This window comes from Bacillus cereus, from assembly GCF_015071065.1.
GTDB classification, from domain to species: Bacteria; Bacillota; Bacilli; order Bacillales; family Bacillaceae_G; genus Bacillus_A; species Bacillus_A cereus_BA.
In genome coordinates this window covers 173014-230684 of sequence record NZ_VOVA01000002.1, presented here as the reverse complement: position 1 = coordinate 230684, position 57671 = coordinate 173014, and the positions used below count along the sequence as shown (strand labels likewise).

Below are 57671 nucleotides of genomic sequence, written 5' to 3'. Positions count from 1 at the left end.
TGAAACATACATGTGCGCCGGCCTTCTCGTCCAGCTCCCAGAGGAACCGATAGAACCGAGACCCGCCCTCCCGCTTGAACAAGAGTTTACCGTTAGTGTAACTTTATACAGTGCACGTGCTTGGTTATCTGATAATGACACTTTCTCACAAACTATTTGGAAATCGACTCGCTTCGCTTCTGCATCACACGCTCGCAAGGCCATCTTTCCAGTTGGTACTGTTAAAATTGTGAACTTTTCTGAGGATACAATAACGGTTACTATATCATCAGAATCAGATGATGCTCTCAAAATAGTCGTTCCCCCTCGTTCTGAAGCTGCTTTAACGTCTAGTTCTTTATCTGATGTGCAAGCTAGTACATCAGGAGGAGCAAGTAAAGTCACATTCCTCTTTCACATCTTTTTCTCAAGAGATCCTGGTCCAGCTAAATAATCATAAAAAGGGTACAGTTATGCACTGTACCTTTTTTCACACACTCTATTCTCTTGATTTGATCAGTTCAACATTATAAGATTCAATATTAGTTAACACTCCTGTAAAATACGGATTTTCTCTGTACCAAGACTGTTTTGAAAAATACGTTTGCATATCTTTCGTTTGAAAAATATGCCCATGCCTTGCGTATATTTCATTTCTAGCAATTTTCAATTGTTCTTTCGTTACATATCTTAAATCCGCACTTTGGACATACCTCGATCCATTCAACTACCTTTTCATTAGAAGCCCGTTAATCCTCCAGTAAAAGTTTGAATTATCGTATTAATGTAAGACCAAAATACAATAAACGTTGCAATTCCGATTAAAACACTTGCGATAATAAGTGTATAAACAAGATCTAATCCGCCGTTGTCTAGTTTTAATATAGCTACAATGATACTAATTCCCATATACGTTGTAGCCAGCCCTAATAATATTGGTAAAAAAAAGATCAATAGGAAACTAAATAGAAAAGAAAGAACTAGTATAGCAATAGCTGGCGTCGCTATCGTTCCCCATATACCGAATGCTTCAAGAAAAGAAAAAGATGATTTCATCATCTTACCACTTACAAAAATAATAAATCCGACAAATAAAGTTAAAATTAATAAAAAGAAAAAGACCATTACAGATTCTCCAAAGAATGTAGGAGTAGTTATATCTGGCACTAATGTCCTCGTAACAGTCGCCGCTGCGCTCATCATTCTATAAAAAATACATGCTCCTAAAAAACAAATAAGTACAAGGCTTGCAATTCCATTTCGTACTTCAATATTTCCACTTTTCATAATGGCCGATGGTGATTTAAAAGCATTTTTAAAGAACTGAAAATAGCCACTTGCAAATTGTTTCGCTTGTTCTACCGTTTCATTCGGACGACTTTCCTTTACTTGCACTGGGCGCGATAGTTGCCCTTCTTCCTGCCCACCACTTGCTACTACTTCTTCTGTTAACGAATGCCCACAATTCCCGCAAAACTTCGCTTCCGCTGCATTTCCTGTATTACACGCCGGACATTTCATTCTCTTATCCCTCCTTAAACATATACCTTATAGGGTGTTACAAATTCAATATATGACTTTGGACATAAAACATGACTACAAGAAAAAGAATATGAAATCCTTCTTTTAAACGAAACTATGTGTGCTAGTAATATAGAAAAATAATGTTATTATGAAACAAGGCAAATAAAGTGAAACTTTAAACAGATTGGATGAAGACAGTGGAATTTGTAAACTCGATTTTTCAAACACTCCTTACAAGTGTGATCCAATTATTTTCTTTAATTGGAATCATCATTGTAATTGGATTTATATTAGGTTATTTAGAATCTCTCACACGAACGTATTGGTCGAGAGCTTTTGGTAGGAAAGGCTTTCTTTTGACTGCATGGATCGGTGTTCCTATTCATGAACTTGGACATGCAATTATGTGTCTAGTATTTCGTCACAAAATTGTAGCAACGCAATTCTTCCCAACAGATACAAGCCAGGGTGCTTTAGGTTACGTACAACATCAATACAATCAAAAAAGCGTATATCAACGAATCGGTAATTTCTTTATCGGCATCGGTCCTATTATTTCTGGTATTACTGCCTTAATACTTTTAATGCGCTATTTCGTACCAGAGTCATATTATTTATTTAATACAACTCTCGAAACAACAATTGCATCGACTTCTATTAACTTAGACATGATCCAAAACATGTTTTTATCAACATTCTTTTTATTAAAAAGCTTGTTTACAATGAGCAATTTATTGACCCCTTCTTTTTGGTTATTTTTATTTATCGCTATTTGCATTTCCGCACATATCGCTTTAAGTAAACCAGACATAAAAGGATCAATAGACGGCGTTATCGTAATGTTTATCGTATTATTTTTATTCAATATAATAGCGGGGCTTTTTCAGTACGATAGTAACCAACTAATCGGCAAAGTTATGAAATATAATATGTATCTCATCGCGTTTTCTAGTGTGGCGCTGCTTTTCTCTTGTATTTCTACACTTGTGAGTTTTGGGTTTTATAAAATAAGAGGAGGGCGTTCTTTTTGAACACCCTCTTCTCATTAATTATTTCTCTTATAATCACAATTCTCAACCGGAACAAGAGCATGCCCTTCTTCATCGGTACACCATGACTGTGATTGGAATGCAAGAAAGATACCAACCCATTCTTCTTCCTTTTCAAAGTGAATGAGTAGTCCACCGTCTTGCCATATGCCGTCATCACCATGCCATTTCTCTACATTCCCTTGATTCATGTGAATATCGTGTATACCGTTTCCAGGTTCGAAATGAAAGTAAGAATCAGGTGTTTTTTCTTCTGGTCCCCATCTTTCACCGAACGCGTAAATAATCGCTCTTTCTTCTATTGCTCGCTTTATATACCGCTCAATTTTTTTCATTTAAATCATTATCAACGCCTGCTTTTTCAGCTGGCAAAGGAATCATTTGCTTTGAGTCAAATAAATTACCTCTTACATAATCTAAAGCTACTTTCGGCTCATTTTTTTTCATTTCCGTAAAGCCAAGCGGTAATGTCGGTAAAATATGAATCGCCTCTGACCGAATATTTTCACTCGCAAAATATAAAACTTCCGACGGATAGCTTTGCGATTTCACGTTAATTGCAATACGATAATTTACTTCTACTTCGCCTTATAAATGAAGTTGATAATGAGGTGTTTTCCGATACGATAAACTTAACTAAATCTATACAATTCAATCAAATTTACACAAGTTAGTGCTTCAAAGTGTTCTCGCAACCCCGAAGGGACGAGGGGTATAACACTCCACACGAGGCAGTATCGTTACCTCATATTATCAAGCATTTATTTTACCCATCTTGATAAATTTATCGAAGCATTTAAATCCCTATCGTGATGACTGTTGCATTGAACACAGTCCCATTCACGAATCTTTAAACTCCATTGTCCTTCTGATTGAACTGAATGGTCGTATTTAACTCCGCAACATGAGCAAATCTTGCTTGAAGCGAACCATTTATCAGCTTTTACATATTCAATGCCGTACTTCTCGCACTTATATGACAAACATTGAAAGAAGAAGTTTAATTTTTGAAATGAAAATGCTTTCGATAGTTTTTTGTTTTTTAACAGGTTTGAGATATGTAAGTCTTCCACAACAATCCTCATTGGTTTGGTTTTCACCAAGTTAGCTGTTGCTTGATGGATATGGTTATTTCGGATATTAGTAATTTTCCTAGATAACCGAAGGTGCTCAGTTTTGGCTTTTTCATATCCGGCTGATTGAATTTTTACACCTTTTTTAAATCTCCTAGACATATCTCTTTGTGCTGACTTTTTCCTTTTCAAAAGTTTTTTAACCTTAGTATCTTTGTTTATATTTCGTTCTTTCGTGCCATTAGAAGCTACAAACAGCTCTTTTAAACCAACATCCACACCAATCGACTCATTTGTTAGTTCTTGTGATTCAAAGTCTTCTTGGAACCCTACACTAATCCACCAGTGACGACCATCAAATGTAACTCTTGGATTTGATGGTTTTTTGTTTCTTGGTAGTTGTTGGCTTGTTTTCACTTCTCCAATAGACTGAATATCAACTACTTTCTTTCCTATAATCAGTCTTTCATAATTGGCATAAAATCCTTGAATTAAATCTTTTTTGGATTTATAAGAAGTGTGATAACCATTTTTGTACTTTTTGAACGAATTTTTTCTCGCCGTATCAAAATCTTTTGAAGCCTGTTTTGGAACTTGTGCATTGATGTCATTTAACCACTCATATCTCTTTCGCTTCTTGATCTTTGTAAATCGTTTCTGTAAATCTAACTGTGAAACAGATTTTCCAAATAGCTTATAGTATCTATCACTCATTTTTTTACAATAGTTATAAGCGAATCTTGAAGCTCCAGCATGATTTCTAAGCACTTTTTCTTGTTCAGGCGTTGGAATCAGTCTGACTTTCTTCGCCAATATCATCAGAAGTCAACTCCTTTACTGCGCGATTATTCGGGCACTCACCTTTTAGATAACGAAAGATTCGTTCTTCTGAATAGTAGCGAGTTCCACCAGCAGTCACCTTTTCAGGTACTAATTCACCACTTTTGTGCATTCTCCTAAGACTACTAGGATGCAAACCTGTTAATTCCGATACTTGACTAACTCGTAAAAATTTCATTATTATTCTCAGCTCATCGAATTTACCATAACACATAGGTTCGGTAGATTCATTGAGATTTGGTAGATTTAATTTAATTAAATCTATCTCGTTCAACTAAAGGTGCAATTCTTTAGCCAGTTCTCTTATAAACTCCTCATGTTTTCACATGAGCGCAGACTACATGTTTATCTCTTTAGAGATAGAGGATTTCCCCATCACCATAGGCTTGTGAGGTACTCTCGTCAGTTATACGAGATAGTCGTTGAACGTTCATCTTATCAATTTCAACTTATATGATCCGATGCGGAAGACCCATTGTTCTAGTGTTTGGGATTTAACCTTGCACCATCTGATTGATTTTTTCTGATTTCGCAGCATGCACGTTCACCATTTCTAGCCACGTTGTTGTTCAATCATCTTTAGAAATTGCCCGCAGTTAACCCGCCTGCTAGCCAACCACTTGACTAGCAGGGCCTACTGATATATTTAATTCACTTTAGTTATAATTGGTTAAATAAATCGTAACAATTAGTTACCCTTTTCCGATCTTAGATTGTATAACTGTACCTTTTAACACACCGTAGTTTTTTAAGGGCATACATTTCATCTCCTATTCATTTAGTAGAAGCTTTTCATACTTAAAACATTATCCAATAACAAAAAAAATCCTCCTATGTTAGGAGGATTTTTCATTTTATCAACATGTACCAAAAAATAACTTCCACTACTACAAGCAACACCGCACCCAAAATCATTAACGTCGTTTTCTTCAATAGTTCATTTTCACGATAAGGGATATTACATAAATAAGCACCAAGTGTAATCCGTGATGGGCAAGCAATTGTCGCTACTGATGATGCGGTGTTTTGAAGTGTTGTGACGTATTGCCACGGGAGTGCTACGTTTTGCGCTGTTTGCATTTGGAGTTTTATAAACATTGCATTTGATCCTGCGTTACTACCTGTTAAAAAGCCACCAATTCCGCCTATGAATGGAGCAACGAAAACGAAAAAGGTACCAAATGTTTCACCAGCTGTTTTTGCGAGTAATGAATGCATACCAGATGCCCCCATTAACTCTGAAATCGCAATGAACATTGTCGTTGTAATAGCGAATGGAATCCATTGTTTTATCGTTTGCGAGAGTGATTGTTTAATAATATTTGATGGAATGCGGAAGAAAATGATTGTAAATAAACAAGTCATGGCGAGCCAAAACCCTGGCGAATATAGTAGCTCTAGTTTGTAAGAATATGATTTTAAATCGAGAACTGCATATGACCTGAGCAGATCGTGTAATGCTGGAACGAGGCGAGAAAGTAAAATACAAACTGTTAAAAAGATATAAGGGCTAATAATTTTTATAATCGATACTTCTCTCTCCGTAGCCGCCGCATGCTCTGTTAAAAGGTTTTGCTCATCTTTTCCTTTTAATTTAATGATTAAAAAACCAAATGTAATGGTAACGATAGAACTTAATATCCCTGCTAGTTCAACACTTACGTATGCATTAGAAAGATAGATTCCTAGAGAAAATAGTAGAAAGAATCCTATCCCTTCCTTCCACTTTTCTATAACTGCCTGAAAGCCACCGACAACGTATAAAGAAAGGATGATAAAGTATGCGAAAATCGGGATGCTTAATAATGCTGTATTTGTGCCAAGAGTGGTGAGCGGCATGTTAATAAGCTGAGAACCGATAATCGTACCCGTTGCCATCGCGCCCCATGAACTTGCAAGTAAACCGATAAACGAAAGTAGCACAGCTTGAAACGGTTTATAACCAAGAGAAAGAAAAATAGGTGCTGCGACCATAAAACCAATTCCGAACCCACTCACTGATTCAATAAGTGGACAAATACCAAAACACATAAGAAGCATTTGCAATAATCGATCGCGCGTGACTTGTTCTAGAAATCTCGCTACTTGATCGATGTATCCCATTTTGTTCATGAGGTGAAATAAAAAAATACCGAAAAACAAAACATATCCGACAATAAAACAAATTAACCAACCTTTAATCGTTGCGTGCACAGTTTCACTTATCCCTAACTGAAATGTTGGCGAGAGTAAAACAATTCCAACAGAAACAGCATAAGAAATTAACGAGGATCTTAATGACGTTTGTTTAAACAAAAATAAACAAATAAAAATCATCATAATCGGGATAAATGCCAACAATATGGCCATGTTATCATCTCATTTCGTAAAAAGTATAATTCAAACTATTATATAACAGATATTATGACTTTCAATTGATTTCACAACAGATTCTTTCATTATTGTTAATGAAGTGAATAACCGAAAAAATGTTACACTTTAAGAAATATATTTTTTCGAGGTGTTATACATATGAATAAAAAACAATTTTGGCAATTTATTTCTGAAATGACTACAAAAGATGAAACGAGTGATTGGTTAGTTAAACAATTAGCTAAAAAGTCTACAAGCGAAATTATAGACTTTGAGATTCACCTCCATAACGCTTTAAAGCAATCTTATACGTCTAATCTGTGGGCTGGCGCTTATATTATTTTAGGTGGATGCTCTGATGATTCATTTGATTACTTTAGAGGTTGGCTTATTTCATGTGGACAAGAAACCTTTGAATCCGCAGTAGAACACCCTGAGTCTCTAGCAAACCTAATCCCGAAGTTTTATGAAGAAGATGAACTTATTCCAGAATTTGAAGAAATGCTATCTGTCGGACTTGAAGCCTTTTCCTTAAAAGAAACTGGTGATACAGAATGGGACGATAATGTGTGGAATAAATTTGATTCCCTATTAGATGAAAAGGGGCATGATTCATCTATGCCTGAACTGGAATTCGATTGGGAAGATGATGAAGATGAACTAGCGGAGCGCTTTCCAAAGTTATGGGAGCGTTTCGGCGAGAACCCATTAGGCTAAAATAATAAGAGGCCCTATTAATAACGGGCCTCTTATTTATCTTGAAACACCGTCTGCTGTCCCATCATTTTGTCTAACACAACAAACACAATATAAGCACATATTACTTGGAATACAATATTCCCAAGTTTCGTTAATTCAAATGAATGGATCCACCGCAATAACTCATTTAATAATACAATCGAAACGATACTAAATAGTTCTATACTAACCGAAAATATACATACTTCTAAAATAGATTGCTCTTGAATCCTGTTTAAGTTGGAAAAGATGAATAAATACCCTAGAAATAGAGCCATTAACTCTATTTTCGTCATGCTAATGAGCCAAGCGTATAGTGGTACGGTTAAAAGAAGATATAATAGTTTCCGCCTTAGCATGCCTTATCACCTCTGAATTATAAGTGTTTTCTGTATATTTTAACACTTTTTACATAAAACAAACAGAAGAGACTTATGCCTCTTCTGTTTGTTTTACTGCGTTTATTAACTCACATATTTCCTCTTGCTTTTCATTTTCTAACAGCTCAATAACTTTACTTCCAACGACAACACCGTCGCATATTGTAATCATTTCTTCTATTTGCTCCCGTGTTGAAATGCCAAATCCTGCGACTACTGGTAAGTGTACATGCGATTTTACTTTTTCTAAGTAACTATGAATCTCGCCTTTAAAGTTTTGGCGTACTCCCGTGACGCCTGCTACTGTAACTGCGTAGACAAACCCTTCTGATTCACTCGTAATTTTTTCAATTCTTTCAATAGGGCTCGTTACGGTAACGAGTGGAATTAGTGCAATGTTTGCCTCTCGAAGTAACGGAGCAATAATATGTTGTTCTTCATACGGTAAATCTGGAACGATAATACCGTCCACCCCTGCTTCAAGACAGCTCTCGATGAAACATTCCTTTCCAAATGCGAGTACTGGATTTACATATGTCATGAGTACAAATGGAATTTGAACTTCTTGCCTCACCTCTATTAATGCTTGAAAAATACCTTTTAATGTTACACCACTATCTAGCGCTCGTTTTCCTGCTCTTTGAATAGTTGGCCCGTCTGCGACTGGATCTGAAAACGGGATACCAATTTCAACGATGCTTGCTCCCGCTTCATCTAGAAAACGGATTCTTTCTTTTAACTTTTCAAGTCCACCATCTCCGCCCATTACGTACGGAATAAATGCTTTCTTACCATTTTCAAACGCTGCTTTAATTTTTTCTACTCCCATTTTTTACACCTCTTCCATATAACGTTTTATACTCTCTACATCTTTATCGCCACGGCCTGATAAGCAAATGACAAGCCCTTCGTCTTTCTTCATTTGCGGCGCTAATTTTAAAGCGTATGCGACAGCATGTGAGCTTTCTAATGCCGGGATAATCCCTTCTTTTTTCGTTAATAATTGAAACGCGTCTAACGCTTCTTCATCTGTAATCGAATGATAAGAAACGCGGCCAATATCTTTTAGCAAACTATGTTCTGGTCCAACACCTGGATAATCTAGTCCAGCTGAAATAGAGTGCGCTTCTTGAATTTGTCCTTCTTCATTTTGGAGAAGGTACATCATCGATCCGTGTAAAACACCGACGCTTCCTTTCGTTAAAGTCGCTGCATGCTTTTCTGTGTGAACACCTTTTCCAGCTGCTTCTACGCCGTAAAGGGCAACTTCTTCATCGTGTACGAACGGATAAAACATTCCCATTGCGTTACTACCACCACCGATACAAGCAACGACTGCTTCTGGTAATTTCCCTTCTAACGCTTCGTATTGTTTCTTCGTTTCTTTCCCAATTATACTTTGGAAATCACGGACAATTTGCGGGAATGGATGCGGCCCGAGAACAGATCCCATAATGTAGTGCGTATCATGCACATGTGAAACCCAGTAACGAAGCGCCTCGTTTACCGCATCTTTTAACGTGCCGCTACCTGCCGCTACGCTTTCTACTTTTGCTCCGAGTAATTCCATTCGGAACACGTTTAATTTTTGTCGTCTCACATCCTCTTCTCCCATGAAGATGACGCATTCTAATCCAAGAAGGGCACATACAGTAGCTGTTGCAACTCCGTGTTGTCCTGCTCCTGTTTCAGCGACAACTTTCTTCTTACCCATTCTTACCGCAAGAAGTGCCTGACCGATTGTATTGTTAATTTTATGAGCTCCTGTATGATTCAAATCTTCACGTTTTAAATAAATTTTTGCTCCGCCGCAATACTTCGTCATATTTTCAGCGAAATAAAGCGGTGTTTCTCTTCCAACATACGTTTGTAAATAATGATTTAATTCCTTTTGAAACGCTTCGTCTTGCATCGCTTCTTTATACGCTGCTTCTAGCTCTAGTACGGATTGCATTAACGTTTCTGGAACATATCGCCCCCCGTATATACCGTAGTGACCTTTTTCATCTGGGTATGCATAATTCATTTGGAACACTCCTTCGCTTTTATAATAAATTGTTTTATTTTCTCTACATCTTTCTTTCCTTCTGTCTCTACCCCGCTACTCACATCGACCATATATGGCTGAACGGTTCGAATTGCTTCTTCTATATTAAGGATGTTTAATCCGCCAGCTAATATCGTTTTCTCTCGCAACTCATTTGGCATATGTGCGAGTAACTCCCATGAGAATGTCTTTCCATTTCCTCCGTGGAACTTTTCTTTCGGGCTATCAAATAACATGTAATCTGTTTCGTATCTTTTCGCATGTTCAATATCTTTCTCTAAAGCTACTCCTACCGCTTTTATAGACGTAATATTCAATCTTCTAATGTGATGATTTTCCTCGTCCCCATGCAATTGCACATGCGTTAACCCGCACTCCTCTGCAATTTTCTGGATCACTTCTACTGATTCATTTACGAAAACACCGACCTTGAAAACGTGGGCTGGAATTTCCCCAATAATTTCTTTCGCTTGCCCTGGAGTAATTTTTCGTTTACTTTCTGCAAAAACAAATCCGATTGCATCTGCTCCGTATTCGCAAGCACGTTTCGCTGTTTCAACATCAGTAATACCGCAAATTTTCACTTTCATATTTTCACCTTACATTCATCGAAAAAGCTACTAATAGAAGATGTTGTCATAAGTGCTTCACCAACTAATACACCTTTTGCTCCAGCTCGTTTGACGCGAATAATATCTTCTTTTGAATGAATACCACTTTCACTAATCCAAAGTAGATTTTCCTCATTCAATCGTTTTCCAAGCTTTTCAGTTTGGCTTAAGTCTACTTCAAATGTTTTTAAATTACGGTTATTAATTCCGATAACGTGCGGATTTAATTCGATTGCAATTTCTAATTCCTGTTCATCATGAACTTCAACAATCGCTTCTAATCCCATTTTTAGTACGTAGTTATAAAGCTCTTTTAATTTCTCTTTTGACAATGCTGCAACGATTAATAAAATAAGATCTGCACCAGCTTCATACGCCCTATCAATTTGAATCTTATCAATTATAAAATCTTTGCATAAAAGCGGAATGTTACTTTCTGCTCTTGCCGTTTGTAAATCATGAAACGATCCTTTAAAAAATTGACCGTCTGTTAAAATCGAAACTGCTCCAGCACCGCATTCTTCATATGTTTTTACTTGTTTTGGTACATCAACGTGTAAGTTTATATCGCCTTTTGATGGAGACGCTCGCTTTACCTCGGCGATTACAGTAAACTGCTCTAAAGCTTTTACAAGTGAGTTTGTTTTCCTTTTTTCTTTCACTGGTGAATATGTTTCATATAACTCCGCAACTTCTACTTTCTTCTGCTCTACAATTTTGTCTAAAATCGTCCCCACTTTAATTCACCCTTTCTAACTTTTCATGACTTGCTGTAATTAATAAGTTTAATTTTTCTAATGCTTTTCCGGAGTCAATGCTATGCGTTGCTAGTTTAATTCCTTCTTCAATCGTTTCCGCTTTTCCGTTTGCGAAAAGAGCAAGCCCTGCATTTAATAAAACTGTATCGCGGTATACACCCTTTTCTCCGTTTAATATTCCAAGCGTAATCTTTGCGTTTTCTTTTGAATTCCCGCCTCGAATCTCTTCATTTTTCACTCTTGAAAAACCATACTTTTCCGGATCAATACTCATTTCTACTATTTCATTATCTTTTACAAGGGCTACGTGATTTTCTCCTTGTAATGAAGCTTCATCTAAAAAGCCACTTCCATTTACGACAAGCGCTTGTTTCCGGCCTAGCTTTTGTAATACTTGTGCAACTGGTAATAACATATCTCGTTTATAAATACCGACAAATTGTGTTTCTAGGTTAACAGGGTTTGTTAATGGACCAATTAAATTAAAAATCGTCGGCACATTTAATTCTTTCCTTATTTTCATAATGCGTCTTAATGCTGGATGCATCGCTGGTGCGAATAAGAAGGCAATCCCTACATTTTCTAATAAGTAGTCAATCTCACCTGGCGTACAACTAATGTTTACACCGAGTTCTTCTAATAAATCAGCACTTCCTGTTTTACTAGAAACAGCGCGGTTTCCATGTTTCGCAACCTTTACACCAGCTCCGGCAAGTACAAATGCCGATGTTGTACTAATATTGAATGTTTGCGCACCGTCACCACCCGTTCCGCAATTATCCATAGCGCCTTTTATATGATTTGAAAACGGTAATGCCTTTTCGCGAAGAGCACGAACGAGACCGTATATTTCTTCCGCTGTTTCGCCTTTCGCTTTCAGCAATACTAAGAAAGCTGCAACTTCACTTTCCAATATGTTGTCACTTAATAACAGGAGCCCTGCTTCATACATTTCTTCTTCTGTTAAATGTTGCCCCTCTACTAATTTTCGAAGATAACTGTTCATACTCTCTCCTCCTCTTTCACTTCTGCTAAAAAGGCACGTATTAATTTTCCGCCTTCTTCTGTTGCAATTGATTCTGGGTGAAACTGTAATCCGAAGAGCGGATAATAGTTGTGACGAACTGCCATGATTTCTCCGTCATCCATCGCTGTCGCGAGTATGTCAAAACACTGCGGCAAACTATTTTGCGCTGCGACGAGTGAATGGTAACGCATCGCTGTTAGCGGCTGCGTAACGTACGAAAAGATTGACGTTCCGTTATGTTTCACACGCGATGTTTTTCCGTGTTTAATGCGCTCTGCTCTAACAATTTCTCCTCCAAATGCGGATATGATTGCTTGATGGCCAAGGCAAATTCCAAAGATGGGAACGTTCTTATAAAAATTACGAATAACCTCGATACAAATTCCAGCATCTTCTGGTTTTCCAGGTCCTGGTGATAGTACAATTCCTTTCGGCTTCATCTTCTCTAATTGTTCAATTGTTATTTGATCATTTCTTACGACAACAATTTCTTCCTCGTACTCGCCTAACAGTTGATACAAGTTATATGTGAATGAATCATAATTATCGATAAGTACAATCATTTCATAACCTCCAAAAGCGCTCTCGCTTTATTTAACGTTTCTTCATATTCAGCTACAGGGTCTGAATCGTAGACGATACCCGCTCCTGCCTGGACGTACGCTTTCTCATCTTTCACAACCATCGTTCGAATCGCTAGCGCCATATCAAGATTTCCTGAAAAACTAATATATCCAACTGCTCCGGCATATACATTTCTTTTCTCATGCTCTAACGTATTAATAATTTCCATCGCCCTTATTTTCGGAGCACCAGATACTGTGCCGGCTGGTAAACAATACGCTAATGCATCAAATCCACTCATTTGTTTTCGTAATATTCCGTAAACTTCAGATACAATGTGCATAACATGAGAGTATTTCTCTACTTTCATATATTTATCTATCGTCACAGAGCCAATTTCACTTACTCTGCCAATATCATTTCGGCCTAAGTCCACAAGCATCATATGCTCCGCCCGCTCTTTCTCATTTCCTAACAGTTCTTTTTCGATTTCCTCATCTTCCTGCTTCGTTTTCCCTCTCGGCCTCGTACCAGCAATTGGATTTGTCATTACCTTATCGTCTCTTACTGATAGTAAACTTTCTGGTGAAGAACCAAGGACAACATAATCTTGAAAATCGATATAGAACATATATGGTGACGGATTTGCAATTCGAAGTCTTCGGTATAAAGCGAAAGGATCACCTTTACATTCACTTTGCAAACGCTGAGATAATACGACTTGGAATATGTCTCCGGCCCGAATGTATTCTTTCGCCGTTTCTACCATTTCACAAAATTCTTTTTCAGTTACTGAAGAAGTAAATGATAAAGAGGATATTACTTCACTCACCTTTTCTTCTTCTCCCCTTAGCACTTCCTCTTTGTATGCTTGCAACCTTTCGTATACTTCTTCATAAGAAGTCGAATCGTCCTCCCTGCATACATATACAACTGATAATTTTTGGCGTAAATGATCATACACGATAAACTCACGATATAATAAAAGATGTACTTCTGGAATATTTAATGGATCGTGTAAATCTTCTCCAATGTTTTCATACTGCCGAATGACGTCATAGCCAATATATCCAACTGCTCCTCCGCAAAATGGAAATGGACTGTCTACTTGTGCTGATGCGATCACGTCTTCTAATACTCGCAGTACGTTACCTTGCAACTTTTCTGTTTGCCCATATATCGTTCGTTCCACTTCCGTACCTACGCTTTTCACTTCACCATACGGATCACATCCCAAGTAAGAATAACGTCCTTTATCTTGATGAAGCTGTGAGCTTTCTAATAAAAACTTTTTCTTTCCTTTCATACGTCTATATAAAGAAATTGGCGTAATGCTATCTCCCTCTTCTTCAGCGATTATTAAAAATGTTTTACCTTGTTCTTTTTGCTTCATAAATTCCTCTTTTGTCATCATGCCTTTCACCTCACTCTGAAAAATAAAAAAGTCCCCTACATATCGAAATATGTAGAGGACGATAAATTTACCGTGGTACCACCTCAGGTTGGATGCAAAAGCATCCCGCTTTATTCAGGTACAAAATATATACCTTATCCTTGTAACGGCGGAACCCGGGTTGCCTACTGAAAATAATTGTTCAGCATACCTCTCGTAAGCCCATTCCGTATATCGTACCGCACCGGGCTCCCACCTATTCCCGGCTCTCTGTAACGTCTCCAATATACGTACTCTTCTTACTTAAACGATTTAATTTATTTAATTTTTTATACACAAAAAGGGAGTACTCATCCTATAGAAAGGACGGGTACTCCCGTGGTGCCACCTTAATTCGTTACGAATGTAACGCACTTTACCGTATCAAAAACAATACGTGTCTCTTGTATCGATGAGATCATGTCGCCAAAGCCTACTTCTTTCGTTTCGGTTTGGAAGCTCCGAAGCCCATTCCACATCAATTCCATACTGATTCGCACCAACCATCAGCTCTCTGACATGTTCATCATGTGTACTCTTCTTCATCAACGCTTGCATTTTTTTAAGTTGCACTCATTATATTCCTCGTATTTCTAATAAGTCAATACTTTTTCTGAAAAAAATATTTTTTCTTCGTTCGATATTATATTGACAAAACAACCTATTTTTATGTAAATATAATAAATACTCTATTAAAATTAAGGTTTTTTGTCAGAAAATCATATATTACAAAAGAAAAACATTGTCAAAAAACGCTTACATTTCAGAAAATTCGTATTTCCGAATGGATTTTTCAGAATAATCATGATAGATTATAAATATGCATAACGCATCAAAAGACATGACAAAAGGAAGGGGAACTACATGAGTACGCAGATGTTAACTTTAACTTCTATCTCTATTTACATGCTCGGGATGTTAGTAATTGGCTATTTCGCCTATAAACGAACGTCCAACTTAACAGATTATATGCTTGGCGGGCGTACACTAGGCCCCGCAGTAACAGCATTAAGTGCTGGAGCATCCGATATGAGTGGTTGGCTTTTAATGGGATTACCCGGTGCAATGTTTAGCGTTGGATTAAGTAGTAGTTGGATTGCATTCGGCCTAACACTAGGCGCATACGCAAACTGGCTTTATGTCGCTCCTCGCTTACGTACCTACTCAGAAATTGCAAACAACTCTATTACTATCCCAGAATTTTTGGAACACCGTTTCCATGACAAATCTCATATGCTACGCTTAGTATCCGGACTTGTTATTATGATTTTCTTTACTTTCTATGTAGCTTCAGGACTAGTTTCAGGCGCTGTATTATTTGAAAATTCATTTGGTATGAACTATCATGTTGGATTATTCATTGTCGCAGCAGTTGTCGTGGCTTACACACTATTTGGTGGTTTCTTAGCGGTAAGTTGGACAGACTTCGTGCAAGGAATCATTATGGTAATTGCTCTTATTCTTGTTCCTATCGTAACAATTATGAATTCGAACGGACTTGGACCTGCGTTTGACACAATTCGATCTGTAGATCCAACACGTTTAGATATTTTTAAAGGTGCCTCTACTTTAGGAATGATTTCTTTATTCGCATGGGGCCTTGGTTATGTTGGACAACCTCATATTATCGTACGCTTTATGGCGATTTCTTCTGTAAAAGAAATTAAAACTGCGCGCCGAATAGGTATGAGCTGGATGATTTTCTCTGTTGTCGGAGCTATGTTTACTGGTCTTATCGGTATTGCTTACTATTCACAACAAGGATTAAAACTATCTAACCCAGAGACAATTTTCCTTGAGCTTGGAAAAATTTTATTCCATCCACTTATTACTGGATTTTTATTAGCAGCGATTTTAGCAGCGATTATGAGTACAATCTCTTCTCAGCTTCTCGTTACTTCAAGTGCCATAACTGAAGATTTATATCGTACATTCTTTAAACGTTCTGCTTCTGATAAAGAACTTGTTTTTGTCGGTCGTATGGCTGTACTTGTTATCGCATTAGTTGGGTGCGCATTAGCGTTTAAACAAAATGATACGATTTTAGCTCTTGTTGGATATGCTTGGGCTGGATTTGGTTCCTCATTCGGACCTGCTATTTTATTAAGCTTATATTGGAAACGTATGACGAAATGGGGCGCGCTTGCTGGTATGATCTCTGGTGCCGCTACAGTAATTATTTGGACTCAATTCCAATTCTTAAAAGATTTCTTATATGAAATGATTCCTGGTTTCGCTATTAGTTTAATTGTAATCGTAATTGTTAGTTTACTAACAAAACCTTCAAAAGAAGTTGAAGAGCAATTTGAGAATTTTGAAAAACAACATATTCATAATCTATAAAAAGAAAGCTCTGCTGTTACGATAACAGCAGAGCTTTCTTTTAACCGCAGTTCGACAATATTCTTCTCAAATTTAACAATTTCTTTATGTTTCTTTAAATTTACTATAACATTCTTCCTTTATATTATTAGTATCGACACTTATACAGAAAGGGGACTCCAAAATGTTAGCATCTTTACAGCAACAACATATAAGAAAATTTTCACCTATTACAAACACTTCTGCTTCTTGTTTAAACATACAACCAAATCCACCTAAAATTTCAATTGCTCCTTCTGTTATATCTGTAATTGGTGTTCATATGCAAAAGAATAAACTTAAAATTAAATCCGGACAAAGCACTGATTTATCAGCTTCCGTTTTGCCAATGCAGGCGACGAATAAAGAGCTTATATGGACAAATATGAATTCTGATATCATCACCATCTATCCAAAAGGTGATACGGTAACGATTACTGGAAAAAGTGCAGGAAGAGCAATCGTAATTGTCACAACTGCTGAAGGAAAATTTCGTGATTTATGTGTCATTCACGTACAACCTTATATGACAAACCCAAAGTGACATAAAGAGAGTGGATATGAATCCACTCTCTTACTTTATTTCAATCCCAGGATTTTTTCTTTTTAACAACAAAATAAATTCTTCTTTATTTCTTGGAGAAATAAGTTCTGTTTCATATGATCCGTAAACAATTTCTAATCGATCGAATGATAGTGCATGAGCTGCTAACGGATTTTTCGTGTTGGAAATTTTCTTTATATCTTTTATAAAAATCCGCTTCTTAATAGGTCCTGATTTAATAACGATTACTTCTTCCTTCACAATATACTTTGTCGTAAACCAACTCCAAGTAAGTAACATAGCTAATGGAATTGTACAAAACAGAAGAAAATATTCCCGCCCTGCAAAAATTGGAGCAATGCATGCACCTAGGGCGATTATAAAGACCAGATATAACCATGCATCTTTTTTTGATGGAAATTCCATTAAACTCCTCCTTTCTTGATTTAAGTCAATGAATCATCATCCTCTCTCCTATTAAAATGAAAATAACATTAGAAATAGGAGGACGTATTATGAACCAACGAAAGTTTGCCTTATTTGCTGGTACTTCTCTTCTTGTCATGGCATTCGCTGCATTTTTTTCTTACGGTTTTGCTCACGGAAATCTCGTTGTACAAGGAGATGCGAACGCGACACTCCATAATATTCAAACTTCAAGTTCACTTTTTAAAGCAGAAATTTTCGGATGGATTATCATTTTTATTACGGATATTATCGCCTCGTGGGCTCTTTATTTCTTTCTAAAACCTATCCATGCCAGCCTCTCATTACTAGCTGCCTGTCTTCGTCTTATGTATACAGCTATACTTTGGATTGCTATATTCAATTTAACATTTATATTACTTCTTTCAAAAAGTACAGTTACTAATTCAGAAGCATATACAATGTTATTTCTAGAAGCTTTTGAATACATTTGGTCTGTAGGATTAGTCATTTTCGGCTTACATCTTCTCACCTTAGGATACGTAACCTTTCAATCTAAAAACATACCGAAAACTATTAGTATATTACTGCTCGTTGCTGCAATCGGCTATATCATCACTAACGTAATGAATACGATGTTTTCACAATATGATGCGATTATTTCCATTCTTAACGTTGTCTTTCAACTACCGATGATCGCAGGTGAACTCGGATTTAGTATATGGCTATTGCTTAGAGGTGGAAAAAACTCTACTGTTTGAGTCGTTTCTTAATTCTGCTTAATGATTCTGGCGTAATACCTAGATAACTTGCCAATTGATATTGAGGAACACGATGAATTAAATGAGGTCGTTTTTGTAATAATGATTTGTAGCGCTCTTCTGATGTCGATGCAATAAATAATGTAAGTTCTTCTTGTACTTCACCAAAATTGTATTCAATCATTTGGAGCGTCATTTCTTCTAACTGTGAATATTTATTATACATGTCCTTTTCACTATGTAGGTCCCCAACTACTACCACACAGTCTTCTAAACACGTTAACATATGTGGTGATGATTTATCTTTTTTATGATGGTTGAAATTCGAAATTGCCTGTTCTTCTGTATAAAAATTTGATGTAACTTCTTTCCCTGCTTCATCAATACAATATTGCCTAACACATCCTTTTAATACAAAATAACATTTTGACGGAACATCTCCTTGTCTTAGGAGCACTGTTCCTTTTTTATATTCTTCAATTTGTAATCCTTCCACGATTATGCGCTGCTGCTCTTCACTTAATGTTGTAAGCTTTGTCATGTATTTCATTAAAATATCTTTCATTTGGTCTCTCCTTCCCCCTCTATATTTGTATGAGAAACGTATGATGTAACTCCACTATTTATCTGTTTTACTTTCTGCATGGGACAAAAAAAAGAGAAGTTACCAATAACTTCTCTTCTCCTATTTTACAATAAACTCGTTATAATTCCTGTGTATACACCGGCTCGTTTACCACATTTTTTGATGTTCGTTTTTGTTGCTGTAGTAAGAAAACAGATACACCAAACAATACGAGCATGCTACCGATAATTTGCATTGCGTTTAATTTTTCTCCAAGTAAGAAGAACGCTAGTATAGATGCCCCAACTGGTTCCCCTAAAATACTCATTGAAATTGTTGTTGCATTTACATAATTTAATAACCAGTTATTAATGACGTGTGACACTGTCGGTACAATCGCAAGTAAAAGAAAAATACTCCAATCCCACTTCGTATAGCCTGTAAATGGCACTTGAAGTATAACGTTATAAATCGCTATAAATATACCAGCGAAGGCAAATACAGTGAAACTATAAATCCAATGAGATACTTTCTTTACTGTCGTTTGTCCGATAAATAAATAACCGACAACTGCTATTACACTTAAAAAGGATAATATATCCCCATAAATTGCTTGCTCACTTAGCCCTAAATCTCCCCAGCCAATACACATTACGCCTAGTATGGCAATTCCCATCGTCGCAATTGCTGAATAGGTTGTTCTTTCTTTAAATAGAAAAAAACCTCCGACTAAAGATACGATAGGTTGCAGCGCCAAAATAATCGTCGAACTTGCTACTGTTGTGTATTTTAAAGATGCAAACCATAAAAGAAAATGAAGTGCTAAAAAGAAACCAGATCCAATTAAAAATCCCCAATCTTTTATTTGAATCCTACTAAACTCTTCCCGTTTTTTCCAAACGATTGGCAGCATAATAAGTACGATAATCCATAATCGATACATACTTAAAATTGAAGATGGTGCTGAGGACATCTTTGCAAAAACAGCTGCGAATGAAATTGCTATAATGGAAATTGCTAATGGTAGTGCGATTGATCTTTCTTGTTTCAAATCCTGTCTCCCCTCTCACCTGTAAAAAATCCCACTTCATTATATCCGTTTTCTTTCATAACTTAAATACTAATTTTTTAGATTCTTCGTACCATTATGGTAAAATAGAAATTAAGGCACCTATTAGTGATTATTTCTTTCCTTTTCACTACAAGCGTCGCTCTTACAATCATTACAGTAAATTTTTATTTAGGGGGATATACATGAATCAAACAATAGGGAGAATTGAAGAAATCTCATTTTTTAGTACATCACTTCAAGAGGAACTTACACTTCTTGTTTATTTACCAGTAAATTACACACCTCTCCATAAACATACGGTTGTTATTGCACAAGATGGTAGAGATTATTTTCAGCTTGGGAAAGCGCACCGTGTAATTGAGCGTCTTCGTGAAACAGAAGAAATCGACCGCACAATTATTGTCGGTATTCCATATAAAAATGTACACGATCGTAAGGAAAAATATTTCCCAAGCGATGTAAAGAATGCTGCTTACATTCGTTTCCTTGCTCATGAGCTTGCTCCATATATTGATGAAAATTATCCAACGTATCAAATGGGTAAAGGACGCGTTTTAATTGGAGATTCTCTTGGCGGTACAGTTTCCTTCATGACCGCACTTATGTATCCGCATACATTCGGAAAGGTCGTTATGCAATCACCATTTGTTGATGAAACAGTCATGAATTTAGCAAAAGATTTCAAAGATCCGGGAGCGCTAGAAATTTATCACGTAATTGGGACCGAAGAAACAGCTGTCAAGCGTACAGACGGACAAGTATCTGATTTCGTAGAACCAAATCGCGAGTTAAACAAACTACTTACAGATAGAAATTTCATCACGCATTATGAAGAGTTCGAAGGGAATCACACATGGAAATATTGGCAAGCAGATTTACCGAAAGCATTTTCTCATATTCTATCAATGAAATAATAGAGAGCAGTATTCAGAATAATTTGATATAATAGATAAAGAGATTTATTCTCAAAATCTAACTAGACTTACAAAGGGAGGAATTGGAACATGAAATTAGGCATTGTAATTTTTCCATCAAAAATGATTCAAGATAAAGCGAACGGATTGCGTAAGCGTTATGATCCACATTACGCATTAGTTCCGCCACATATTACATTGAAAACACCCTTTGAGACGCAAGATGAGCAATTAGAATCGATTGTGAATGAGTTACATACAATCGCAAACAAAACGAACCCATTTACCCTTCATGTTGGGAAAGTCGGTTCATTCGCACCTGTTAATCATGTTCTTTATTTTAAAGTAGAAAAAACACCTGAACTTACTTTCTTAAATGAAGAAATGCATAATGGTTTCTTTACACAAGAGCGCGAGTACTCTTTCGTACCTCATTTAACAATCGGTCAAGGCTTATCAGATGCAGAGCACGCTGATGTATTAGGTCGATTACGTATGAAAGATTTCTATTATGAGCAACCAATCGATCGTTTCCACCTTCTATATCAATTAGAAAACGGAACGTGGACTGTACATGAAACATTCCACCTTGGAAAGGAGAACAACTAATTTGCACGCACAAATCGTACAAACGGACGAACAACTAAGTGATGCATTCTCTGTACGTAAGCAAGTATTTGTAAATGAACAACAGGTTTCTGCAGAAGAAGAGTATGATGAGTTTGAAGATACTTCGGCGCACGTTGTTATATATGATCATGATGTTCCAGTTGGTGCTGGTCGCTTCCGCATCGTTGATGGAATTGGAAAAATGGAACGCATTTGCGTACTAGCTTCCCATCGTAAAAAAGGAATTGGAAAAATTATTATGGATGCACTTGAAGCGTATGCGAAGGAAGATTCGCTACCAAAATTGAAACTTCATGCTCAAACACATGCTGAAAATTTCTATAAAAAGCTTGGGTACGTGACGAGTTCTGATGTATTTATGGAAGCAAGTATCCCGCACGTCGTAATGATAAAAGAATTATAAAGTGAAACTTTAATCAGTGGGGGTTTTGTTCATCCCCCACTGATTATTAGCCTTCACCAATCGGGCGTTTACGGGCAGTTGATCTCCCACCTGAATTTTGAGTTTGGAGTTTTACTGCCCGCAAATAGCGGGATAATTTTGTAGCAGGAGGTAACCCCTCCTGTTTTTTACATTGCTATTTTCTTTTTCTTCCGCTAAAGTTAAATGTTGATGCTATAGTTTTGAAGGTGAATATATGACACAAGAAAAATTTTCACAAAAATCGTTAACACACGCTGGCATTCCGCAAGCGACGTATCATATTCCGAAAACATCTACCCATTTAATTATGGAAGAAGATGCAGATGCGGCGTATTTCCGCGCTTTAGAACAGCAAGGTGTTTATTTAAATGAAAAACAGTTAGAAGCAGTGCAAACGACAGAAGGACCTGTCCTTACACTAGCTGGTGCTGGAAGTGGTAAAACATCTGTTTTAACAACTCGCGTTGGTTATTTAGTTAATGTAAAACATGTCCATCCGCGAAATATTTTGCTGCTGACGTTTACACAAAAAGCAGCTGAAGAAATTCGAAGTCGTGTAGCGAACTTACCAGGTATGACTCATGCCGCAAGTAGCTATGTTGTTGCTGGTACATTCCACTCTGTCTTTTTAAAATTGCTTCGTAGTCAGGGATATAATCAACAAATTTTAGCAAATGAAAAACATAAACAAATTATGATAAAGAAAATTTTGAAAGAATTACGCTTAAAAGACGCTTATGATGCTGAAACGATACTCGCTATGATTTCACTTGAGAAAAATAAATTGAATCGTCCGAAAGATGTAAAAGCGAAAACACCAGTTGAACAAGAGTTCAAAGAAGTATACGAACGTTTCGAAGAGGAAAAACAACGATACAATTATATCGATTTTGACGACATCTTATTAGAAATGTATTACATGTTAGAAAATAACGCTCCCCTGCTTACTCAATTACAAGAGCGTTTTCATTACATTGAAGTAGATGAGTTTCAAGATACTTCGTATGCACAATATGAAATTGTAAAATTGTTAGCCACGCCGAGAAATAATTTATTTATCGCAGGTGATGACGATCAAGCGATTTACGGCTGGCGAGGGGCAAGTCACCAAATTATTTTATCTTTTCCAAAGGAATTTGATAATACAACGATTATCGCACTTAATACGAATTATCGATCTAATCCATTTATCGTCGGACTTGGAAATGAAGTTATTAAGCTCAATCAAGAACGTTTTGATAAAGAGCTATATTCTGTTCGTAACGATGGCATGCAGCCGTTTTATGCACGACCTGCGACAACTCTTGATGAAGCAAATCAAATTTTGCAACTCATTCAGGAAAAAGTAGATAGTGGTGAACGAAATTATAAAGATTTTTGTTTATTATATCGTACACATTCTGTAAGCCGTTCTTTACTTGATCAGCTTACAATTCATAAGGTTCCATTTATTAAACATGGAGCGAGCCAATCGTTCTACGAACATTCTTTAATTAGACCCGTATTAGATCACTTAAGACTCGTGCTTGAACCGTTCCGCCTCGAATCACTTTCAAATATATTGCCAACGATGTATATTGGCCGTGATGAGTGCATTTCATTTATTGAACGTGAACAATGGAAATATGGTGAGGGCCGGTTCCCTTCCCTTCTTCATTTTCTATTACTAAACCCAAGCTTGAAACCTTTTCAAGTTAAAAAAGTAAATGAGCGTATCGATTTTATTAAATTTATAAAAGAACTTGAACCGAAAAAAGCATTGAAAGAAATTATTCATGGTAAAGGAAAGTATTTAGAGTACTTACAAAGTAACGATCGTTCTTCCTTTACGATGCATAAGGACATACAAGAAGAAATGTTAGAAGAATTAATGGAATCAGCAACTCGCTTTACGGATATTTCCGCTTACTTACAATTTATTAATGAGGCAATTCAAGGGCAAAAAGAAATGGAAGCATTAAAAACAATGCCGCAAAAAGATGCCGTATCGCTTATGTCGATTCATAACGCAAAAGGCCTTGAGTTTCCATGCGTCTTTTTACTCGGAGCAAGCGATGGTATATTGCCGCATACTTCTTCTTTAAAAGATGCAAATGACCGTGTGACGGAGACTTCTGAAGCATTAGAAGAAGAACGACGATTACTCTATGTCGCCATTACACGCGCAAAAGAAGAGCTTTACATTTCCTCCCCGCAATTTTTCAGAGGAAAGAAACTAGATATATCTCGTTTTTTATATACTACGCGAAAAGATTTACCTGAAAAGACATCCATTAAATAATGGGTGTCTTTTCTCTTTATCATGTTTTGTACATCCTCCTTATATAAATTCCCTGTCTTTATCATAAGAATTAACGTAATATCGACCATATCCCGTTCATATTGTAATAGTGTATGTCAGAACTCACGATAAGGAGTGAACATAATGAGCTGCAATTGTAACGAAGATCATCATCACCACGATTGTGATTTCAACTGTGTATCTAATGTCGTCCGTTTTATACATGAACTACAAGAATGTGCAACCACAACCTGCGGATCTGGTTGCGAAATTCCATTTTTAGGAGCACACAACAGTTCATCAGTAGCAAATACACGTCCTTTTATTTTATACACAAAAGCTGGAACACCTTTTGAGGCATTTGCGCCATCTGGAAGCCTTACGGAATGTACGTCACCAATTTTCCGCGTCGAGAGCGTAGATGATGATAGCTGTGCTGTATTACGTGTGTTAACTGTATCTGTCGGTGGAGATCCAGTAACACCTGGGAATAACCCAATTTGTACGCTTTTAAATTTACCAAATGCAACTTTACGAGGAACAAATTCTTGCATTACTGTTGATTTAAGTTGTTTCTGTGCTATTCAGTGCCTACCTGATGTTTCTATTTAAAAATAAATAATGATTTAGGCATGGATTGGGTGGCAGAAAATTCTGTCACCCAATCCATGCTTAAAAGGCACTACGTGTTTTTTTTATAAGTTTAGGAACTTGTCTAGATCAACGAACTTGTCCCTTACATTAACTGATAGTAGGAGCAATAAAGGAGTGAAAAATATGGTTTCTTCTGATGATTGTAAATTTAAAAAGATCGATTGCAATGCAAAAGCCGCTAGTACATTACCAGCTTTTGGCTTTGCATTCAACGCTACTGCCCCTCAATTCGCGTCATTATTCACACCTCTACTATTACCTAGTACAAGTCCAAACCCAGATTTCACTTTTCCAGTAATAAATGATACAGTAAGCACTGGATATGGAATTAAAATCCATAGAACTGGCATTTATCAAATCAGCTATACCTTATCAATATCTTTAAATGACCCTAACGTTACACCCGAATTCGCTCGTTTCTTCTTATCATTAAATACATCCCAGAATATTATTCCCGGATCAGGTACAGCAATCCGTTCTAACGTTATTGGTACTGGTGAAGTAGACATATCCAGTGGTGTTATTCTTATTAACTTAAACTCTGGTAATCTCATTCAAATCGTACCTGTTCAATTACAAGGTAGTATAGATATTCGTGCTGCGGCATTAACAGTTCTACAAATTGGTTAACTAAAAGTGGTATTTCTTATTTGAGATACCACTTTTAGTTATTAAATGAAAAACACTCACAGTAACATGAGTGTTTCATTCTTCATAGTGTTTTATGACATTCTTCTTCTTTCCGCAATTACATCCCTTTTTCTTCACAAATCCTTGTTGCTGTAATTGCTCTTGATTTGCCTGTTGCTGCGTTTGTTGCTGTTGCTGTAGGTAGTACCACTGCTGAAGATCATATGAATTTGGCCTTGGATTATTGCTCACAGCAAACATCTCCTCTACTGTCAATTCTGTCTATTTACTATATGAACAACTCCTTATTTCCGTTCCCTCATTATTTTAAACTCCGCTTTTTCTAACATAAAAATTTATTATTCTTCCATAAAGTGTCCTGTAATTGTTTCAATAATTGCTGCTGCTCCTGCAATAGCTAATAATGCTAGTAGCGGCTCCGCGGCGATTGGAATCCAATTATATAAGACTAATAAAAAGGCACTGACCCATACACCTGTACACCAATAACAACTTAATAATTCCCCAATCCACTTCCTAAGACCTTTCCCTTTCACCTTCGTATAAGTTGATACGCTTCCGTCAGGTTCCGTAATCTCTAACTCTTCAATAAACGGTCTTCGCAAAAAGGCTGTAATTTTATCATAAACAATAAGACGAGTTAACCTAAAAGCAGCTAGAGCAAAAATAAAAAATAGAAGCCAGCTTGTAAATAACATAACTTCACCGTCCCTTACCTTCTTTAGCCTATTTAAAAAAAAAGCTCTTTAGAGTGTGACCGATTCCCCTCCGCTCCAATATCTTATTAATGTAAATACTAACAAGAAGATAAGGAGTGACATTAATGAGTTGTAACGAAAATAAACACCATAGCTCTTCTCATTGCGTAGCTGATGTTGTAAAATTTATCAATGAATTACAAGATTGTTCTACTACAACATGCGGATCTGGTTGCGAAATTCCATTTTTAGGAGCACACAGCAGTTCATCAGTAGCAAATACACGTCCTTTTATTTTATACAAAAAAAATGGAGAAATTTTTGAAGCATTTGCACCATCAGGAAGTCTTACTAGCTGTACATCTCCGATTTTCCGTGTCGAGAGCGTAGATGATGATAGCTGTGCTGTATTACGTGTATTAACTGTAACTATCGGCGGAGATCCTGTTCCACCTGGTGACAATCCAATTTGTACGTTTTTAAATTTACCAAATGCAACTTTACGCGGTACAAATACTTGCATTACTGTTGATTTAAGCTGTTTCTGTGCTATTCAGTGCTTACGAGACGTTACTATCTAATAAGTAAACTAAAAAACTATTGGGGTGGTAGAATCTATCTACCACCTTTACATAATTTAAAAAACAGCCATATCAATTGATTTTATCTCTTCTATAGATAATCGAATATCTCTCATACTATTTGGCGGCATAATTGATACAACACCATTTCGGTACGAAATAATGGATCCTACATAGGAGACGGTCGCTGTTTTAATTCTACATCTTACTTTCGGAATGTAATGAGGGTGATTTAATAAAAAATGAATTTTTTCTTCATTGTTCATATCCTTAAATGATTTATTGTGCGGGACCGTTCTCACCTGCTTTCGTTGTTCTCCAACTTCTATTTGTTCCACTTCCTCTTGTTTCTCTTTGTTCACAATTTCTTTTTGTTCTACCACTTTCTCAATTTCTTTTTGTATTACCATTTCTTCCACCGCACTACTTATACTGGATTGCTCTCTATCACCTTGTTCCTGCCTATTATCATTTTCAAAGTTTGTAAGAAGAATTCTTTTTATTTTCGGTGTATCAAGTTCTAAATTTACTTGCGTTATATATAGCAACGGTTTTCCAACTGTTGAGCCTTTATTTTTATTCTCCACACTCGTCCCTCCCACTTCCATAAAGTGAAACTTTGATCCATGGAGAGTTTTTTTCTTCCCACGGATTATTCCCCCTCGCCAATCGGACATTTACAAATAATTTATCCCCCTCAAATTCTTTTCCTTTACTAAATTTGAAGGCGAAAGCTACTGCCTGTTAATGCGGTATAAATCGTGTACTATTATAGTTATATTCATAACGACGTAAGAACTTTCGTTAAAAATCTTTCTTGCTCAGAACATAAATAAAGGACAGTCTCACTATTTAGAGACTGTCCTAAAAAACTATACTCAATATTATATTTATCCTAGAATGTGATATCCTGAATCAACATGAATATTCTCACCTGTTACTCCGCGTGCTAAATCACTGAATAAGAATACTGCTGTATCTCCAACTTCTTCTGGAGTCGTTGTGCGACGAAGTGGTGCGCGCTCCTCGATTTCTCTTAAGATTGAGTTAAAGTCGCCTACACCTTTCGCAGATAACGTACGAATTGGTCCTGCAGAAATAGCGTTAACGCGAATGCCATGTTGGCCTAAATCGTTCGCTAAATATTTCACGCTCGCTTCTAATGAAGCCTTCGCAACACCCATAACGTTATAGTTTTTCACAACACGCTCGCCGCCAAGGTATGTTAAAGTTAAAATATTTCCGCCTTCTGTCATCACTTTCTTCGCTTCTCTTGCTACAGCTGTTAAAGAGAATGCACTAATATTTTGTGCAAGTAAAAATCCATCGCGAGAAGTATCTACAAATTCGCCTTTTAAATCGTCACGATTTGCAAAAGCAATACAATGTGCTACACCGTGAATAGTACCTACTTCTTGCTTAATCGTTTCAAAGCAAGCTGTAAGTTCTTCATCATTCGTTACATCACAAGGTAATACAAGTGATTCTTGTCCTTCTAATGTATCCGCTAATTCACGAACGTTTCTTTCTAAACGTTCTCCTGCATATGTGAATATTAATTTTGCACCTGCATTATGCAAAGAGCGAGCAATTCCCCATGCAATACTTCTTTGGTTCGCAACGCCCATAACAACAAATGTTTTCCCTTGTAATAGTTCCATGATATATCCTCCCAGAAATGCTTATACTTGTTATTAGTACCTGATACTATAATTATAGTATCATAAAACCTCTTAAAGGCAAACAAAAAAGTCATTATCGTAAATTCGTTAATGACTTTTTGTTTCTATAAAAAACCGCTCTAATCCTTCTTCCCAAGAAGGCATTTCTAAAAAACCATTTAATCGTAGCATGTTATGTTGAAAAATAGAATATTTCGGTCTCGCTGCCGCCGATCCGAATTCTTCGGTTGAAACAGGTAATACATTCACTTTCATATTTGCATATGAAAATATTTTTTGAGCAAATTCAAACCAAGAACATGAACCTCTATTTGATACGTGATACGTACCGTATAAAGAAGTATGAATGAGCTTATTAATAACCATATTTAAATCTGCCACATACGTAGGAGAGCCGATTTGATCCGCTACAACACATATTTCTTCTCTTTCTTTTCCTAATCGCATCATCGTTTTCACAAAATTATTTCCATATTTACCATATAGCCAAGATGTACGAACGATAAAATATTTATTATGTAACTCTTTGACGAACTGCTCCCCCGCAAACTTAGAGGCACCGTATATATTTATCGGCGCTGGATTATGAAATTCATCGTATCCATCCGGTCTGTCCCCTTGAAATACATAATCGGTACTAATATAAACTAACTTAGCCCCTACTAATTGTGAAGAAACCGCTATATTTCGAGCTCCTATCGCATTTATTAAATAAGCAAGATCTTGTTCTTTCTCAGCATGATCAACCTTCGTATACGCTGCACAATGAATGATTATATGTGGCCTTATTTCTTGTACCACTTGCTGAATTCGGGATATATTTGTTACATCTAGTAACTTTTTATCAAATGGATATATGTCATATTCTTCAGGATTTAACTCTTCTTGTAGTTGTTTTCCCAATTGACCATTTGCTCCTGTTATGATAACCCGCTCTTTCATTTACATGCCCCTTACTTTTCCTTTAGTGGTCTCCACCATTCCAGGTGATGTTCATACCATTCCACCGTTTCTTTTAACCCTTGTTCAAACGTATACTCCGGTTCCCAATTCAACTCATTCTTCATCTTTTGTGCATCAATCGCATAACGACGATCGTGACCTAAACGGTCTGTAACAAATTCAATATCTTTTTTCGTTTTTCCCAATAGATTAATAATTTGTTCCACAACATCTACATTTGTTTTTTCGTTATTTCCGCCTATATTATATACTTCTCCTAAGCGCCCCTTATGCAAAATAACATCAATCGCGCTACAATGATCCGTTACATGTAACCAATCTCTTACATTTAATCCATCACCATATAACGGTAGGGTTTTTCCTTCCAGCGCATTCGTAACCATTAATGGAATTAACTTCTCAGGATATTGATACGGCCCATAGTTATTGGAACAACGCGTCACTATGACTGGTAATTGATATGTTTTATAATAAGATAAAGCTATCATGTCCGCGCTCGCCTTACTGGAAGAGTATGGACTATTTGGAGCTAACGGGGTTTCCTCTGTAAACTGCCCTGTTTTCCCTAAAGACCCGTATACTTCATCTGTTGATACTTGCACGAGTTTAATATGTGGATATTTTTTCACTAACTCTAATAAGGTGACCGTCCCAATTACATTCGTATCATAAAAAGGGATCGGGTTTTCAATACTACGATCCACATGTGACTCAGCCGCGAAATTTACAATTACTTGCACATCACGTTCATTAATAATATGCTCCAGTAGCTCTCTATTTTGGATCTTCCCCTTTATGAATGAATAGTTAGGATTGTCTTGAATTAACTTTACATTATTTAAATTCCCGCTATATGTTAATGCATCGTAATTAATAATTTTATATGTTTCATAGTTTTTTAACATATAGTGAATAAAATTACTTCCAATAAATCCTGCCCCACCTGTTACTAGTATATTCATAAACAACTCTCCTACTTAAAAACTATCTTCATATTCTTGAAGTAATGGTAATATTCGATCTTTATTAGACAAAATAGGGTTTGTTACCGGCCATGGAATTGCTAATTCTTTATCTTCCCAAAGTAATCCTGAGTCATGCTCAGCACTATAATACTCATCTACTTTATACATAACAATTGTATAAGGTACAAGCGTACAAAAACCATGAGCAAATCCTTTTGGCACTAATAATTGCCGGTGATTATCCGCACTTAAAATATACCCTTTCCACTGTTTAAAGGTTGGTGAATCTTTTCTTAAATCTACGATCACATCATAAATTACCCCTTGAACAACTTGAATGAGTTTCGTTTGTGCTTTCGGTTTTTTCTGAAAGTGTAGTCCTCGAATCGTTCCCGCTTTAGCTGAATAAGATACGTTATCCTGTACAAATGAATGCGTAATTCCTAATGCTTCTAGCATCTTCTGATTATAACTTTCTATAAAGAAACCTCGATCGTCTTCAAATAACTTCGGTTCTAACAATTTCGCATCGATAAAATTTGTGTCTACAACTTTCATATTCTCACCTATTCTCCATTAAACTGTTTCCCAAAGTTTATATCCCGCGCTAACGTATTCGCCCTTTGAAGAGAAGCATGAGTTCCTGCATCCGTCCACCATCCGCTCATTTCATTATAAGTAAGTACCCCTCGTTTTAAATACCAATTATTTATATCCGTAATTTCAAGTTCTCCCCTTGCGGAAGGTTTTAATTCTTTTATATAAGAAAAGACTTTCGAATCATACAAATAAATTCCTGTAACAGCATAAGAGCTTTTCGGTTCCTTCGGCTTTTCTTCAATTTCAATTATTTTTCGGTCCTGAATATGTGCCACACCAAATCTTTCGGGATCTTCTACAGATTGAAGCAGCACTTTAGCACCTTCTTTTTGATTTGTGAATTCTTCAACATATGGACGAATATCATCTGAAAAGATATTATCTCCTAATATAACTACCATACGATTATTCCCGATGAATTCTTCACAAAGCCCTAACGCTTGCGCAATTCCGCCTGCCTTATCTTGCACACGATACGTAAAGGACACACCAAATTCGTGACCACTCCCTAAAAAGCTAACAACATCTCCCATATGCTCTTTACCTGTAATAATCATAATATCTGTAATCTCACATTGTTTCAGTTTATATACTGCATGATAAATCATCGGATACCGCCCAACGGGAAGTAAATGTTTATTCGTTACTTTCGTTATTGGATATAGTCTCGATCCAGTTCCGCCCGCTAAAATAATCCCTTTCATTATGCATCTCTCCCTTATGATGGAGATAGTACATCTTTATAATGTTCCATATACTTACTCTGTTCCATCTCAATCATATGTTATATCCACACAAAACTTTCCATTTTTTTATATTGTTCCATATAATTAAAGTTTCTTTTCAAGCATACAAATATCTATGTCATTTTCTCATTAATTTCCACCTATTATATAACGAGAGATTTACGGAGGTGAATTTATGTCCAATCATAATGATTCAAATGGCTTAAATCCAATTGATTCTTTATCTTCCAGCACATTCGACCCTGCATTTCCACAATTTCCCTTGACACCTGGACCGGCTGGCGATACTGGAACATCTGGCACTACCGGGCCGACTGGTGCTACTGGACAGACTGGCAACACTGGACCATCTGGTACTACCGGGCCGACTGGTGCTACTGGACCAATCGGTAACACTGGACAGATCGGCGATACTGGGCCATCTGGCACTACCGGACCGACTGGCGAAACCGGACCGACTGGCAACACTGGGCCATCTGGCACTACCGGACCGACTGGCAACACTGGGCCATCTGGATTAGGACTTCCAGCAGGATTGTACGCATTTAACGCCGCTGCGAGTAGCATCAACGTTGAGATTAACACGCCTGTACCATTTAATACCGTTGGGTCACAGCTCGGTACAGCGATTACTCAATTAGATAGCGATACTTTCACCATACACCAAAATGGATTATATAAAATTACTGTTATCGCATATACTGCAACATCAGGTTTACTGGGTGGCATTGAAATTCAAGTAAATGGTGTAAAAGTACCAGGTGCTGGAAGAAACTTAGTTTCAATTGGAGCACCTATCGTTATCCAAGCGATTACACAAATTACAACAGCTCCAGTATCAGTTGAAGTAATTGGTATAGAGGCGGTATTATCACTAGCTGTTGGTACGGGGGCATCAATTGTTATTGAAAAAATTGCATAATTGTTTCCTTAGCAGTAAAACTGGTATCAGTTTTACTGCTTTCACAATTTTATAGGTAACATCCCAACCTCATTCTAAATGCGGATGTACATCTTTCCTATAACTTGAATATAATTACAAAAGAGATATTCCTTCCTATTATGTATGACTTTCCATAAATAGTGGAATAAATGTATGAACAGTCTACTTGCATATTATTTTTTTACAATCACGTCATCATCACACTTACTAGGCGATAGAAAGGAATACATACCGTGAAAGATACGAACTCTCAATATCAAATAGACTACATACTAATCTTTATTTTATTTGCCATTGGGACTGTTAGTTGCTTTGCTATTGCAAGCGCACAAGCTTCTTTACCACCATTTTTACAAAACATAAATTTTGCATTAAAACAAATCCAATGGTATGTCATTGGATTTGTGGCCATTGGCGTTATTATGATTATTGATTTCGATCGATATAAACAAATTGCTTGGTATTTGTATAGCTTTGCCCTCATACTTCTTATTGGTCTAGAACTTCAAGTTCCGGGTGCCGTTACGATTAAAGGGGCTACCGCATGGTATAGACTCCCAGGCATCGGAAACTTTCAACCTTCTGAAATTATGAAATTATTCTTAATTATCATCATTGGACGAATTATAGCAAATCATAATGAAAAGTACTTTTTCCGGACAACCCGTGAAGATTTTATTTTACTTGGAAAAATATTCGCAGCTAGTTTACCTCCACTACTTTTAATCGCAAAAGAACCTGATTTAGGAAACACTATGGTAATATCAGCGATGCTTGCAGCAATGATTTTAGTTTCTGGTATACGTTGGCGCCTTATCCTCGGATTAACCTCCGTCATTTTCGTCATAGGCTTTATCTTAATATATACTTATTTCACTCATACAGAGTTCTTTAAAGAGCATATTCTAAAAGAGTATCAATTAAACCGCTTCTATGGCTGGTTATCTCCTTACGAATATGACACACAAGGATACCAATTAAGACAGGCATTTTTAGCTACCGGATTAGGAGAAATGCAAGGAACAGGATGGGAAAATGGACAAGTATATTTTCCAGAGCCACATACAGATTTTATTTTCACAAATGTCGCTGAGCAATTCGGTTTTTTAGGAGCAAGTGTTATTATTTCACTTTTTTTCTTACTCATTTACCGAATGATCCATATCGCTTTAGAAAGCAATGAACCTTTCGGTAGTTATATTTGCGCTGGTACAATCGGAATGTTCACCTTCCAAGTATTCCAAAATATTGGGATGACAATCGGTTTACTCCCTATTACAGGAATAACATTACCTCTTATGAGCTATGGCGGGAGTTCACTACTCACATACATGATTGCTATCGGATTTATTTTAAACGTACGTTCAAGAACGCAAATCTTTATGTTTAAATGAACCATATCGGAAAACGGTATGTTTTTTTCTATATTCATTTTAGATATACTAATGAAAAGATGAACTGGAGGTTTACATATGAAATATGACATTATAGGTGATATTCACGGATGCTTCCAAGAGTTTCAAGATTTAACAACGAAACTAGGATACAGCTGGGCTAGTGGTCTCCCTATACATAACGCCAAACGAAAGCTGGCGTTCGTTGGTGATATTACAGACCGCGGCCCTCATTCATTACGTATGATTGAAATCGTATGGGAGCTCGTAATAAATAGAAAAGAAGCTTATTATGCGCCTGGGAATCACTGTAATAAACTGTATCGTTTTTTCCTTGGGCGTAATGTTTCAATCGCTCATGGACTCGAAACAACTGTTGCTGAATATGAAGCATTACCTTCTAATAAACAACAAATCATAAAAGAAAAGTTCATTACGCTTTACGAGCAGTCCCCACTGTATCACATACTGGATAACAAAAAATTAATCGTATGCCATGCTGGCATTCGTCAGGATTACATAGGAAGAAATGATAAAAAAGTGCAAACATTTGTATTATATGGTGATATTACAGGAGAAAAGCATCCTGACGGCTCACCTGTACGCCGAGATTGGGCGAAAGAGTATACGGGGGAAACATGGATTATATATGGACATACACCTGTCAACGAGCCTCGCTTTGTGAATCATACAATCAATATTGATACCGGCGCTGTGTTTGGCGGCAAACTAACTGGACTTCGTTATCCTGAAATCGAGACCATTTCCGTCCCTTCTTCCCTACCTTTTGTCACTGAAAAGTTCCGCCCAATTTCATAATTGCATTTACCTTTGTACAATTCATTCCCAGTACGTATAAAAAATGATTTCTAGGCGAATTCCTCGTTAAAAATCGGTCATACAGTAAAAAAAGATGCTATGAAGTGCATCTTTTTTTTACTATGCGGCATATACTGTCGCAGGAGGTGACGGAATGAAGAAAAAACGATCTAAACAAAAAAGAAATTTCTCTCCTTTATATCATCCCATATATGGAATTAACAACTGGTGCTGCATACGAGCTGCGGCTATTGAAGAGATAGAAGAACGAGAGGAAATAAAAACAGGGAAAACGAGAGGAACATATATTTCTTTAGAAAATGCTGTTATGAGACGAATTATAGATAACAGAAAAATAAAGGCACTACAAAAAAAGAAACGCCTTTCTCATAACAATGAGCCTATACTTGAGTCAAAGAATTTACAGGAGAATATAAACAAAGAAATTCCTGAAACAATTAAAGAAAAAATCCAAGCTGAAGTTCCTAAAGCAATTAAAGAAAAGGTCCAAGCTGAAATTCCTAAAGTAATTAAAGAAAAGGTCCAAGCTGAAATTCCTAAAGCAATTAAAGAAAAAGCCCAAGCTGAAATTCCTAAAGCAATTAAAGAAAAAGCCCAAGCTGAAATTCCCATCAATATTATACAACAAGTAACAAAAACAAAAGAGGGTTCTACTATCACTCAATCCCCTATACTTTCACCTACTCCTGCAGAGAATGAAAAAATAGCCAGATACGCATATAAGGAGGGCCTTCACTCTACAGCTGACGGGATAGCCTCACATGCCGAAGGATTTCTTACTCATACAGAGGGTGCCTTTTCTCATGCAGAAGGTTCAAAAACAAAGGCAACTGGACATAGTTCGCATAGTGAAGGAAGTGAAACGACAGCAGGCGGTCCTTATTCTCACACGGAAGGAAAACATACAATTGCTTTCGGCGAAGCAGCACATGCAGAAGGAACCGCAACTATCGCTAACGGATTCTCATCTCATGCGGAAGGAAATCATACATCAACAGCTAATTTTGCAGGTAGCCATATTATGGGTAAATTTGGTACAGCAGAAGAAGCTTATTCCTGGTTTATTGCAAATGGGACAAATGACACTGATTATAATATAGGTGCCAAATGGCTTGCCCATAACGGAGAAATGTATATCGATGGTGCTTCTTACAATGCGGGCGGTACTGATTTTGCACAAATGTTTGAGACAGCAGATCATAGCCCTATTGATATCGGTTATTTCATTACATTTAGTAGCGAAGAAAAAATTCGAAAAGCTACTTCTAATGATACATTCATATTAGGCATATCTAGCGCTACTCCTGCTCTCATAGGAAATAGCGGTGCTTTAAGTTGGCAAAAACGCTATAAAACAGATAGCTTCGGAAAACGTCAATATGCGCGTACGGATACGCAAGAAATACAACCTCTTTTAAATACAGAATGGGATCCAGCTTGTAAGTATATATCAAGAAGAGACCGTACTGAGTGGCTTCCTGTCGGATTAATTGGACAAATGTTAGTACGTGATGACGGCACTTGCGAAATACACGGGTATTGTCGTCCAAATGATGACGGCATTGCTACAAAATCTGAAAGTGGCTTTTTCGTTATAAAACGTACTAGTGAAAATCAAATTTTAATATTATTTCGCTAAAAAAAGGGAACAAAATTCTTTTTATGATAAGAATTTTGTTCCCTTTTAATTGTTATGTAAAGCGTATTGCATATCCTCTGGGATACTTACGGTAAAAGTCATTCCCTTTTCTAAAATAGGATGATAAAACGTCAAAGATGTACTATGAAGCGCTTGACGTTTTATCACATCTCTTCGGCCACCGTATAAATCATCCCCAAGTAGTGGATATCCTATATGTGCCATATGTACACGAATTTGATGCGTTCTTCCCGTCTCAAGCTCAAGCGCTACATGCGTCTTATCGGAAGAACTCTCCATCACTCTAAAATGAGTAACAGCTCTTTGACCATCTTCACAGACAGTTCGCTCGATAATACTATCCGCTTTTCGTCCGATTGGTGCGTCAATCGTTCCTACTTCTTCTAAAATAGTCCCATGAACGATTGCCTCATACGTTCGTTTCACCCCTTTTTGTTGATGCTGCTTCGATAAAAGGTGGTGAACGAATCTATTTTTCGCAATTAACATAAGCCCTGAAGTATCACGGTCTAACCTCGTCACAATGTGCACCGTACTTGCAAGATTTTGTTTATCATAATGATATAAAAGAGCGTTTGCAACACTTCCTGACGGGTGCTCCCTAGACGGAATCGTCGACATATTTGCTTCTTTATTTATAACAAGAACCGCATCATCTTCATATACGATACATAAAGGGATCTCTTCCACTTCCATCCCTTCACTTCTTTCCTCCACTGGAAAAAAGACTTGTAATTCTTCACCAGCTTGTAACTTGTGACGAACACTCGTGTGCTTCCCGTTTACTTCAATTGCTCCGCCACGGAACTTTATATCCGTTAAAGCAGCTTTCGAAATCCCTTTTGTTTTCAAAAATTCTCTAACTAAAGTTCCCTCTTCAGCCAGCCCTATATCCCATTTCAATGTAAATCTGTTCAAATATATAAACCCTCTCTATTTATCTGCAACAAACGAGTCACGAACACGTTTCCAGAATGGGAACGGACGGAAACGAACAAATCGTACTTTCTCATTTGCAACGCGATACTGAATTGATTTCACATCTTGATGAACCATCGTCAAATGATCCACCGTAATTTGCAAGTTCATTCCTGCAGCCGGCTTTAAAACGCATGTATGATGCTTCGGCAGTACGAGCGGCGAACCTACCGTACGAAATACACGATTGTTAATAGATGCCATTTCTGCAATTTGAATCGCTTCAATAGAAGGGTGAATAATTGCTCCGCCAAGCGCCTTATTATACGCGGTACTTCCTGAAGGAGTAGAAATACAAAGACCATCTCCGCGAAACGTTTCGAAATACTCTCCGCGTATTTCCACTTCTGTTACTAATGTACCTTCTGCACTTTTTACAGTCGCTTCATTCATCGCCAAATACTGCGACTCTTTACTACCATTCACATAGCGAATAATCACTTCTAAAAGTGGATATTCAACCACTTGGAACGGTGTTTTAGCGATTGCAATCACCAACTTCTCTACTTCCGTCGGTAACCAATCTGCATAGAAACCTAAATGCCCTGTATGTACACCAACAAATGCGGTTTCATCTAATCGATTATAGTAACGATGAAATGCATATAAAAGCGTTCCATCTCCCCCAACAGAAATTACAATATCAGGTTCCTTTTCATCCATTGTGAATCCAAAATCTAGCAAGTATTCTTTCATCGTACTTGCTAATGTATCTGATGATTGATCTCCCTTTGACATAATTGTAAATTTCATCGCCCAACACCCTTTAGTTTATGATTCAGAATCTTTCGTTTCCTGCTTTCGTGAAAAAACCTTTTGCGCTTCTTGAATTTCAAGACGAATGGAAGACATTTCTTCATCTAATAAAAATGCCGCTTCCGCTGCACGTTGTAAGCGTATTTTAATATCTTCAGGAAAACGTCCACTATATTTGTAATTTAAAGAATGCTCAATCGTTGCCCAAAAATTCATTGCTAACGTGCGAATTTGAATTTCAACTAACACTTTTTTCTCCCCCTGTATCGTTTGAACAGGATAACTAATGACAACGTGGTAAGAGCGATAGCCGCTATCTTTCTTTTGCGTTACATAATCACGTTCTTCCACAATGTCAAAATCATTTCTTTTTCGAAGATATTCTACAACGGGCTTAATCTCATCTACGAATTGACACATCATTCGAAGGCCCGCGATGTCTTGCATATCTTCCCTGATCCGGTCTAGCGGTACATTTCTCTTTTCCGCTTTATCAATAATACTTGCAACCGACTTTACCCTTCCTGTTACAAACTCAATGGGAGAATGCTCCGTTAACATTGCAAATTGAGTACGCATTCCTTTTAGTTTCACTTTCAGCTCCGCCACCGCCTGGTGATACGGTGCTAAAAATTCTTCCCAATTACGATTCATTTCAACCACCACCAAAATCAATCCATTTGCTTATAGAAACACTTTTTCTACAGCAGTTACTAGTTCTTCTCCGTAATTTGCATTACCTTCAATATTTTCAACTAAATATTCTACTTCTTCTTTTAATCCTTCTAATTCTATTTCAACATCATTCACGCGAATAAACATCGCTGTATCTTTATTCATCGCTTCATGCATTGCTTCCCAGCATGTATGTGGAATACTTACATAAATGAAAGATGATTCGTTTTCTAAGATATATAAAAATGATAAATTGTCTGAGTCTACAAGTACGTGATTACGCGCACTTAGCTCCTTTACCTCTATTTCAGTATTTTCCGCACAAAAAATAAGCGCATTCTCTTTCGTTTCTACGCTCTTAACTTGAATTTTATTTTGCATGCTCGAACTCCTCCATCTCAACTTCCTGTCTTACTTAACAGTATTATTGTATCATAACATGGACGCAAACAAATAAAACATTGAACCAAATTTGCGAAAAAGCGATAATGTGGAAAGAATTATTTTTCAAAAGGAGCGCATACAATGACACAAGAAATTGAAATTGAATTTAAAAATATGGTTACAGAGGAAGAATTCCAAACATTATGCAAATCTTTTTCTATTGAAGCATTTACAAAACAAGTGAATCACTACTTTGAAACGCCTCACTTCTCTTTAAAAGATGCAAGCTCTGCACTTCGTATTCGTCATAAAGATGGAACTTATACATTAACATTAAAACAACCTGCTGAAATTGGTTTATTAGAAACTCATCAGTCTGTAACAGAAAAAGAAGCAAAACTTATGATGGAAACAAACACACTCATTCAAGGAACTGTAATGGATCAGCTAGACAAATTACAAATTCCCGTTTCCTCTTTAACTTATATGGGTAGTTTAACAACAGAAAGAGCTGAAACATTGTTTGAAGGCGGAACGCTTGTCTTTGATCATAGTTTCTATTACAATCACGATGATTATGAAATTGAATACGAAGTGCAAGATGAAAAGACCGGTAAAGCAGCATTTATAAGGTTATTAAAGCAACATAACGTACCAGTTCGTCATACAAATAACAAAGTAAAACGCTTTTTCCTTGCCAAACAAAACAAAGAGCGCTAAAGTGAAATTTCCATTAGTGAAGAAGAGCTGTACTTACGGCTACGTTTCACCTTTTGAAAAGCAAAAGATTTATTAGCAACATATAGAATAAGTAAAGAATGTTATGAAGGCTGTTTAGTTGCTCTTCATAACATTCCATTGCTACAATAGATATACATTTCATGGAAAAAGGAGTTTATAAAGGATGAGCAAGCAACCGATGACACCATTTGAAGCAATTGGCGGTGAACAATGCATTGCAACATTAGTGGATACATTTTATTCCTATGTCAGTGAACACCCTGACTTATCTCCGATCTTCCCGGATGATTTAACAGAAACCGCTAGGAAGCAGAAACAATTTTTAACACAATATTTAGGTGGTCCTAATTTATACACTGAAGAACATGGGCATCCTATGCTAAGAGCACGCCATCTTCCGTTTGAGATTACTCCAAAACGAGCAGAAGCTTGGCTATCATGTATGGAGCAAGCAATGGATGATACAGGAGTGCAAGGTCATATAAGAGAGTTTGTTTTTGAACGTTTAGCATTAACTGCTCAACATATGGTCAATACTCAAAATGAAACAGGTGAAGAGTAATGGATAAGCAGGAAGCAAAGCATATAAATATGCCTTCTTCTTCCACATGCGAGCATAAATCTGTAGAAGCATATTTATTTATTGATCCACTTTGTAAAGATTGCTGGGATATCGAGCCATTTATTATTAAACTATGGCTTGAATATGGGAAATACTTCTCTATTCGTCATATAGTAACAGGAAAAGTAGACGGGGGAAACGCTTCCTCACACAAATGGAATAAACCTGCTAATATTCGATTTGTGTGGGAAAAGACAACAAGTTTACAAGGTTTTTCATGTGATGGAAAAGTACATATGCAAGAGGCATCGTCAACACCGTATTTAGTTTCGATGGCCATTAAGGCGGCGGAGTTGCAAGGCCGAAAAGCAGGTTCGAAGTTTTTGCGAAAACTCCAAGAATACATTTTTCTTGAAAATGTATCAAACCCTGACTGTGAATTATTGCTTACTTGTGCTAAAGATAGCGGCATTGATGTAGAGGAATTTAAAAAAGACCTACACTCAGTTAGCGCAAAAAAAGCTTTCCAATGCGACCTAAAATTCACAAATGAGATGCATATTACAGAAATACCTTCCCTCCTATTTTTTCATGCAAATTCAGATGAGGAAGGTATTAAAATCACAGGAATTTATTCCTATGATGTATACGTACAGCTATTAAAGGAACTGGTAAAATGTGAAATTGAGCCAGAGCCATTACCTCCTTTAGAAGTATTACTAGAAGCAACACAATTTATTTCTTCAAAGGAAATCTCATTTATATATGACTGTCCTCAGCAAGAAATAGAGCGCGAGCTAAAAAAATTACAACTAAAACGAAAAGTACAAATGATTGAAGTGAAGTGCGAGCGTTATTGGAAATGGATAGCAAAAGAAAAAGACCTGGTGTAAACACCAGGTCTTCTTCTTTACGGCTTATAAAAATATTAAAGGGGATGGGAGAAATTTTCACGTTCAAACAAAGGGGTATATGTTTGTATGTGAATTCGTTCACGCTTATTATATTACAAGATTCGACGTCAGATGACAACCCCTTTTGTCGAATTTCACATTTTTGTCACATTCTAAACGTTTTCATTCCTGAATAAGCTATAAAAAAAGCAATTTAGGAGGTTTCCTTATGAAAAAGTCTCATATTTTTCTTATCTTTCTATGTGTTATTGTTTCGTTTTTCTTGTATATCCTCTCTCTATTACAAGCTTTTCCTAAAATTATTGCCTTCCCTCTTTTATTCGGAGTTATCGTCATCGCTGTCTCTTATTTCAACTATAGAAAACGATTTAAAGGATTTTAACTACAAAAATAAGTCGTGAAAATTCCTTCTAATATAGAAAAAGTAAAGAAAATCACCTTAATCATTCGACAAATATCGACATAATGTACTTTTGAACAAAAAAGACGAGGATAAAATTCCTCGTCTTTTCTCATTACTTCTCTTCAAACAATAGCGCTTCTAATTCATTTAACTTCTCTTCAAATACTTGTAATGCTTCTTTTACAGGTTCTGGTGATGCCATATCTACTCCTGCTTTTTTCAACACTTCAATTGGGTAATCAGAGCTTCCAGCTTTTAAAAATTCGTTAATGTAACGTTCTACTGCTGGTTGTCCCTCTTCTAAAATTTGTTTTGACAAAGCTGTCGCTGCACTAAATCCTGTTGCGTATTGATATACGTAATAGTTGTAATAGAAGTGCGGAATACGAGACCATTCTAAACCGATTTCTTTATCGATTACTAAAGCGTCCCCGAAATATTTCTTATTTAAATCGTAGTAAATTTCCGTTAACATATCTGGCGTAACCGCATGTCCTTCTTGTACTTTCTTATGAATGATATGCTCGAACTCTGCAAACATTGTTTGACGGAATACAGTACCACGGAAGCCTTCTAAATAGTGATTTAATAAATATAGACGCTCTTTCTTATCTTCTGTCGTCTTCAATAAGTAATCATTTAGAAGTGCTTCATTACAAGTTGATGCTACTTCTGCAACGAAGATTGAATAATCACCATATACGTGCGGTTGTGTCTTCCTTGTATAGTAACTATGCACTGAATGACCAAACTCATGAGCAAGTGTAAATAAATTATTTACATTATCATGCCAGTTCATTAAAATATACGGATTTGTTCCGTATGCACCAGATGAATATGCTCCGCTTCGTTTTCCTTTATTCTCATATACATCTACCCAGCGATTTTCATATGCTTCTTTTAAAATTTCAACATATTCATCACCAAGTACATTTAAAGATTTCAATAACATTTCTTGCGCTTCTTCATACTTCACATTCATTTTCACTTCTGGTACAAGTGGTGTATATAAATCATACATATGAAGCTCATCAAGACCTAGAGCACGCTTACGAATATCAATGTATCGATGTAGTAAGTGTAAATTATCATTTACCGATTCAATAAGTTGATCATACACCGCCTCAGGAATATTATTATTACTTAATGCAGCTTGACGTGCAGAATCGTATTTACGAACGCGCGCATTGAAATTATTACGTTTCACAGCCCCGCTTAGCGTACTTGCAAATGTGTTCTTATATTTTCCGTACGTTTCATATACAGCTTTGAATGCATCTTCGCGTACACGACGATCATCACTTTCTAAAAACTGAATGTAACGACCATGTGTGATTTCTACCTCTTCTCCATCCTCACCTTTAATAGATGGGAATTTCAAATCCGCATTATTCAACATACCGAATGTATTACTTGATGCACTCATCACTTCAGATGCTTCTGCTAATAACGCTTCTTCTGCCTCAGATAATACGTGCGGGCGTTGACGTGTAATTTCTTCTAATGCATGCTCATATACACTTAGTTCTCGATTTTCTTGTAAGAAAGTTTGTAGCGTATCTTCTGAAATAGATAAAATTTCAGGTACGATATAAGCTGTGCTACTAGATACTTGTGAGTATAAATTTGTTGCGCGATCATTTAATGCTTGATACACAGAGTTTGTTGTATCTTGATCGTAACGCATATGTGCATATGTATATAGCTTACCTAATCGCATTGAAATTTCATCTTCATATTGCAATGCCTCAAGCAAATTGTCTGCAGAGTCGCCAAGCTTCCCTTTAAATTCAGTTAACTTTGGCAATAGCTCTTTAATAGCTTGGAATTCTTTTTCCCATTCTGCATCTGTTTGGAAAATATCTTCTAATCGCCATGTGTTTGCTTCTTCAATCTCATTGCGATTTGGTAATGATTTCACTGTATTTTGTTCAGCCATTCTTTAAGCCCTCCTTATAATATCTCTACTTAAGTACAATTCGATTTTTCTTATGTAATTCCTTCACGATCAGTCTTTATTATATCCCCTTTTCCTTCTCTCATGTTGTACTTTGTCTCAAATAGAGATAGTGCATGCGCTAAGCAAATTTCATCATATTTCATAATTTCTTCCTCTGTTTTTAACAAAATAACATCTCTTATTTTTCGATACTTATTAATACCTACTTTTATTAATACACCTACATAACATAAAAATGTCATATACTCTGCAACTGCTACCTTCCATATATGTTGTGCAAAATACGGAAGTAGACGCCTCTTCGTATACTTTGCTACATAGTTACATACGTATTGCAGAGAAATATACTCCCCTACCTTAAGCATACCTATACACTTCATATAAAGAGAAGCTTGCCATATAAATGGATTTGTTTGAAAAGCAAACGCGGATGGGAGCGGAACACCGATTTCAGAAGGAAAACTCGCTGGGGTACATTTATATTGATATAAGAGGCGGAGTAGTGACTTATGATTATAATTCCAGATAGATAGAGCGTTTTGCCGAAAATGGTTCTTTTTTCTCTTCCATTCTTGTCCTAATACCTCTTTCCGGAAAGGAATGGGAGAAAAGAGTATGTCAACAGTAGTCGTATCAGTTGGTAAATAAATAGTATGTGAGAAAAAGACATTTGTAGAAAACGGAGTGATAAATGCGCATTTCATAAACGATTTTTGTTTCGGACAAAAGAAAATAAGAAATGGCTGAGGATAAGGTTGTAAGGAGAAAGCCATAAGGGAGGAGAATGTCATCCAATAGGTGGATTGCTTTTTCAACTGATTTCCACCGATTATCCAGATGACTTGTATACTAGCTTGCCAATACGAATACGTTCGCTTATAAAGCTGCTCTATGGAGAGATTTGCACATTGATATTCAATCGCAATTTTTCTATCCGCTCTCTCTACGTAAATATCTGGCCGTTGCTGGATTACCGGCAGATAATGCTCTATATCTACATGAAAATCTTGACGTTTTAACCATCTATATAACAATTCTTTACCGTGCATATGATACATAGATTCTGCTTCATAAAAGGTAAGACATGAATCCACTTTCTTATGAGCAAAATGCCAGCTCTTCTGTTTCCCTAATTTCATTTGCACTTCTTTTCCGCAAGCTGTACAAAAGAATTTTTCTCGTTTACGCATTTCGCGTAAACGTTCTTCATCCCGGTTATATAATAGATGAATTTTCTCTCCGTTTTCTCTCCTTGCAATAAACATCACCATCACACCCTTTCAACTTCTTGTATTCTACAATTTACTACAAATTCCTCTCAAAAAAAGAGATGTCCTAAATTCGGACATCTCTTTTTATAATAAAGGTGATAATAACCGATACGTCGATTCAACAATCCGCCTATGAAGACGTCTCTTATGAAATCGGTCAACATGAATTTCACTAGATTCTTCTAAATCGTCTTTAAAATCTTGAACGAGCTTTCGAATGCTACCTGTATCATATAAAAAGGCATTTACTTCAAAGTTTAAATGAAAACTTCTCATATCCATATTAGCTGTCCCAATTGATGCGAGATCAGAATCCACGATGACAACTTTACTATGAAGAAAACCTTTTTCATATTCATATATTTTTACTCCTGCATCTAATAACTCCGGAAAGTACGATCTTGATGCATAAAAGACAGTGCGCTTATCTGGCTTACTTGGCATTAACAAACGAACATCAATACCAGCAAGTGCAGCTACTTTTAATGCAGATAAAATATCATCATCTGGAATAAAGTATGGTGTTGCAATCCAAATCGATTTCCTAGCTGAAGCAATCATTGCAAAATATAAATGTTTAATTGTTTCCCATTTATTATCCGGCCCACCTCCAACAAGTTGGACTCCGCCCCAATGATCACCCTCAACTGCTTCCGCTTGTAAATATTCAGGTGCTAATACCGCCTCACCAGTCATATAAAACCAGTCTTGAAGGAAAATTAGCTGTAAACTTTGAACTGCTTCACCGCGTAAATATAAATGCGTGTCTCGCCAAAAACCGAAATATTTATCCTTCCCTAAATACTCATCACCAATATTTAATCCACCTACAAACCCTTCATTTCCATCTATAATAACGATTTTCCGGTGGTTTCGATAATTAATTTTATCGTTTAAAATTGGAAAGCGCACAGGGAAAAATGGAATCATTTCTACTCCTGCATCATTCAATTCTTCAATATACGAATTTGATAATTTAAAGCTTCCAACCGCGTCGTATAAAAAACGAACGACAACGCCTTCTTTTGATTTTTTTATTAAAATATCTTTAATTTCTGTACCGAGCTTGTCATCACGCACAATGTAATACTCCATATGAATGTGGTGTTTCGCTCGATTTAACCCATCTAAAATCGCCTGAAACGTTTCGTCTCCATTTGTTAATGTCCTCGTTTCAGTTTGAAACGAAATATTTAAAGCACCCAATCGATCTGCTAAACGAAATAACAATTCTTGATGCTTATGATCTCGTAAAATCCGTTCTTCGTAATCTTCGTGTCCCTTATATTGTAAAAACGCCTGTTCATCGAGTAATGCCTTCTTTTGGAACATTCTTTTTCTGCGAAAGTTTTGTCCAAATAAAAGATAAGCAAAGAAACCGAACACTGGAAAAATACCTAGTACGATTAACCACGTAAGTGTTTTTGACGGATGGCGGTTTTCTAAGAAAATAACACATCCAATTAAAAATGCGGAAACCGTAAATAAAATACTAATAATACCTAAAATCGAAACATCCTTTATCCCCATGACATCCGAATAAAATGCTACATCAATAAACATGCGTAATGAAACAAATAATGCGAACAGTAGTAGAAAAAAGAAAAGTAGTTTTAGTGTATTTTTCATCTCTTACCCCCTAAATAAGAAAGCCTTCCTATTCTTCATAAAAAAAGCCGATTTCATACTATAGAAATCGGCCTACATTTTAGGAGGGAAATTGTTGCGAATTGTCTCAAGCGCACGCTCTTTCACAACCTGTTTCCCATACTCACTTACACGGTGAATCGTTAAAGTAGATTCTTCTCCATATTCTAAAACAATACTTAAAATACGATCAATTTCTTCTTCATCATGTAGCACTTCATCGAATTCCACATATACATAATAGCGGTCCTCAAATGAATGCAATTCATCTTTTATATCTTCAAAGATAAGACGATGACTTAATGAAATGACATCTTCAAAATCATTAAACTTAATTAAAAAGCCAAACGTACCATCTTCATTAAAGCTTGTTCCTACTTGCTCTTCTACCTCTTCCACTAATTCTTGCTGGAATAATGATTCGATGCCTTCATCTAGAGGAATGTCTATAATTTTATCCACACCTATTGGTAGTTCCAGCTTTTGTCCATCCTTTGAAAGCTCCGCTTTTGTTACAAGTACTTCAATCCCTTTATCGACTGCTTGCACTTGAATCCATAACGGCCCATCGATAAAGAAATCATCATGATCACGAGCTTCGTCCATCATCTCCCAAAAAAGCTCTTCACTTCGTTCGCGATCATACCAAATTTCTTCCCGATTAAACCCTCTGTCCTCTATATCAATGTACGTAATAAAAAATTTCATTGTATGGTCATTAATTCTTTCAATATCCAAAATACAACTCTCCCTTCCTGCTTAGAATTGTTATGAAGGGATTCCCCACTCATATGACAAAACAATAGATTCTTGTACTCTCATTTTATGATAAGATTCTCCAGAAGGGAAATAAAATCGATTTATTTTACAAAAATAGTTATATACCTATCTGTATTCGACTGTTTAGATAAAGTGAAACATTAATCAGTATTTTTTTTATCCTTCACTGATTACTAGCTCACACCAATCGGGATAAATATACCGTTATACCAATGCACTGCTCACAAAAAATTTGGACATACATTCCCATATTCCCCCGTACACTGTAATAAAGTGAAACTTCTATTAGAGGTGATTATTTTGTCCCCGGGGGCGCGGGATCAAAACTAGACAAACTTTCTTCACCACATACATATATTTCGCTTATTAAAACATCATAAATGGAGGCAGACGAATGGACTTAGAGTTTTTAACATCTGTACTAATGATTGTCGGTATCGATGTTGTACTAGGTGGCGATAACGCAATTGTCATCGCACTAGCTAGCCGAAATTTACCTGAAGCAAAACGAAATAAAGCCATTTTGATTGGTACTATGTTAGCAATTGTGCTACGAATTCTCCTCACGATACTAGCTGTCTATTTACTTGATATCCCATTTTTACAACTCACCGGCGGAATTTTACTCACATTAATTGCGGTCAATTTACTCACTGATAATAACAACGATCTTTCTTCTATCCAAGGAAAAACGACTTTATTCCAAGCTGTGCGTACAATTGTATTCGCGGATCTCGTTATGGGGTTTGACAATGTTATTGCCATTGCAGGAGCAGCTCACGGAAGACTTTCACTCGTAATTATCGGTTTATTCATTTCTATCCCGATTATCATTTGGGGAAGCAAACTTATTTTAATACTCATGGAACGCCTTCCATTTCTCATTTATTGCGGAGCAGCAGTTCTTGCCTATACAGCAGGAAAAATGATTACACATGAAAACAGACTTGCAACGTTTTTTCATCATAATCCTAGTTTTACCGCAAGTATCCCTTATTTGTTCATTTTCACCATTTTATGCATAGGCTTTATCGTTCAACAAGTGCGATTACGTAATGTTAAACAGTAAAAAAAAACCTTCTACTCTATAATAGGTAGAAGGTTTTCATATTATTATAATTAATTTACAAGACGCTGTGCTTCACGTAATTGGAACGTTCTTACTGTACGTGGTAAGAAACGACGGATTTCGTCTTCGTTGTAACCTACTTGAAGGCGTTTTTCGTCAATCATAATTGGACGACGTAAAATACCTGGATAGTCACGAATCATCTTATATAAATCTTGAAGTGGTAAAGACTCTAAGTTCACATTCAATTCTTGGAAAACTTTTGAACGAGTAGAAATAATCTCATCCGTTCCGCTTTCTGTCATACGTAAAATCTCTTTAATCTCATCAATCGTTAATGGGTCTGAGAAAATATTACGTTCTGTATAAGGAATATGATTTTCCTCTAGCCATAATTTCGCCTTTCTACAAGACGTACAGCTTGGAGAACTATATAATGTTACCATACAAAGCTCACTCTCCTTAAAGAGTACAAATTCTGTACTAATTACAGTTTAAATTTCTAACTTCCGCAATTTTTCGCGATAACTTGTCTTATAGCAAAGTAAAAAATCGCAATTCATGTAAGCAACAACAATTACTTTTAATAAGTAACTTCTATAATCATTATACAATAGTTTTTGCAAGAAATATACAGTGAATTTACTGCTAGTTGAGAAAAATCCTCCGTGCACTCCACTGCTATGTAACATGATTACACTCATTAAAACTGTCCTTCAACAACGGTCTTCAACCCTTTTGACACTTGCTTTCTACAATAATTTTCACTTGATATACAATTACAGTTTCATAATCTTCCCCATTAAAAAGAGAGCGTTTTCTTACCTTTTCCCGACAAAACAATTGAGAAATGTAAGACTGTAAAGGTTAGAAATGAAAAGGAACACCTGTTCTTATTTTAACAAATCTCCCCGCTCATGTCTATATGCTTTCTAAAGTAAATCGAATATTTTTCTGACATTTCTTTCTTTTTTACCATTTATCTCATACAATAAAAATACAGACAGGCAAAGGGGGAATTTGCATATGATCGCTTTTTTCACTGATTTTATCATTGTTGCTACCCTCATCATTGGAATAACAGCATTGATTGGTGTCATTACAAATAGCATCGGTGAAAAACTCTTTGGTGGGAAAGAAAAAATGAAGTTTGTTAACAAAAGTTTAGATGTACAATCTGGCTGGAACCAAGTTGGCGGAAAAGGCATTTATAAAAAACGTACGTACTAAAAAAAGCAGGTAATCACCTGCTTTTTTGTGTTATTTTCCTACTGATGCCCATTTGAAGCTTACTTCGCCACCATACTTATGGTTGTACATATCTTTAATTGTTTCTCTTTGTAAATATGCTCTACCACGTTGATATACTGGAACAATCGCAGCGTCATCAAGTAACATTTTTTCTGCTTCTAATAAGTTTTTCCAGCGAGCATTTACATCGCTTCCGTCTTTTTTCGCTTTCGTAATAATCTCATCGTACTTCGGATTAGAATACTTCATTTTGTTTTGTGCCCCATCAGTTACAAACATATCAAGATATGTAACTGGATCCGGGAAGTCTGCACTCCATCCAGAGAATGACATTACATAATCGCCAGCATCTTCTAATTTTAGCTTTTGCGCGAATGGTTGTTGTTTAATTTTCACTGTTAAACCTGGTAAATTCTTTTCTAACTCACCTTTTAAATATTCACCAGTTTTCTTCGATAATTCAACGTCTTCATTTAATAACTCTAATTCAATTTCATTTTTACCAAGCTCTTTTTTACCAGCTTCCCAATACTTTTTCGCTTCTTTCACATTTGGTTTTATAATATCTCCATTTTCAGCACGGAAATCTTGTTTATCCGGTCCTTTAATGAAATTGTCAGGAATTAATCCCGTCGCTGGCTTAGAACCGTTATTTAATAATGTATCAACGAATGGTTTACGGTCAAAACCAAGGGAAATTGCTTTACGAATATTTTTATTTGCTAAAGCTGGGTCTTTTTGATTTAAGCGAAGGAAGAATACAGATGTATCTTCTACCGTTTTGAAATCTGGTTTCCCTTTATATTTATCGATGAACTCTGCTAATAACGTCGCTCGATCGACTGCGTTTGTTTCATATAAATTAATTGGTGTAGAGGTATCTTTTACAATATTAAAGTTTACTTCCTCAAGCTTCACTTCTTTATTGTCCCAATATGATGAGCTCTTTGTCATTTTGAAGCTACGTTCATGTTGCCAATCACTTAATGTAAATGGACCATTATAAAGTGTTGTATTTGCTTCTAAACCAAACTTCGTCCCTTGCTCTTTCACATACTTTTCATTAACAGGATAGAAGATCGGATAGACCATTAAATCAACAAGATATGGAATAGAATTATCTAATTCTACTTCTAATGTATGATCATCAATCGCTTTCACGCCTAATTGGTCTGGACTCATCTCTTTTTTATTAATTTTCTCAGCATTTTTTATATCGTACATAATGTACGCTGATTTCGCAGCTGTATCTGGATTAATTGCTCTTTGCCATGCATACACGAAATCTTTCGCCGTTACAGGTTCACCATTTGACCATTTTGCATCTTCACGTAATTTAAATGTATACTTTTTACCGTCTTCTGACTTTTGGAATTCCTTCGCTACACCTGGAACTAATTTATCGTCTTTCCCAAGGCGGTATAGACCTTCCATCGTATTATTCATTACTTTTGAAGAAACTGCATCAGCTGATAACGCTGGATCCATCGTTGGAATTTCTTGTGTTTCAATTAAGTTAATAACTTGCTTCGCACCGCTTTTCCCGCTATCCCCTTTTGCGTTCGCTTGCGGTTCATCTTTTTGGTAGCCACATGCCCCTAAAATCATGCTCATCGCTACTGTTGATGCTACAAAAACTGGTATCTTTTTTTTCATACTTCCACCCTCCAAAAAAATGTTAGCCCTTTCATTTTCAAACAGAAAGAAATGTATATATGTTCTAATAATTCGTATTATACACACAAATATATTCTTTGTATATTTATATTCCTATTTTATTAAAATTTTCTGTCAAAACTCAATGTATTTGTAAACGTTTCATACTGCGTTTTCATTGAACTAAAGTGTTAAAAATATCAAATTTTATATTTTTCTAAATTATCAGAGAAAAACAAATTTTATATCCTATAATATCTTGCGTATAATTATTCTTCGTTTTCTGTCATAAAATAAAGGTTTATTCATATTGAAGATATGTAGGCTAAAATAAGTGCAAAGGATATGAAAGTGTGTTACGATACACTTTGCTAAAAATAGATATCGGTAAAGAGGGGACGGACATGACAGCAATTCACTCAAAAAACGGGCCAACAGAGAAATTAAGTTTATTCTTATTAACATGGCCTATTTTTCTAGAAGTTTTTCTTTTTATGCTGATGGGGATCGCTGATACTTTCATGTTAAGTGCATTATCAGACGATGCTGTATCTGGGGTTGGTGCAGCGAATCAATACCTTCATATCGCGATTTTAGTACTAGAAGTCATCGGGAATGGTGCAGCTATCGTTGTATCCCAATACCTCGGTTCTAAACGCTTTATGGAAGCATCAAAAATATCAGCATTAGCCGTCACATTAAATTTAGTGGTCGGACTCATTATAAGCGCTGGTTTTCTTTTATTTTCAAAACATATGATGATGGCAATGAATTTACAAGGCGATGTACTAACGTATGCACAAAGCTATCTATCCATCGTCGGAGGGGCTATTTTCCTTCAAGCTATTATTAACTCATTAGCCGCAATTATCCGCGTTCACGGCTTTACAAAGCAAGCAATGTTTGTTTCGCTTGGAATGAATATTATTCATATCGCTGGAAACTACGTACTTATTTTCGGAAAATTCGGTTTCTCTGAACTTGGTGTGCAAGGGGCCGCGATTTCTTCCGCTGTCAGCCGATTAATCGCACTTATCGTTTTCTTCTGGTTACTGTACCGCGTTATGGAATACCGCGTGAAATTACAATACTACTTCACTTTATCAAAAGAATACGTTGGCAAAATTTTAAAGATCGGCATTCCATCTGCATTCGAACAAGTCATGTATCAAGCTTGCCAAATTGTCTTCCTATACTATGCAACATACTTAGGAACAGAATCGTTAGCTGCTAGACAATACGCTACTAACATTTCCATGTTCACTTATTTATTCGCCATTGCTATCGGTATGGGAACTGCTATTATCGTTGGACGCCTAGTTGGCGGAAATGAAAAGGATGAAGCTTACACACGCGTATGGAAAAGTGTACAATGGGCGATTGGTGTAACTTTATTTATGGTCATTCTCGTTGTTACATTCCGCACACAATTAATGGGACTATTTACGGATAATCCTCATATTATCTCTCTAGGGGCAAGCGTTCTTTTACTAAGTGTACTACTTGAAACAGGACGGACGATGAACATCGTCATCATTAATTCACTTCGTGCAACTGGCGATGCAAAATATCCTGTTTTAATCGGCGCATTCTCCATGGTGTTAATGAGCTTACCACTCGGTTACTTTTTCGCCTTCCATTTAGATATGGGGCTCGTTGGTATTTGGCTGGCCATTGCCATCGATGAATGGACGCGAGCAATTATTATGTTCTTCCGCTGGAGAAGTAGAGCGTGGGAAAATTATGCACTTGTTAAACCAAATGAGCAAGATGAGAGTGTTTCTGTTCAGGCACAGTAAAATAAAAGTGTTTCTAAATGAAGAAAAAAGGCGGCTGGATTTCAGTCGCCTTTTTCTTCATTCTTGGAAACTCTTCATTTGCTGTCTTTAAACAGAAAAAGAACTTGGATAAAATCTCTTTATACTAAATTAAGTTTAATTAGTATAAAAAAATAGAGCCATCCTTCTGTAATAGAAGAATGGCTCTACTTTATTATTGATAGATCTCTTTATATTTCTTATACTCTGCTTCAGAACATAATACAAAATGTCCTGGGCGGATTTCGCGCATTGTTGGTGCTTCCTCACCATATTGATGTTGAGATGGATCGTATACGATACGTTTACGATTGCGCTCATAATCTGGATCTGGAAGCGGAATTGCAGATAGTAGTGATTTTGTATATGGATGCATTGGATTCGCATATAACTCTTCACTTGTTGTCATCTCAACGATTTGACCACGGTACATTACACCAATGCGATCACTAATGTATTTTACCATCGATAAATCATGGGCGATGAATAAGTACGTTAAACCTTTTTCTCTTTGTAACTGTTTCAGTAAGTTTACAACTTGCGCCTGAATCGATACGTCAAGTGCTGAGATTGGTTCATCAGCAATGATAAATTCAGGTTCTACAGCTAGCGCACGAGCGATACCGATACGTTGACGTTGTCCACCTGAGAATTCATGCGGAAAACGGTTCGCGTGCTCTTTATTTAAACCAACTGTATTTAACAGCTCGTGAACACGGTCCATACGCTCTTTTTTACCTTTTGCTAGTCCGTGAATATCAATACCTTCTGCGATAATATCCCCTACTGTCATACGAGGATTTAATGATGCATATGGATCTTGGAAAATCATTTGCATTTTACGGTTGAACTTCTTAAGTTCTGCGCGTGATTTTTTCCCATGTACATTTTCACCATCGAACAACACTTCACCGGCAGTTGCATCGTATAAACGAATGATCGTTCTTCCAGTTGTTGACTTACCACAACCAGATTCTCCTACAAGTCCAAATGTTTCACCGCGGTAAATATCAAATGAAATATCATTAACTGCTTTAACAACACCACCACTCACATCAAAGTGTTGTTTCACATTTTTTACTTCAATTAATTTCTCACGTTGTTTAGTCATGTTGTTCACCTGCTTTCATTTGAAGAATACGTTTTTCAACAACTGCTGGTGGTTTTACTTCTGGCGCTTGCTCATGAAGTAACCAAGTTGCCGCATAATGTGTGTCACTTATTTTAAATAAAGGTGGTTCCATTTCAAAATCAATTTTCAGCGCCTGCGGGTTACGTGGTGCAAAAGCATCACCCTTTGGCGGTTTTAATAAGTCTGGAGGCGTTCCTGGAATCGCATATAGCTCGTCCTCTGAACCATCTAAGCTTGGCATAGATGCGATTAAGCCCCATGTGTATGGATGTTTTGGATTGTAGAAAATTTCATCAACAGTTCCAATTTCAACAACTTTACCAGCGTACATAACAGCAACTCGGTCTGCAACGTTTGCCACTACACCTAAGTCATGCGTAATGAAAATGATTGCTGCTTCTGTTTTTTGCTGAATGTCCTTCATAAGTTCTAAAATTTGCGCCTGGATCGTAACGTCTAGCGCTGTTGTCGGCTCATCGGCAATTAATAATTTCGGATTACAAGCTAACGCCATCGCAATAACTACACGCTGTCTCATACCACCTGAGAATTGGTGAGGATATTGTTTTAAGCGTGCTTCTGGATTTGGAATACCTACAAGGTCGATTAATTCTACAGCAACTTTACGTGCATCTGCTCTACTCATCCCTTGGTGTTTAATAAGACCTTCCATAATCTGATTACCAATTGTCATCGTTGGATTTAATGATGTCATTGGATCTTGGAAAATCATCGCAATATCTTTACCGCGTACTTGCTGCATTTCTTTTTCTGTTAGTTTCGTTAAGTCACGACCTTCAAATACGATTTCACCGTTTTTAATACGTCCTGGAGGATTCGGAATTAATCCCATTAACGCTTTAGAAGTAACTGATTTACCAGAACCAGATTCTCCTACAATCGCTAATGTTTCTCCTTTTTTTAAATCAAAAGTAACGCCGCGTACAGCTTGTACTTCACCTGCATGTGTATCAAAGGAGACTTGCAAATCTTTTACCTCTAGCAATGTTTTCATTTTTACTTCTCCCCTCTTTTACTTACGCATTTTTGGATCTAACGCGTCGCGTAATCCATCCGCTATTAAGTTGAACGCTAAGATTAACATACTGATGACAACCGCTGGGATGAACATCATATGTGGATACGTTTGAATTGATTTATAACCATCGTTTACAAGAGAACCAAGTGATGCGAATGGTGGCTGAATGCCTAGTCCGATGAAGCTTAAGAATGCTTCACCAAATACCGCTGTTGGAATTGTAAACATTGTCATTACGATAATTGGTCCCATTACGTTCGGAATTAAGTGCTTCACAATTAACTGTGTATTCGTTGCCCCTAATGTACGAGATGCTAATACATATTCTTGGTTTTTTAATTTTAGGATCTGTCCACGAACGATACGCGACATCCCTATCCAACCTGTAATTGCCATCGCAAGTGTAATTGACCAAATACCTGATCCCATAATGATTACCATTAAAATAACGATGATTAAGTATGGAATACCGTTAATAATCTCCATAATACGTTGCATAATATTATCTACTCTGCCGCCATAGAAGGCTGAAATACCTCCGTATGCAACCCCAATTACTAAGTCAATCGCTGCTGCTAAAAGAGCGATATATAATGATACTCGTGTACCTTCCCATGTTCTTGTCCATAAATCACGGCCAAGGTCATCTGTACCAAACCAGAAGTACTCTTTAATATCACGTTTTTCATATTGGTCAACACCATATTGATCTGTACCGTCAAATGGTAGCCAATGAACATTTTCAATCACTGGAATTTTCGGTGGCATTTTCGCGCGACCTAAATCCTGCTCTTTATAAGAATGCTTACTTACCATCGGTCCAAAAATTGCTAGTAGTACAATAAGCATTAATAATACGAAACCAAACATTGCACCTTTATGTTGGAACAAACGCCTTCTTACATCTTGCCAAAACGTTAAGCTTGGACGGGCAATGACTTCATTATCAACATTACTTTGATTGGCTAGTTGAAATAAATCTGGAGATAATTTTTGTACATCTTTCATCATTTTTTCCCTCCCGCTAAACGAATACGAGGATCAATAATTCCGTATAAAATATCGACAATGAAAATAACTAAGATGAAGATCGCACTATAGAAAATTGTAGTTCCCATAATAACTGTATAGTCATTCACTGTAATCGATTTAACGAATTGTTCCCCAAGTCCAGGTACAGCGTAAATTTGCTCAATAACTAGTGTCCCTGTAATTAATCCTGCAACCATTGGTCCTAAAATTGTTACAACTGGAATTAATGCGTTACGCAGTGCATGCTTGATAATGATAACGCCTTGGCTAATTCCTTTCGCTTTCGCTGTTAAAATGTAGTCAGCTTGCATAACCTCAATTAACTCTGCACGAGCGAAACGTGCGATTGTTGCGATAACTGCCATCGATAAGGCAATTGTAGGCATTACTGTAAACTCCGGTCCTTTCCAAAATGCTACTGGGAACCAACCAAGTTTTACCCCTACGAAATATTGTAGTAATGCGGCGAATACGAATGATGGTACCGACATACCGAGTACGGAAATAATTGTCGCCCCATAATCGACCCATGTATTATTCCGGAGTGCCGCAACGATTCCTAAAATTAACCCGATAAATGTCCCTAATATAATCGCTTGTAAACCAAGTTGTGCTGATGGTCCAATGCGATCCACAATCATATCTGTTACTGGGCGGTTATCATATTGGAATGATACCCCTAAATCACCCTTTGCTAAGTTACCTAAGTAACGTGCATATTGAACTGGTACTGGATCATTTAAACCATATTTTTCAAGAATGATTTCTTTTTGTGCCGGTGATAACTTCTCCTGGTTTTTCAGCGGAGAACCCGGAAGTAATTTCATCAAGAAGAAAGTCAGTGTAGTAATTAAAAATAATGTCAAAGCCATGTA

The 57671-nt window shown here is 36.6% G+C and carries 60 protein-coding genes, 3 pseudogenes and 2 other annotated features (1 of these 65 running past the window's edge); of the genes and pseudogenes, 24 read left to right on the top strand and 39 right to left on the bottom strand.

Features of this window, described 5'->3' with window-relative positions; translation table 11 throughout:
* The first annotated feature begins 10 nt into the window (after positions 1-10).
* On the top strand, positions 11-433 hold the full coding sequence (locus FT637_RS07145) for a hypothetical protein (RefSeq protein ID WP_193646234.1): 423 nt from the start codon (positions 11-13) through the stop codon (positions 431-433).
* Between the two features lie 45 nt (positions 434-478).
* Here the strand turns inward: FT637_RS07145 and FT637_RS07140 are convergent.
* Both FT637_RS07140 and FT637_RS07135 read right to left on the bottom strand, forming a co-directional pair.
* Positions 479-694, bottom strand: a pseudogene (locus tag FT637_RS07140) (YARHG domain-containing protein); the annotation flags it as partial.
* A 23-nt stretch (positions 695-717) separates the two neighbouring features.
* Positions 718-1500 (bottom strand): zinc ribbon domain-containing protein, encoded by a 783-nt coding sequence (locus FT637_RS07135; protein ID WP_193645710.1) that lies wholly within the window; start codon positions 1498-1500, stop codon positions 718-720.
* Positions 1501-1700: 200 nt separating this feature from the next.
* On the opposite strand from FT637_RS07135, the gene FT637_RS07130 reads away from it, so the two are divergent.
* On the top strand, positions 1701-2534 hold the full coding sequence (locus FT637_RS07130; protein WP_193646233.1) for a hypothetical protein: 834 nt from the start codon (positions 1701-1703) through the stop codon (positions 2532-2534).
* 14 nt (positions 2535-2548) lie between these two features.
* Here the strand turns inward: FT637_RS07130 and FT637_RS07125 are convergent.
* The 4 genes and pseudogenes from FT637_RS07125 to FT637_RS07105 form a co-directional block, all read right to left on the bottom strand.
* Positions 2549-3170 (bottom strand): annotated as a pseudogene (locus tag FT637_RS07125) (DUF2278 family protein); the annotation flags it as partial.
* A 143-nt stretch (positions 3171-3313) separates the two neighbouring features.
* Positions 3314-4444 carry an RNA-guided endonuclease InsQ/TnpB family protein gene (locus FT637_RS07120; RefSeq protein WP_193645709.1) on the bottom strand — a complete coding sequence of 377 codons (1131 nt, stop codon included), beginning with the start codon at positions 4442-4444 and terminating at the stop codon, positions 3314-3316.
* Between the two features lie 45 nt (positions 4445-4489).
* Positions 4490-4643, bottom strand: a pseudogene (locus tag FT637_RS30440) (hypothetical protein).
* A 671-nt stretch (positions 4644-5314) separates the two neighbouring features.
* The gene (locus FT637_RS07105; RefSeq protein WP_193645707.1) at positions 5315-6814 is read right to left on the bottom strand and encodes an L-lactate permease; all 1500 of its coding nucleotides are present in this window, start codon (positions 6812-6814) and stop codon (positions 5315-5317) included.
* A gap of 162 nt (positions 6815-6976) precedes the next feature.
* Here FT637_RS07105 and FT637_RS07100 point away from each other — a divergent pair, with 162 nt between their 5' ends.
* Entirely contained in the window at positions 6977-7534 is a 558-nt protein-coding gene (locus FT637_RS07100) for a DUF4240 domain-containing protein (protein ID WP_193645706.1), read from the top strand.
* Between the two features lie 32 nt (positions 7535-7566).
* Here the strand turns inward: FT637_RS07100 and FT637_RS07095 are convergent, their stop codons facing one another.
* The 8 genes from FT637_RS07095 to trpE form a co-directional block, all read right to left on the bottom strand.
* Positions 7567-7914 (bottom strand): DUF4029 domain-containing protein, encoded by a 348-nt coding sequence (locus FT637_RS07095; RefSeq protein WP_193645705.1) that lies wholly within the window; start codon positions 7912-7914, stop codon positions 7567-7569.
* Between the two features lie 73 nt (positions 7915-7987).
* Complete coding sequence (gene trpA, locus FT637_RS07090; RefSeq protein WP_193645704.1) at positions 7988-8764, bottom strand: tryptophan synthase subunit alpha; 777 nt, start codon at positions 8762-8764, stop codon at positions 7988-7990.
* A gap of 3 nt (positions 8765-8767) precedes the next feature.
* Entirely contained in the window at positions 8768-9961 is a 1194-nt protein-coding gene (gene trpB, locus FT637_RS07085; RefSeq protein WP_193645703.1) for a tryptophan synthase subunit beta, read from the bottom strand.
* Positions 9958-10572 carry a phosphoribosylanthranilate isomerase gene (locus tag FT637_RS07080; RefSeq protein ID WP_193645702.1) on the bottom strand — a complete coding sequence of 205 codons (615 nt, stop codon included), beginning with the start codon at positions 10570-10572 and terminating at the stop codon, positions 9958-9960. Before FT637_RS07080 ends, trpB begins: the two co-directional genes overlap by 4 nt.
* A complete protein-coding gene (trpC, locus tag FT637_RS07075) occupies positions 10569-11330 on the bottom strand; it encodes an indole-3-glycerol phosphate synthase TrpC (protein ID WP_193645701.1) in 762 nt (253 codons plus the stop codon). Before trpC ends, FT637_RS07080 begins: the two co-directional genes overlap by 4 nt.
* A gap of 1 nt (position 11331) precedes the next feature.
* Positions 11332-12357 carry an anthranilate phosphoribosyltransferase gene (trpD, locus tag FT637_RS07070; protein ID WP_193645700.1) on the bottom strand — a complete coding sequence of 342 codons (1026 nt, stop codon included), beginning with the start codon at positions 12355-12357 and terminating at the stop codon, positions 11332-11334.
* Positions 12354-12941, bottom strand: a complete 588-nt coding sequence (locus FT637_RS07065) for an anthranilate synthase component II (RefSeq protein ID WP_193645699.1) — start codon at positions 12939-12941, stop codon at positions 12354-12356. Before FT637_RS07065 ends, trpD begins: the two co-directional genes overlap by 4 nt.
* Complete coding sequence (trpE, locus tag FT637_RS07060; protein WP_193645698.1) at positions 12938-14356, bottom strand: anthranilate synthase component I; 1419 nt, start codon at positions 14354-14356, stop codon at positions 12938-12940. Before trpE ends, FT637_RS07065 begins: the two co-directional genes overlap by 4 nt.
* Positions 14357-14407: 51 nt before the next feature.
* Positions 14408-14652, bottom strand: a binding site (T-box leader).
* 42 nt (positions 14653-14694) lie between these two features.
* Positions 14695-14932: a binding site (T-box leader), on the bottom strand.
* A gap of 306 nt (positions 14933-15238) precedes the next feature.
* On the opposite strand from trpE, the gene putP reads away from it, so the two are divergent.
* Both putP and FT637_RS07050 read left to right on the top strand, forming a co-directional pair.
* On the top strand, positions 15239-16717 hold the full coding sequence (putP, locus tag FT637_RS07055; RefSeq protein WP_193645697.1) for a sodium/proline symporter PutP: 1479 nt from the start codon (positions 15239-15241) through the stop codon (positions 16715-16717).
* A gap of 163 nt (positions 16718-16880) precedes the next feature.
* Positions 16881-17279 carry an Ig-like domain-containing protein gene (locus FT637_RS07050; RefSeq protein WP_193645696.1) on the top strand — a complete coding sequence of 133 codons (399 nt, stop codon included), beginning with the start codon at positions 16881-16883 and terminating at the stop codon, positions 17277-17279.
* Between the two features lie 30 nt (positions 17280-17309).
* Here FT637_RS07050 and FT637_RS07045 read toward each other — a convergent pair whose 3' ends face one another.
* Positions 17310-17705, bottom strand: a complete 396-nt coding sequence (locus tag FT637_RS07045) for a PH domain-containing protein (RefSeq protein WP_193645695.1) — start codon at positions 17703-17705, stop codon at positions 17310-17312.
* An 89-nt stretch (positions 17706-17794) separates the two neighbouring features.
* On the opposite strand from FT637_RS07045, the gene FT637_RS07040 reads away from it, so the two are divergent.
* Positions 17795-18466 carry a DUF4386 domain-containing protein gene (locus FT637_RS07040; protein WP_193645694.1) on the top strand — a complete coding sequence of 224 codons (672 nt, stop codon included), beginning with the start codon at positions 17795-17797 and terminating at the stop codon, positions 18464-18466.
* On the opposite strand, the gene FT637_RS07035 is transcribed toward FT637_RS07040, so the two are convergent.
* Both FT637_RS07035 and FT637_RS07030 read right to left on the bottom strand, forming a co-directional pair.
* Entirely contained in the window at positions 18456-19031 is a 576-nt protein-coding gene (locus FT637_RS07035) for a Crp/Fnr family transcriptional regulator (protein ID WP_193645693.1), read from the bottom strand. The genes FT637_RS07040 and FT637_RS07035 overlap by 11 nt on opposite strands.
* A 139-nt stretch (positions 19032-19170) precedes the next feature.
* Positions 19171-20082 carry a DMT family transporter gene (locus FT637_RS07030; RefSeq protein WP_193645692.1) on the bottom strand — a complete coding sequence of 304 codons (912 nt, stop codon included), beginning with the start codon at positions 20080-20082 and terminating at the stop codon, positions 19171-19173.
* A gap of 203 nt (positions 20083-20285) precedes the next feature.
* On the opposite strand from FT637_RS07030, the gene FT637_RS07025 reads away from it, so the two are divergent.
* From FT637_RS07025 to exsF, 6 genes are all read left to right on the top strand, one after another.
* Positions 20286-21017 (top strand): alpha/beta hydrolase, encoded by a 732-nt coding sequence (locus FT637_RS07025; protein ID WP_193645691.1) that lies wholly within the window; start codon positions 20286-20288, stop codon positions 21015-21017.
* A 90-nt stretch (positions 21018-21107) separates the two neighbouring features.
* The gene (locus FT637_RS07020; RefSeq protein ID WP_193645690.1) at positions 21108-21626 is read left to right on the top strand and encodes a YjcG family protein; all 519 of its coding nucleotides are present in this window, start codon (positions 21108-21110) and stop codon (positions 21624-21626) included.
* A 1-nt stretch (position 21627) separates the two neighbouring features.
* Positions 21628-22050, top strand: coding sequence for a GNAT family N-acetyltransferase (locus FT637_RS07015; protein ID WP_193645689.1), 423 nt, complete (start codon positions 21628-21630; stop codon positions 22048-22050).
* 235 nt (positions 22051-22285) lie between these two features.
* Positions 22286-24352 carry an ATP-dependent helicase gene (locus FT637_RS07010; RefSeq protein ID WP_193645688.1) on the top strand — a complete coding sequence of 689 codons (2067 nt, stop codon included), beginning with the start codon at positions 22286-22288 and terminating at the stop codon, positions 24350-24352.
* Between the two features lie 144 nt (positions 24353-24496).
* Positions 24497-24964 (top strand): CotY/CotZ family spore coat protein, encoded by a 468-nt coding sequence (locus FT637_RS07005; RefSeq protein WP_193645687.1) that lies wholly within the window; start codon positions 24497-24499, stop codon positions 24962-24964.
* Positions 24965-25129: 165 nt separating this feature from the next.
* On the top strand, positions 25130-25636 hold the full coding sequence (gene exsF, locus FT637_RS07000; RefSeq protein WP_193646232.1) for an exosporium protein ExsF: 507 nt from the start codon (positions 25130-25132) through the stop codon (positions 25634-25636).
* A gap of 75 nt (positions 25637-25711) precedes the next feature.
* Here the strand turns inward: exsF and FT637_RS06995 are convergent, their stop codons facing one another.
* Both FT637_RS06995 and FT637_RS06990 read right to left on the bottom strand, forming a co-directional pair.
* The gene (locus FT637_RS06995; protein WP_193645686.1) at positions 25712-25897 is read right to left on the bottom strand and encodes a cytochrome C oxidase subunit III; all 186 of its coding nucleotides are present in this window, start codon (positions 25895-25897) and stop codon (positions 25712-25714) included.
* A 98-nt stretch (positions 25898-25995) separates the two neighbouring features.
* Positions 25996-26355, bottom strand: a complete 360-nt coding sequence (locus tag FT637_RS06990) for a DUF1360 domain-containing protein (RefSeq protein ID WP_193645685.1) — start codon at positions 26353-26355, stop codon at positions 25996-25998.
* A gap of 125 nt (positions 26356-26480) precedes the next feature.
* Here FT637_RS06990 and FT637_RS06985 point away from each other — a divergent pair, with 125 nt between their 5' ends.
* Positions 26481-26936, top strand: a complete 456-nt coding sequence (locus FT637_RS06985) for a CotY/CotZ family spore coat protein (RefSeq protein ID WP_193645684.1) — start codon at positions 26481-26483, stop codon at positions 26934-26936.
* Between the two features lie 56 nt (positions 26937-26992).
* Here the strand turns inward: FT637_RS06985 and FT637_RS06980 are convergent, their stop codons facing one another.
* The 6 genes from FT637_RS06980 to FT637_RS06955 all read right to left on the bottom strand — a co-directional run bounded on the left by FT637_RS06980 (position 26993) and on the right by FT637_RS06955 (position 31850).
* Complete coding sequence (locus FT637_RS06980) at positions 26993-27544, bottom strand: CotO family spore coat protein (RefSeq protein WP_193646231.1); 552 nt, start codon at positions 27542-27544, stop codon at positions 26993-26995.
* A 282-nt stretch (positions 27545-27826) separates the two neighbouring features.
* Complete coding sequence (gene fabI, locus FT637_RS06975; RefSeq protein WP_000421885.1) at positions 27827-28597, bottom strand: enoyl-ACP reductase FabI; 771 nt, start codon at positions 28595-28597, stop codon at positions 27827-27829.
* A 108-nt stretch (positions 28598-28705) separates the two neighbouring features.
* Positions 28706-29560: a dTDP-4-dehydrorhamnose reductase gene (gene rfbD / locus FT637_RS06970; protein WP_193645683.1), complete on the bottom strand. Its 855-nt coding sequence runs from the start codon at positions 29558-29560 to the stop codon at positions 28706-28708.
* An 11-nt stretch (positions 29561-29571) separates the two neighbouring features.
* On the bottom strand, positions 29572-30543 hold the full coding sequence (gene rfbB / locus FT637_RS06965; RefSeq protein ID WP_193645682.1) for a dTDP-glucose 4,6-dehydratase: 972 nt from the start codon (positions 30541-30543) through the stop codon (positions 29572-29574).
* Between the two features lie 15 nt (positions 30544-30558).
* Entirely contained in the window at positions 30559-31104 is a 546-nt protein-coding gene (gene rfbC, locus FT637_RS06960) for a dTDP-4-dehydrorhamnose 3,5-epimerase (RefSeq protein WP_193645681.1), read from the bottom strand.
* 8 nt (positions 31105-31112) lie between these two features.
* Positions 31113-31850, bottom strand: a complete 738-nt coding sequence (locus FT637_RS06955; protein WP_193645680.1) for a sugar phosphate nucleotidyltransferase — start codon at positions 31848-31850, stop codon at positions 31113-31115.
* 217 nt (positions 31851-32067) lie between these two features.
* On the opposite strand from FT637_RS06955, the gene FT637_RS06950 reads away from it, so the two are divergent.
* From FT637_RS06950 to FT637_RS06935, 4 genes are all read left to right on the top strand, one after another.
* Complete coding sequence (locus FT637_RS06950) at positions 32068-32814, top strand: BclA C-terminal domain-containing protein (protein ID WP_193645679.1); 747 nt, start codon at positions 32068-32070, stop codon at positions 32812-32814.
* Between the two features lie 254 nt (positions 32815-33068).
* Positions 33069-34229, top strand: a complete 1161-nt coding sequence (locus FT637_RS06945) for an FtsW/RodA/SpoVE family cell cycle protein (protein ID WP_193645678.1) — start codon at positions 33069-33071, stop codon at positions 34227-34229.
* Between the two features lie 78 nt (positions 34230-34307).
* Entirely contained in the window at positions 34308-35048 is a 741-nt protein-coding gene (gene prpE / locus FT637_RS06940) for a bis(5'-nucleosyl)-tetraphosphatase PrpE (RefSeq protein ID WP_193645677.1), read from the top strand.
* A 154-nt stretch (positions 35049-35202) separates the two neighbouring features.
* Complete coding sequence (locus FT637_RS06935) at positions 35203-36708, top strand: peptidase G2 autoproteolytic cleavage domain-containing protein (RefSeq protein ID WP_193645676.1); 1506 nt, start codon at positions 35203-35205, stop codon at positions 36706-36708.
* A gap of 45 nt (positions 36709-36753) precedes the next feature.
* Here the strand turns inward: FT637_RS06935 and FT637_RS06930 are convergent, their stop codons facing one another.
* Genes FT637_RS06930 through FT637_RS06915 form a run of 4 tightly spaced genes read right to left on the bottom strand, consistent with a single transcriptional unit; the run spans position 36754 to position 39519 of the window.
* Positions 36754-37647 carry an RluA family pseudouridine synthase gene (locus FT637_RS06930; RefSeq protein WP_193645675.1) on the bottom strand — a complete coding sequence of 298 codons (894 nt, stop codon included), beginning with the start codon at positions 37645-37647 and terminating at the stop codon, positions 36754-36756.
* Between the two features lie 15 nt (positions 37648-37662).
* Positions 37663-38460, bottom strand: a complete 798-nt coding sequence (locus tag FT637_RS06925; protein WP_000673196.1) for an NAD kinase — start codon at positions 38458-38460, stop codon at positions 37663-37665.
* 18 nt (positions 38461-38478) lie between these two features.
* Entirely contained in the window at positions 38479-39117 is a 639-nt protein-coding gene (locus tag FT637_RS06920; protein ID WP_002125951.1) for a GTP pyrophosphokinase family protein, read from the bottom strand.
* A gap of 30 nt (positions 39118-39147) precedes the next feature.
* Entirely contained in the window at positions 39148-39519 is a 372-nt protein-coding gene (locus tag FT637_RS06915) for a hypothetical protein (protein WP_193645674.1), read from the bottom strand.
* A 144-nt stretch (positions 39520-39663) separates the two neighbouring features.
* Here FT637_RS06915 and FT637_RS06910 point away from each other — a divergent pair, with 144 nt between their 5' ends.
* The 4 genes from FT637_RS06910 (at position 39664) to FT637_RS06895 (ending at position 42121) form a co-directional block, all read left to right on the top strand.
* Positions 39664-40242: a CYTH domain-containing protein gene (locus FT637_RS06910; RefSeq protein ID WP_193645673.1), complete on the top strand. Its 579-nt coding sequence runs from the start codon at positions 39664-39666 to the stop codon at positions 40240-40242.
* A gap of 184 nt (positions 40243-40426) precedes the next feature.
* Positions 40427-40825: a globin gene (locus FT637_RS06905; RefSeq protein ID WP_105584250.1), complete on the top strand. Its 399-nt coding sequence runs from the start codon at positions 40427-40429 to the stop codon at positions 40823-40825.
* Entirely contained in the window at positions 40825-41718 is an 894-nt protein-coding gene (locus tag FT637_RS06900; protein ID WP_193645672.1) for a ClpXP adapter SpxH family protein, read from the top strand. Before FT637_RS06905 ends, FT637_RS06900 begins: the two co-directional genes overlap by 1 nt.
* Before the next feature lie 229 nt (positions 41719-41947).
* Positions 41948-42121 (top strand): hypothetical protein, encoded by a 174-nt coding sequence (locus tag FT637_RS06895; RefSeq protein WP_000748141.1) that lies wholly within the window; start codon positions 41948-41950, stop codon positions 42119-42121.
* A 133-nt stretch (positions 42122-42254) separates the two neighbouring features.
* Here FT637_RS06895 and pepF read toward each other — a convergent pair whose 3' ends face one another.
* The 4 genes from pepF to mecA form a co-directional block, all read right to left on the bottom strand.
* Entirely contained in the window at positions 42255-44081 is a 1827-nt protein-coding gene (gene pepF / locus FT637_RS06890; RefSeq protein WP_105584252.1) for an oligoendopeptidase F, read from the bottom strand.
* A 50-nt stretch (positions 44082-44131) separates the two neighbouring features.
* Positions 44132-45367: a competence protein CoiA gene (locus tag FT637_RS06885; protein ID WP_193645671.1), complete on the bottom strand. Its 1236-nt coding sequence runs from the start codon at positions 45365-45367 to the stop codon at positions 44132-44134.
* Positions 45368-45457: 90 nt separating this feature from the next.
* A complete protein-coding gene (locus tag FT637_RS06880) occupies positions 45458-47002 on the bottom strand; it encodes a cardiolipin synthase (protein WP_193645670.1) in 1545 nt (514 codons plus the stop codon).
* A gap of 72 nt (positions 47003-47074) precedes the next feature.
* On the bottom strand, positions 47075-47758 hold the full coding sequence (gene mecA / locus FT637_RS06875; RefSeq protein WP_193645669.1) for an adaptor protein MecA: 684 nt from the start codon (positions 47756-47758) through the stop codon (positions 47075-47077).
* Positions 47759-48194: 436 nt separating this feature from the next.
* Between mecA and FT637_RS06870 the strand changes: the two genes are divergently transcribed.
* Positions 48195-48869: a TerC family protein gene (locus tag FT637_RS06870; RefSeq protein WP_193645668.1), complete on the top strand. Its 675-nt coding sequence runs from the start codon at positions 48195-48197 to the stop codon at positions 48867-48869.
* A 50-nt stretch (positions 48870-48919) separates the two neighbouring features.
* Here FT637_RS06870 and spx read toward each other — a convergent pair whose 3' ends face one another.
* Positions 48920-49315, bottom strand: coding sequence for a transcriptional regulator Spx (gene spx / locus FT637_RS06865; protein ID WP_002011348.1), 396 nt, complete (start codon positions 49313-49315; stop codon positions 48920-48922).
* A gap of 580 nt (positions 49316-49895) precedes the next feature.
* Here spx and FT637_RS06860 point away from each other — a divergent pair.
* Entirely contained in the window at positions 49896-50099 is a 204-nt protein-coding gene (locus tag FT637_RS06860) for a hypothetical protein (RefSeq protein ID WP_000559981.1), read from the top strand.
* A gap of 30 nt (positions 50100-50129) precedes the next feature.
* Here FT637_RS06860 and FT637_RS06855 read toward each other — a convergent pair whose 3' ends face one another.
* The gene (locus FT637_RS06855) at positions 50130-51776 is read right to left on the bottom strand and encodes a peptide ABC transporter substrate-binding protein (RefSeq protein ID WP_193645667.1); all 1647 of its coding nucleotides are present in this window, start codon (positions 51774-51776) and stop codon (positions 50130-50132) included.
* Positions 51777-52129: 353 nt separating this feature from the next.
* Between FT637_RS06855 and FT637_RS06850 the strand changes: the two genes are divergently transcribed.
* A complete protein-coding gene (locus FT637_RS06850) occupies positions 52130-53575 on the top strand; it encodes an MATE family efflux transporter (protein WP_193645666.1) in 1446 nt (481 codons plus the stop codon).
* 193 nt (positions 53576-53768) lie between these two features.
* Here FT637_RS06850 and FT637_RS06845 read toward each other — a convergent pair whose 3' ends face one another.
* The 4 genes in view from FT637_RS06845 to opp3b are tightly spaced (at most 18 nt apart) and all read right to left on the bottom strand, a layout consistent with a single transcriptional unit that may run on beyond the window.
* Positions 53769-54704, bottom strand: coding sequence for an ABC transporter ATP-binding protein (locus FT637_RS06845; protein ID WP_193645665.1), 936 nt, complete (start codon positions 54702-54704; stop codon positions 53769-53771).
* On the bottom strand, positions 54697-55740 hold the full coding sequence (locus FT637_RS06840; protein WP_193645664.1) for an ABC transporter ATP-binding protein: 1044 nt from the start codon (positions 55738-55740) through the stop codon (positions 54697-54699). The genes FT637_RS06845 and FT637_RS06840 overlap by 8 nt, the downstream gene beginning before the upstream one ends.
* An 18-nt stretch (positions 55741-55758) precedes the next feature.
* A complete protein-coding gene (opp3C, locus tag FT637_RS06835) occupies positions 55759-56775 on the bottom strand; it encodes an oligopeptide ABC transporter permease (protein ID WP_193645663.1) in 1017 nt (338 codons plus the stop codon).
* Positions 56772-57671, bottom strand: partial view of an oligopeptide ABC transporter permease gene (opp3b, locus tag FT637_RS06830; protein ID WP_000534165.1) — the 3' portion only. It continues 30 nt past the right edge of the window; the window shows 900 of its 930 coding nt (coding positions 31-930); its start codon lies beyond the right edge, outside the window — the gene reads right to left on this strand; the stop codon is at positions 56772-56774. Before opp3b ends, opp3C begins: the two co-directional genes overlap by 4 nt.

Excerpts from the sequence above, each read along its gene's own strand:
- FT637_RS07145 (WP_193646234.1), top strand. The coding sequence starts at position 11 with ATGTGCGCCGGCCTTCTCGTCCAGCTCCCAGAGGAACCGATAGAACCG.
- FT637_RS07135 (WP_193645710.1), bottom strand. The coding sequence starts at position 1,500 with ATGAAATGTCCGGCGTGTAATACAGGAAATGCAGCGGAAGCGAAGTTT.
- FT637_RS07120 (WP_193645709.1), bottom strand. The coding sequence starts at position 4,444 with ATGATATTGGCGAAGAAAGTCAGACTGATTCCAACGCCTGAACAAGAA.
- FT637_RS07105 (WP_193645707.1), bottom strand. The coding sequence starts at position 6,814 with ATGGCCATATTGTTGGCATTTATCCCGATTATGATGATTTTTATTTGT.
- FT637_RS07100 (WP_193645706.1), top strand. The coding sequence starts at position 6,977 with ATGAATAAAAAACAATTTTGGCAATTTATTTCTGAAATGACTACAAAA.
- FT637_RS07095 (WP_193645705.1), bottom strand. The coding sequence starts at position 7,914 with ATGCTAAGGCGGAAACTATTATATCTTCTTTTAACCGTACCACTATAC.
- trpA (WP_193645704.1), bottom strand. The coding sequence starts at position 8,764 with ATGGGAGTAGAAAAAATTAAAGCAGCGTTTGAAAATGGTAAGAAAGCA.
- trpB (WP_193645703.1), bottom strand. The coding sequence starts at position 9,961 with ATGAATTATGCATACCCAGATGAAAAAGGTCACTACGGTATATACGGG.
- FT637_RS07080 (WP_193645702.1), bottom strand. The coding sequence starts at position 10,572 with ATGAAAGTGAAAATTTGCGGTATTACTGATGTTGAAACAGCGAAACGT.
- trpD (WP_193645700.1), bottom strand. The coding sequence starts at position 12,357 with ATGAACAGTTATCTTCGAAAATTAGTAGAGGGGCAACATTTAACAGAA.
- FT637_RS07065 (WP_193645699.1), bottom strand. The coding sequence starts at position 12,941 with ATGATTGTACTTATCGATAATTATGATTCATTCACATATAACTTGTAT.
- trpE (WP_193645698.1), bottom strand. The coding sequence starts at position 14,356 with ATGATGACAAAAGAGGAATTTATGAAGCAAAAAGAACAAGGTAAAACA.
- putP (WP_193645697.1), top strand. The coding sequence starts at position 15,239 with ATGAGTACGCAGATGTTAACTTTAACTTCTATCTCTATTTACATGCTC.
- FT637_RS07050 (WP_193645696.1), top strand. The coding sequence starts at position 16,881 with ATGTTAGCATCTTTACAGCAACAACATATAAGAAAATTTTCACCTATT.
- FT637_RS07045 (WP_193645695.1), bottom strand. The coding sequence starts at position 17,705 with ATGGAATTTCCATCAAAAAAAGATGCATGGTTATATCTGGTCTTTATA.
- FT637_RS07040 (WP_193645694.1), top strand. The coding sequence starts at position 17,795 with ATGAACCAACGAAAGTTTGCCTTATTTGCTGGTACTTCTCTTCTTGTC.
- FT637_RS07035 (WP_193645693.1), bottom strand. The coding sequence starts at position 19,031 with ATGAAAGATATTTTAATGAAATACATGACAAAGCTTACAACATTAAGT.
- FT637_RS07025 (WP_193645691.1), top strand. The coding sequence starts at position 20,286 with ATGAATCAAACAATAGGGAGAATTGAAGAAATCTCATTTTTTAGTACA.
- FT637_RS07020 (WP_193645690.1), top strand. The coding sequence starts at position 21,108 with ATGAAATTAGGCATTGTAATTTTTCCATCAAAAATGATTCAAGATAAA.
- FT637_RS07010 (WP_193645688.1), top strand. The coding sequence starts at position 22,286 with ATGACACAAGAAAAATTTTCACAAAAATCGTTAACACACGCTGGCATT.
- FT637_RS07005 (WP_193645687.1), top strand. The coding sequence starts at position 24,497 with ATGAGCTGCAATTGTAACGAAGATCATCATCACCACGATTGTGATTTC.
- exsF (WP_193646232.1), top strand. The coding sequence starts at position 25,130 with ATGGTTTCTTCTGATGATTGTAAATTTAAAAAGATCGATTGCAATGCA.
- FT637_RS06995 (WP_193645686.1), bottom strand. The coding sequence starts at position 25,897 with ATGTTTGCTGTGAGCAATAATCCAAGGCCAAATTCATATGATCTTCAG.
- FT637_RS06990 (WP_193645685.1), bottom strand. The coding sequence starts at position 26,355 with ATGTTATTTACAAGCTGGCTTCTATTTTTTATTTTTGCTCTAGCTGCT.
- FT637_RS06985 (WP_193645684.1), top strand. The coding sequence starts at position 26,481 with ATGAGTTGTAACGAAAATAAACACCATAGCTCTTCTCATTGCGTAGCT.
- FT637_RS06980 (WP_193646231.1), bottom strand. The coding sequence starts at position 27,544 with ATGGAAGTGGGAGGGACGAGTGTGGAGAATAAAAATAAAGGCTCAACA.
- fabI (WP_000421885.1), bottom strand. The coding sequence starts at position 28,597 with ATGGAACTATTACAAGGGAAAACATTTGTTGTTATGGGCGTTGCGAAC.
- rfbD (WP_193645683.1), bottom strand. The coding sequence starts at position 29,560 with ATGAAAGAGCGGGTTATCATAACAGGAGCAAATGGTCAATTGGGAAAA.
- rfbB (WP_193645682.1), bottom strand. The coding sequence starts at position 30,543 with ATGAATATACTAGTAACAGGTGGGGCAGGATTTATTGGAAGTAATTTT.
- rfbC (WP_193645681.1), bottom strand. The coding sequence starts at position 31,104 with ATGAAAGTTGTAGACACAAATTTTATCGATGCGAAATTGTTAGAACCG.
- FT637_RS06955 (WP_193645680.1), bottom strand. The coding sequence starts at position 31,850 with ATGAAAGGGATTATTTTAGCGGGCGGAACTGGATCGAGACTATATCCA.
- FT637_RS06950 (WP_193645679.1), top strand. The coding sequence starts at position 32,068 with ATGTCCAATCATAATGATTCAAATGGCTTAAATCCAATTGATTCTTTA.
- prpE (WP_193645677.1), top strand. The coding sequence starts at position 34,308 with ATGAAATATGACATTATAGGTGATATTCACGGATGCTTCCAAGAGTTT.
- FT637_RS06935 (WP_193645676.1), top strand. The coding sequence starts at position 35,203 with ATGAAGAAAAAACGATCTAAACAAAAAAGAAATTTCTCTCCTTTATAT.
- FT637_RS06925 (WP_000673196.1), bottom strand. The coding sequence starts at position 38,460 with ATGAAATTTACAATTATGTCAAAGGGAGATCAATCATCAGATACATTA.
- FT637_RS06920 (WP_002125951.1), bottom strand. The coding sequence starts at position 39,117 with ATGAATCGTAATTGGGAAGAATTTTTAGCACCGTATCACCAGGCGGTG.
- FT637_RS06915 (WP_193645674.1), bottom strand. The coding sequence starts at position 39,519 with ATGCAAAATAAAATTCAAGTTAAGAGCGTAGAAACGAAAGAGAATGCG.
- FT637_RS06910 (WP_193645673.1), top strand. The coding sequence starts at position 39,664 with ATGACACAAGAAATTGAAATTGAATTTAAAAATATGGTTACAGAGGAA.
- FT637_RS06905 (WP_105584250.1), top strand. The coding sequence starts at position 40,427 with ATGAGCAAGCAACCGATGACACCATTTGAAGCAATTGGCGGTGAACAA.
- FT637_RS06900 (WP_193645672.1), top strand. The coding sequence starts at position 40,825 with ATGGATAAGCAGGAAGCAAAGCATATAAATATGCCTTCTTCTTCCACA.
- FT637_RS06895 (WP_000748141.1), top strand. The coding sequence starts at position 41,948 with ATGAAAAAGTCTCATATTTTTCTTATCTTTCTATGTGTTATTGTTTCG.
- pepF (WP_105584252.1), bottom strand. The coding sequence starts at position 44,081 with ATGGCTGAACAAAATACAGTGAAATCATTACCAAATCGCAATGAGATT.
- FT637_RS06885 (WP_193645671.1), bottom strand. The coding sequence starts at position 45,367 with ATGTTTATTGCAAGGAGAGAAAACGGAGAGAAAATTCATCTATTATAT.
- FT637_RS06880 (WP_193645670.1), bottom strand. The coding sequence starts at position 47,002 with ATGAAAAATACACTAAAACTACTTTTCTTTTTTCTACTACTGTTCGCA.
- FT637_RS06870 (WP_193645668.1), top strand. The coding sequence starts at position 48,195 with ATGGACTTAGAGTTTTTAACATCTGTACTAATGATTGTCGGTATCGAT.
- spx (WP_002011348.1), bottom strand. The coding sequence starts at position 49,315 with ATGGTAACATTATATAGTTCTCCAAGCTGTACGTCTTGTAGAAAGGCG.
- FT637_RS06860 (WP_000559981.1), top strand. The coding sequence starts at position 49,896 with ATGATCGCTTTTTTCACTGATTTTATCATTGTTGCTACCCTCATCATT.
- FT637_RS06855 (WP_193645667.1), bottom strand. The coding sequence starts at position 51,776 with ATGAAAAAAAAGATACCAGTTTTTGTAGCATCAACAGTAGCGATGAGC.
- FT637_RS06845 (WP_193645665.1), bottom strand. The coding sequence starts at position 54,704 with ATGACTAAACAACGTGAGAAATTAATTGAAGTAAAAAATGTGAAACAA.
- FT637_RS06840 (WP_193645664.1), bottom strand. The coding sequence starts at position 55,740 with ATGAAAACATTGCTAGAGGTAAAAGATTTGCAAGTCTCCTTTGATACA.
- opp3C (WP_193645663.1), bottom strand. The coding sequence starts at position 56,775 with ATGATGAAAGATGTACAAAAATTATCTCCAGATTTATTTCAACTAGCC.